Genomic DNA, 57671 nt, shown 5'->3' with positions numbered 1-57671 from the left:
AAAAACTACGATAAAATAAACCTGACTGGGTGAATTAATATGCCTGGACAGGGAGTCGATCCCTTTTTTAATGACAGGAGAAAGGGCTATACTATAACCTGTAATTACAATTAAAACTATTTGCATCGCGAAGGCTAGAAGGTCAAAAAAGCCGTCATACCAGGATATGATAATGTCCAATGCAGTAACTTCTAGCCATAAATAGGCTCCAATACCTGTGATAAGCGTGAGGAGAATAGCAAAGACAAACGCATTTGGCATATATTTCAAATATATGTACGTTAACTTTTCTCCAAGTTTTTCGATCATTTTGAGGTTATAAAATTAAAGTTGGCGGTTTGATCTAACTTTCAATCATCTTTATCTTTTTTACCCCAAATCTCAACTTTCGCTCTTTTGTTCACTACCATGGCCCCTTTGGAATCATATTCCAGTTCCAGTCTTTTTACTTTTTCGTTTTTGTTAGGAACAGCGAAATTTGAGGAAGACATTCCCTTGGTCAGTATCCCAATACCCCTGGCATCATATTCCTTTTTTTCACCATTGTCCATTACTATGGTAACTTTTTTTAATTGCAGGGTGCCCTGAACACATTTTATCTTGATCTTGTCTATATTGCGCTCATTTCCGGTTAATTGTACATTATCTTTTTCGCTTTTAAAAGCCACTAACTTTTCCCCAACCTTCTTCCATGATTCATCCTGGGAATATCCCGACATAGAAATAAAAAAAACGAACAACAGTAAATATCTCATTTTCATATCTTTTTGATTTATTGACTTAACTGTCTTAAATTTAACGATTTAGGTTTTAATTACTTGACTTTTATTTTTTTATAAATGAAAATAGAGGAATAAAAATTCATTTATTATTGAAATAAATACATCGATAGGCCATGTTAGAAAAGTAAAATATAGAAATGTTCTGCAAGAACATGAAGGGAATAAGAAGGGCAGGTTTTATCCAAAAATGGAGAGAGAATGGTTAAAAGTATTTTTTTGGTTAAAATCGTTGATCCAGGTAATCTTTGAGAAAGATCATAATAACTATGGCAATAAAAATTGAAACAGTGAGCATTTTATATTGTCGATATAACTCCTTTTTCGCATTAAGCCTTATTTGGGTTATTACTTTCTTAAGCTGATTTTCATCGATCCTATCAATCCCAATTCCATCATTTCTAATTTTATCCAGATAGATATTTTCCCTTATATCTTCCTTAAACTTTGGTCGATTGGAATACAGCAAAGATTTGTTATGTTCATGAAGGCTTTTTGGCCCCCTTTCAACAGACATATTTTAAAATATTTGAAAATGAAGGAGTTATTCCTTTCTTAAAGATATAAAATTTTATTTCAACTTATTTTTGATATACTGAAACCCCATTTTTGATGGTTTCTAAAACCACGATATCTTTTATTTTATCCTTCTGGACCTTAAGCGGATTATTATCCAGAATGACCAGGTCGGCAAGTTTTCCTACTTCCAAAGTACCTTTTCTATCTTCTTCAAAATGCTGGTATGCACTCCAGGCGGTAATTGCTTTTAATGCTTCATAAGGGGTTAGACGCTCATTTTCCCCAATGATAGTTCCAGATCTGGAAGTACGTTCCACCGCAGTCCATACTACCCGCATTAAATTAGGCAGAGCTACTGGGGCATCAGAATGTACTGTAACCTTCATGCCTTTATCCAGGGCAGTTCTCATTGGGCTTATTTTATTACCAAGTTCATTCCCAATAATTTGCTTGTGCCAGTCACCCCAATAAAAAGTATGAAGCGGGAATAAAGATCCTATTACTCTCATTTCGCTAAAGTCATCAAGCTGGTCATCACGAACGTACTGCCCGTGTATGAGCACAAACCTTCTTTCTTCATTACCATATTCTTTAAGAAGCGGTTTTAACGTTCGAATCATTTGATCCATAGCAGCATCTCCATTAGCATGGGTAAGTGTTTGCCAGTTATTTTCAAGGGCTTTTCTATAGAGAGTGCTTACGTCTTCATCATTTGGAATTGCAGGATATCCTGAATAATCTTTTTCAGCTCCGTCTGGTGGAATTAAATATGGTTCTGTTCTCCAGGCCGTTCTTCCCTGGGGTGAACCATCAAGAGTTAGCTTCATACCCCCGAATCTGAAATGATTATTATAGTCCCTGTCATACCATTTCGTTGTTAGATATTTATCTGTAAATAGATAATCTACATAACTTACAACATCCAGTTTCAGGTTTCCGGCTTCAGCCATCTCTATTAAGTAATCTGCATTCTGCATAGTTCTTCCTTCCTGGGCAGTGGTATATCCATATGAAAGGGCCATTTCCTGGCCTGCCTCAAAAAATTTAAAATTGGCCTCTGGAGATTTTGGAGCTATAGCATCCAGCATAAAGGGGATGGCAGCAAGTTCCTCTAATACCCCGTTAGGCTCATTGGAATCTTTTTCACGCCTTATCAGGCCTCCTTCGGGATTTTCGGTAGCTGCAGTGATGCCTAATTTTTCCAGTCCTTTAGAATTTACAACAGCAAAATGTCCCGAAATATGAGTGATCATAATCGGGTATTCGGTAGTAACTTTATCAAGGTCATGTTTGGTTGGAAAACGCTTTTCTTCTAATACGGAATCGTCGAAGCCGGTACCGAAAATCCAACCGGTCAATTCCCTGTTTTCAGGAGTATCCCATTTTTTTAGAATTTCTATGATCTTCGGGATATTGTCGGCATCGGCATCTGGAGAGGGTAGGAGTATGGCACCAATCGCCTGTGAAGCAAAATTGCTGAAATGTGCATGACCATCGATTAGCCCCGGAAGCAAAGTTTTACCTTTTAGATCGACCTCCAGGAAATCATTACCGGCATTCTCTTTAGCTCCATTTAAATTACCTACATAAGTAATGATTTCACCATTAATGACGAGCGCTTCTGCGTATGAAGGCAGATCACCAGCCATAGTTATAATATCTCCACTATGAAATATTGTGACTCGAGTGTTTGACTCCTGAGCATTGAGTAAGTTCAGAAATGGCAAGCAATAAACTAGAAGAGCTAAAAAGGCTAAGGTAATTTTCATAATCACGGTATTTAAAATGCTTGCTGTGAACTGTAAATCAGCATGTTAAATATAAGAAGCGATTTTTTATTAACCTTAGGATCATTGAAATAACTCTATGGATATTCATTTTAAATTCTTTTTTGAAGTAGTATTTATTGATCTTCAATAAATTACAAATGAAAAATATGTTAAAAGCAATTATTTTGTTTAATTAATTCATTAAAAATATAAACAAAATGTTTATATTTAAAATAAAAAATGGAAACAAATCAAAAAAACTTCAGAGAGAGTTTTGTGCTTGCCGATATGCATAGCGATGGTGTCTATTTTGATCAGACTATTCTTAAAGCTCAAAAGGAAATTGTACAGGATAGTAATGATAGACCTTCAGTTTAACTGCAATCACATATTGTGTTAACTTTTGGGTTATCAAGCAATTAAGAAATCACTTTTTAAAATTGGGAAGTGAAGTACTGAGCTATGGATTATCATACAAAGAAAATTCCATTGTATAGTCAAAATACTCAGGTTGTGATATTCCTTGTGAATATTTAAGATTTTCGGGCTGGTTATATTTTTTAATATAGGCCTGGCTAATTTTGTGGTTGATCGGGTTTTCGGCATCAATTTTTTCACCCTGGACCCTGATTACTTCCTCACCATATTTAATTTCTCCTACACCCGTTCTCTGAAATTCAGTGAACCAGCTTTTTTCACTTTTATTCCAGCTTCTTGCAAAAAGCCTTTTGTCTACCTCTACCATCCAGATCTTTAAAAAGCTATCTCTGGTTATGCCTCCCTTTATTTCGATAAGGGTATGCTTAGCTAAAAATTCATATAATTCTTTAGGGAACATATTTTGGTAATAAAAGTTTGAAATGCTTACCTATTTTGAAAAGAAAGTTGAAAGACTTAAATGCGTTCTTCTTTCTGATTATTATTTTTTAATTATCTATAATCGCGTCTGCTTCGATCTCTATCAACCATTCCGGATTAACGAATCTGCTTACCTGCATAATCGTATCCACCGGTTTGATCTTCCTGAAAAATTCAGATCTAACTTCTATAGCGGCTTTCCAATCATTTATGTCTGTTAGAAGAATTCTTGTTCGCACTACATCATCTAATCCAGATCCCGCTTGTTTCAGAGCTGCCTGTATAATTTCGATACATTTTCTGGTCTGTACTTTTATGTCACCAGCTCCCACGGTTTTTCCGTTTTTATCTACAGGTGCTGTTCCTCCAACTGTGATATAAGGTCCCACTTTTACCGCCCTACTGAACCCGATTATATCTTCTAATGGATTTCCGTTCGAAATTAATACTCTTTTCATAATAATGTATTTAGAGTATTCAAGTTAATACTAAAATTCCGTTCCAGTCCTAATAGATTTAGGCGCTAGATTAATTACAAAATCAAAAAAATATCTTCAAAGTGAAATAAAACTTAATGATCTTATGTCGATTAGGTAGTGATCTTAATATAGCTATTTCAGGTCCCAGGTAACCAGTATATTATCGGTATAAACCACATCACTGGGGGTGAAACCATTAGAAAGATCACTTTTTCCTCTAATTACTATTTCATTCAAACCCTGATCGTTATTGTACAATCTCATTCCGCCGTTAAAGTTATTCCCATAATTAATTTTCACAACCTGTCCCTTCTCTATTTCAGAAGCTTCGCTAATTAATTTAGCTTTATCGAAGGCATCTTTAGTTGCAAGTTTAATTATTTCCTTTTGAACACTTCTTTTTAAGGTATCTGATAGTTTAAAATTGAAATTGAGGTCAACTTGAGATCTACTACCTGAAAATTGTTTCAGGATCCTGGAAATATTATCCTTATCATTTTTAAATTCTAGCTGTATCTGCTGGCTTGCTATGTAGCCACTATCAACATTTTTGTTATCTCTGTATACCGTATTTTTATGAACCTCAAAATTATTTGTTCTAATCGAAGAGCGCTGGAATCCAATTTCAGAAAGTTGATCACTGATCGCTGTGGATTTTTGATTCAGACCATTTATAGATTGACTAAAAAGACTGTCGATATTAGTGATATTGATATTCAGAATTCCGATATCTGGAGTAATAGCAACTTTTGCAAATCCCACCACTTCCAGAGTATTCGAGGTTTTAACATTTTGAGCACTAGTGATAAATGAAATTAAAAAAATAATGATCGCGTATGATTTCTTCATATTCTATATTGATTTAAAAGCACTATTCTATAATATTTTAAGGAATAAAATCCTGGGATTCTCCAGAAGATGAATTTAATTCTTTTCTGGATAGTTGATTAAAATTAATTCAGTTTTAACCTTGATTAAGACAAATGATATCCTCAATATCCTGGATTTCTTCTATTTCACTTTTTGAATAATCAGCCTTCCAGGCTCTCATTACTTTTTGAATGGTATCTCTATCCGTCTTTTCAACAATAGCTATAATTTCTTCCGGAAGCATATTGCTCATTTCACAGTATCCTATTGTAATATAGGTATCTTGCTCAAGATTCGGAATCTTGAGAGTGTCAAGTGGCAATAAAACCTCCTGGTAATTATCATCAAAAGTAATACTGGAAAGGAGAATTAGATTTTTCTCATTTTTTCTGAAATGAGTAATGCGATGAGTTGGTTCCATGCCATTTTTGATATAGGAAGTATCTGTGACCTTTTGATAGTCCTTTAAAATAGCTAATTCCTTGTAGTCTGAAAATGATTGTTCAAAAACATCATTTTCCTTTTCTAATTCTGATCTTTTTGAATTTTGGCAACTTAGAATTAGTAGCAAGATCATTAAAATTAAAGCTTGTGGTCTCATATACCTTATATTAATAACGGTCTGGGTTGTTAAAGATTCAGAAATTATTTTTCAATTTCAGAAAGCTAGAACCTTCTTTCCTGTGAAGTTAACTATTTTCTTTCTAGTTGTTGGAACTAAAAGAATTATCCTGCTTTGCATTTAGAAATTTTCACTATCTCCTTTCCTGAATTCTTTATTTGAGCCGTTTTAATCTTTCTATCTTTATCTTTTTCAAAATAGAAACCATAGCCCTGTATGCGTATCATTAATGCCCACCAAAATAATCTGAAAAATATTGATCTAAGCATCCCTGAAAATCAATTGATCGTAGTGACCGGTTTATCGGGTTCCGGGAAATCATCTCTGGCCATGGATGTGATCGCAAATGAGGGTTATCGTTATTTTTTAGAGAGCCTCCCGGCATATAACCAGCAAAATGCACAGCTTATACCCACGGCTGAGGTAGATGAAATTGAAGCACTCCCGCCAGTGATCAAGGTAGGGCAATCAAAACGCTTTCAGTCTATTAATGCCACTTTCGGCACACTCTCAGAGCTTACAGCTGTATTCAGGATCTTATTTGCTCGATATTCCGCAAAGGAAACCATGAGTAAATCAATCTTTTCCTTTAATCATCCCAAAGGAGCTTGCGAGCGCTGTCATGGAATTGGACATGCAGAATATATCGATATCAATAAATTAGTAGGAGATGAGAGTAAGACACTTAAAGAAGGAGCTATCACCACTACCTTGCCTAACGGTTATATCGTTTATTCTCAGGTAACGGTGGAGGAATTAAATAAGGTATGTAAAGTTCATGGTTTTAATGTGGATGTGCCCTGGAAGGAACTTTCAGAGGAGCAAAAGGATGTCATTCTAAATGGTAGCGACCGCATAAAAGTGTTTTATGGCAAACATACTTTGGAGTCACGGTTAAGATGGGAAGGCTTTAAAGCGAAGCCTCGCGAAGAAGGTTATTATAAAGGGATACTACCGATCATGACCGATATTTTAAAACGGGATCGAAATAAGAACATTCTGAAATTCGTGAGCTCCAGTATTTGTCCCAGTTGTAATGGTGCACGTATAAAAGCTGAACATCTGAAATTTAAATGGAAAGGACTGAACTTCCAGGAATGGATGGATCTTTCGCTAAACGATCTGTATGACAGGCTTAAGAAACAGGAGCTGGTCGAAGGAGAAAATGTGCTGGTTGATAAGATCTGTATTCAATTGATTGATCTTATAAGATTAGGGATGGAAGATTACAAGTTAAGCACTCCCAGCAGTGATATTTCTTCTGGAGATGCCCAACGTATCAAATTGATAGGGCAGGTAAACAGCAATCTGCAAGGCATTCTATATGTGTTTGATGAACCTTCCATAGGCTTAGCTGAAGATTATCAGCGCTATTTAAGGCATATTCTGAATCGGTTGATAAGTCGCGGAAATACGGTAATGGTTGTAGAGCATGATTTAAATTTTATTCGTTCAGCAGACTGGATCGTAGAATTAGGTCCCGAAGCAGGAATACATGGAGGAGAAGTGATCTTTAATGGCCCGATCCAGGAATTTTTGAATGCCGAAAACCTGAACAGTCCCACCTTAAATGAATTACACGATTCAGCCACAACTTCTAAGAATAAACATAAACGAGAATCAGCAGATTCATTTCAGCCGCAATCAGGCGAGTTGTGCGTGGTGAGCAGAAATACTCCTGAAATACAAAATAGGCTATCCGCATATGGTGAAAAAGAGGATCTGAACCTTCTTACAGTTTCCGATCAGCCCATAGGTAAAACTCCCAGAAGTAATCCGGCTACTTATACCGGTTTAGCGGATAAGATCCGTGATCTGTTAGCTAAATCACTGGAAGCTAAAGCCCAGAAATTAGGTAAAGGAGCTTTTTCGTTTAATAATAAGCGGGGAAGATGTGAAACCTGCGAGGGGGCCGGTGTGATCACTTTATCCATGAACGTGATGGGAACTATTAACCAAGTTTGTCCCAGCTGTAACGGGAAGCGTTTTAAGGATGAGGTTCTGGAAGTGCATTGGAACAATAAGAATATTGCAGATATATATAACTTGAGCATAGAGGAGGCTTACGATTTCTTTAGTGATGAAAAGCAGCTCACCAAAATTCTTTCTTTGATGCTGCAACTGGGGCTGGGTTATATCAAACTGGGGCAGCCTTCCAATACTTTATCTGGCGGTGAGGCGCAACGTATCAAGCTTACCAAGCATTTTGCAAAACAATCAAAAAAGACGCTGCTAATACTGGAAGAACCCAGTATTGGTTTGCATCAGCAGAATTTGAGACAGTTGCTTAAAGCCTTGCACCAGCTTAAAGCACAAACCGCGGGAATTATTTGCTTTGAGAATCATCCGCTTTTTCAATCTTCTTGCGACAGGTGGGTGGATAATACCATTAAAGCTGAGCCAATAGATCTCAAAGATCTAACAGAACAGGATATTGATAAAATATCTATTAAAGGTGCCCGAACTCATTATCTTAAGGATCTGGATATTGAATTGCCTAAAAACCAGTTGACTGTTTTTACCGGAATTTCGGGTTCTGGAAAATCTTCTTTGGTGATAGATACCCTGCACGGCTACGGACTGCAGGAAATGACCAAACAGTTTTCATCTTATCAGCAATCCAGGGCAGGAGTGAATTTTCAGTTTGAAGTTGAAAATATTGAAGGGCTAAGTCCAACGATCTGTGTTACCAGAAAGGAAAGGAGTTTTACAGAGCGTTCAGATATTGCCAAACAAACGGGAATAGATAAGATCTTACGCTTTGTCTTTTCCAGAAAAGCGCAATTTGAAGGAAAGGAATTATCTGCTAGCCATTTTTCCAATAATCACGAATTAGGAAAATGTGCCATTTGCGATGGCATAGGTGAGGAATTGCTGCCAGATCTTAATAAAATTGTACTTGATAAGGAAAAGAGTATTGCAGAAGGTCTCTTTGAACATAATAAGGCGCTGGCCTATTATGGGCAAGCAGGGAGCCAGTATATGGCGATCGTAAAAGAACTGGGGGCTACGTATGGATTTGACCTGAAAACGCCTTTTAAGCAGCTGGATGACCAACAAAAAGAGATCCTTTTTCAGGGAGCAGGGGATAAGGTCTGGAAAGCAGATTGGCTATTCAAAACTAAAACCAGGGAAGGTATTCAAGAAGTAAGTATGAAATGGGAAGGGCTTTTTCATTACTTAAAGGAAGAATACTATAAGACTCGTAAAAATAAGCATATCGATAAGCTCAAAGCACTTTTCTCTCCTGCGGAATGCAGTCATTGTGAGGGAAGTGGATTAAAGCCGGAACGATTAGCCTTTAAAATTGGAGGAAACTCCATCCATGAAATAAAGGGCATGGATTTTAAAACTTTGGAAGAATGGCTTTCAAATGTTGATAAGTATGAAGAGATCGATCAAAAACTCATTTGCAAAATTCAGCCTTATTTGATCAATACCATCAAAAGAGCAAAACAATTGCATATTGATCACCTGCAACTCAACAGAAAATCAACCACTCTTTCCGGAGGAGAGAACCAGCGGGTAGCACTGATCAAACAGTTGAACAGTCCGCTGAAGGGTATTACCTATCTTTTAGATGAACCTTCGGCAGGATTATCTAATGACAATATCCCGGACCTGATCAATATTCTGAAAGAACTTATTGAAAAAGGCAATACGGTGCTGGTGATCGAGCATAACAAAGAGATCATTCTTTCGGCTGACCGACTGGTGGAACTCGGACCTCTGGCCGGCAAGCTGGGAGGTTATATTTCTTATGAGGGAAGTCCTCAGGATTTCCTGAAACAACCAGAATGTCATCCATTTCTGAAGGCGCCATCAAAAAAGGTTGAGTTGAAAGCAGGGAAGGATCATATAGCCATTAAGAAATTGTCGAAACACACACTGGTGAAGGATGGGCTGGAAGTACCTGTTGGCGGGATCACAGCCATTAGCGGTAAATCAGGAATCGGGAAAACTACCTTAGTAAAAGAGATCCTGATACCCAGCATTCAAACCGGCAGGCCGGTCAATTGTGAAAGCATAAAATTTCCGGGGAAATATGAAGGAGCCCATTATTTTGAAACCAAAAAACTTCGATCTCACGCGAAAACCTTATTGGTTTCATATCTGGATCTGTTGAAGGATATAAGTAAGATTTTCGCAGCCGAATCAGATCTGAAGGCTCGGGACTTTTCATATAAAACAAAAACCAGTCAGTGTCCCAACTGCAAAGGCAGGGGATTTACTGAAACCAGCCTTGATGTAGCTGCGAATGCGATTGAAAAATGTGAAGTATGTAAGGGACAGCGCTACCAGCCACATATACTGGAGCATACTGTTCAGTCGAAGAACATTGCTGAGGTACTTGCATTGAATATTACAGAATTAAAAGAATGGTTGAATGAGGTAAAGGCACCTGCTTCAATATTCCAGTTCCTTGATCAGTTAAATGAGATCGGTTTGTCACATCTTAGACTGGATCAACCGGTGCAATCACTTTCTTCAGGAGAGAAGCAACGATTATTGTTGTTGAACTGGCTGAATGATCAGGCTAAAGATGAGCTTTATATTTTAGATGAACCAAGTACGGGATTACACTATGCTGATATAGATCTTTTGTATGCGATATTAAAGAAACTCGGTGAACAAAATGATATTTTGATCATTGATCATAATCCATATTTACTGGGGAAAATAGGGATTGGAGCAACTTTAAAGTAAAACTTAACTTTACAAGTTCAGCAGAAGTCAATTAAAATTTTGGGAAGAGTTATTCCAAAAAAGAGTTTTAATCAACCATCCCAATTGCGGTTTGTGGTTCTATAAATTGCTTGTATTGCTCATAGCGAGTAAAGATATCCCGAACATAATTGTAGGGTTCTGATCCTCTTACAAAGCCATGCCTAACTACATCATCCAGATAGTATTTCTTTTGAGCAAGTTTCAATAAATAGGTCTCTACATTATCATCCCAGATATTGGGATCTTTGCCATTCTTTTCTGCCAGGCGCATAGCATCCAATACATGTCCAGGGCCACAGTTGAAAGCAGCTAAGGTGAACTTCACTTTTTGGATAGAATCTTCTACAGCCTCAAATCTATCGCGAATTTTATTCAGGTATTTTACCCCACCGCTAACATTCTGTTCCGGATTATAACTGTTATTCACACCCAGTTCTTTAGCCGTTTCCGGCATTAATTGAATCAGCCCTTTTGCTCCTGCCCAGGATTCTGATTTAGGATCAAACCTTGATTCCTGGTATACCTGTGAACAAAGCAGGCGCCAATCCCATCCTATTTTGGAGGCATTTTCTTTAATAATATCATCATATTTACTAATCCTGTTACCATTTTTACTGTAAAAATCACTTTGGATCCTTCCCCTGTAGGACTTTTTATTTTTGAAATACTTATTGTAGATGACATAATAATCATCCATTTTTTTCTCTTTTGTTATCCATTTATTTATTGCTTTTAACAATTCCGGAGAATTTTGTCTGACAGCCCAGGCTATCCGTTGAGAGAAAGATATGCGCGTGTCAATATCGAGAATAGGATAAAATGTTTTATTGATTGCAGCGATATTATAATCTGCAATTGTTCTTTCAATTTCACCATCCACTACCATTCTGATGATCTCATCGGTAGTAATATTTCCTTCAATGTGTGCAATCGGAATTTCATCGCCTATCTCATCCTGTAAATTTTTTATGCGTTCGGCATAAGAAGAATTTTCCCGGACCCACACGGTATCATTTATTAATTCTAAAGTGTTTGAAATTAACTCTTTATCGATCTTGTATCCGGGCAGGGATCGCCAGTTATCAGGCATACGCTGAACTAAGGTCTGGTGGGTTACATAATGATTCTCTGTAAAACTAACCAGCTTTTTTCTGGGTTCAGTTATAGTCAAACCATAAGCAATCAAATCTGCTTCACCATTATTAAGCATATCAAAGAGGTCATCTATATCATCTGCAACTGTAATCTTAAGTTCAAGTTCTAAATCCTCTGCTAAGCGAGATAATAGCTCATATTCAAAACCCATGGGTATTCCTTTGTATAAAAAATAACTCGTGGAATTGTAAATTGTTATGGCATGTAATACTCCATCTTTTTTGATAGCCTCAAGATCTTTAGAGACTTTATAGGGTGGTTTTTCCTTACCTGAATTATACAATTCGGCATTTTCTTCTGAAATTCCGTTCCCCTGAGAGCAGCTTGATAAAATTATTGAAAGAGCGAAAAAAAATGATTTCAATTTTGAATCCATAGCGGATAATTTACGAATAAACCATTGAGATATAAAAAGAAATGTTAAAAAACAGAATTTATCTTAAAATTTTTACAGAGAAAATGCCGCTAGTATTCTTATATCAGCTGTTGGCCTGAAATTTTGACCCAATTCCATTACTACCTGTTCCTGTTGCTTCCGTCGAGCTTTTTTCATTAGACCTAATCTTCAATTTTAGCTGGAAACAACTGGATATATTTATAGAAGATAGCCTAACCTCCAGAAATGGAATTTTGAGAAAATCTTTAATCTGGTACACAACTTAAACCTATCCATCTGGAATTGCCATTCAAATCTACAATCTTGCAATTGCATTGCATTTTTTTATAGTTACTTTTGTATTATGAAATTTTTGGCAGTCATATTTTCCATTTATTTTCTGGGATTAACCTTAATGCCTTGCGAGGATGAGGTGATTTCTCAGGATGCAAATACTGAATTTCATCAGGTGGAGAGTTCTCATTCGTCACAATCTTCGGTAGATGATTGCAGTCCTTTCTGCCAGTGTCATTGCTGTCATGTTCATATGTTAAGTTTTAACTCTTCAGATCAGGAGCTAATTTCTCTAGAAATTTCCTCGGAAACCCCGGAAATGAACTACCAGCTGGGAGACGATATCCCCGGATCTTTTTTCCAACCACCCAGGGTTTAATTCAGTTTTGGGATACCTACGTCCAAACGACACTAATTGTTTGGGCCAAATTCAATTTTCACTGAATTAAACATATTATTCATGATTAATAAGATCATTGATTTTTCAATCAATAATAAATTTATTATTGGGTTGTTCACTGTAGTACTTATTGGTGCTGGTATCTGGAGTATGACCCAGGTGCCCATCGATGCGCAACCCGATATTACCAATAACCAGGTGCAGGTAATTACCCAGGCGCCAAATCTGGGAACACAGGATATAGAACAATTTGTTACTTACCCAGTGGAAATTGCCATGAGTAATCTACCAGGAGTACAGGAAATACGCTCTGTTTCCCGTTTTGGTCTGTCAGTTGTTACTATAGTTTTTGAGGATGATATGGGAACCTATCTTCCCCGACAACTTGTAGCTGAAAAGCTTGGACAGGTCAAAGAAGAAATTCCTGAGGGATTTGGGAAACCTTCAATGGGCCCTATTTCTACCGGGTTAGGGGAAATATTTCAGTATACACTGGAGGTAGATGAAGCGCATAAGAACGAGTATTCACCAACCGAACTTAGGACTATTCAGGACTGGATCGTCCGTCGCCAGATGGCTATGGTTCCTGGTGTGGTAGAAGTGAATGGCGTGGGCGGAAGGATCAAACAATATGAGGTAGCAGTAGATCCTGATGAACTGCGCGCTATCGGCCTATCCATTTCTGATGTGTTTGAGGCCCTGGAAAATAATAACCAGAATACTGGAGGTGCCTATATTGAAAAAAATCATCAGGCTAATTTTATTCGTGGCGAAGGCCTTGCCAGAAGTATTAAAGATCTTCAGAAGATTGTAATTACTAACTCTAAAGGGATTCCTATTACTATTGGTGACGTCGCCGAAGTTGGAATAGGAAGCGCGGTACGCTATGGAGCACTTACAAGGAATGGAGAGGGCGAAACTGTAGGCGGAATGGTGATGATGCTGAAGGGCGCGAATTCTAATGAGGTCGTAGAAAATGTAAAAGACCGGATAGAGCAAATCCAGAAGTCATTACCGGAAGGAGTAAGTATCAAATCGTTCCTGGATCGCAGTGAGCTAATTGCCAATACAACTTCTACAGTAAAAGGCAATTTGATCGAAGGTGGACTTATCGTGATCTTTGTCCTGGTTCTGCTGCTAGGTAACTGGAGGGGAGGACTCATTGTAGCTTCAACTATTCCCTTATCCTTATTATTCGCATTTATATTGATGAATACGTTCGACGTCTGGGCTAATCTAATGAGCCTCGGCGCTATCGACTTCGGAATTATTGTGGATGGCGCTGTAATAATCGTTGAAAGTACTGTCTTTATTCTTTACCAGAGAATTGGAAAGAATCAGCATGATGTTCAAAAAGAAAAGGATAAGATCGTGGCATCCTCTTCCAAGAAAATGATGAATTCGGCATTTTTTGGTCAGTTGATCATACTTATTGTATTTCTACCAATACTGGCTTTAGAAGGAGTGGAGGGCAAAATGTTCAAACCCATGGCCCTTACTTTTATTTTCGCCATGCTTGGTGCTATGATACTATGCCTGACTTATGTACCGATGATATCTTCGGTTTTTCTAAAACTACCAAAAAAGAAGAAAAACACCTGGGGAGATCGCTTCGTTACCTGGTTGCAGCTTAAGTATGAACCTCTTCTTCAAAACGCATTGAAAAAGAGCAAACTTGTTATTGTTTTTACAGTGGGACTCTTTGCTCTGGCTATATTTCTATTTACCAGAATGGGTGGCGAATTCATTCCGCAGCTGGACGAAGGAGATATTGCGTTTCATGTTATCCTTCAACCAGGTAGTTCCCTTGATGAGGGGATACAGACCTCCACAAGAATAGAAAACATGTTGCTGGAGGAGTATCCTGAAATTGAACAGGTGGTTACCCGTTTTGGTGTGTCTGATGTTCCAACAGATCCCATGCCTATGGACATTGGGGACAGTTTTATCATCTTAAAAGATAAATCTGAATGGACGTCTGCAGAGAGCAAGGAAGAGCTTATTTCAAAAATAAAGCAAAGCCTTAGTGTTATTCCCGGGCTGAGTTATGAATTCACCCAACCGGTAGAAATGCGTTTCAATGAACTATTAACGGGTGTTAGGGAGGATATTGCAGTAAAGATATATGGAGAGGACCTTGATCTCCTTGCGACGAAAGCACAGGAAATTAGTAATCTTATTGGCAATATTGATGGCGTAGCCGATATGAAAGTTGAAGCGACCACGGGATTACCTCAGATCACTGTAGTGTATGACCGGAATAAGATCGCTCAGTATGGCCTCCAGATCGATGATCTGAATTCGCAAATCCAGTCGGCATTTGCAGGAGGAAAAGCGGGAGTTATTTTTGAAGGGGAAAAACGATTCGATCTGGTAGTTCGTCTTCAGCCCGAAAACAGGAGAAACATCGGTAATATCCAGAATTTGTATGTGAATATACCTTCCGGGGAGCAAATCCCGCTAAAGGAAGTTGCAGACATCAGCTATAAATCTGGTCCCATGCAGATAAGCAGGGATAATACTAACCGCAGAACCTATGTGGGAGTGAATATCAGAAATCGAGATGTAAAATCTGTGGTGGAGGATATTCAGAATAAATTAGATGAAGAATTGAGTCTTCCCCCGGGTTATTATATTCGGTATGGTGGAGCTTTTGAAAATTTCGAACGTGCCAGGAAAAAACTGCAAATTGTAGTTCCAATTGCCTTATTCCTGATCTTTATCCTGATCTATTTTGCCTTGAAATCTTTCAAACAAACCACCATGATCTACATGGCTATTCCATTAGCTGCTATTGGTGGGGTCTATTCTTTATGGTTAAGAGGAATGCCCTTTAGCATATCAGCCGGAGTTGGCTTTATCGTGTTGTTCGGTGTAGCGGTATTAAACGGACTTGTTCTTATAAGTGGCTTTAATGAACTGAAGGATGAGGGAGTACTAGATATTTCCGAGCGTATCAAACTTGGAACAAAGCGAAGGATAAGGCCAATTTTATTAACGGCACTAACCGATGTTTTAGGGTTTCTGCCTATGGCAATTTCATCTTCGGCCGGGGCTGAAGTACAAAGGCCTCTAGCGACCGTGGTGATTGGCGGACTAATTACTTCAACTTTCTTAACCTTATTCATCCTGCCTGTTCTTTATCGCTGGATGGAAACTAGAAAAAATTTCAATAAAATGAATCCAAAATTAGCTGGTGTTCTGGCCTTGATCGTAGTCGCAGGGTTTAGCAATAATTTGAGGGCGCAGGAAACAAATGGAATGGCGGAGATTTCCCAGCAAGAAGCAGTTGAAAAAGCGCTGGAAAATTATCCGGTTTTAAAAAATAAGGCCCGTGAGGTAGACAAGGAAAACGCCATGAAGGCTTTGGCATGGGATTTTGGAAAAACCACTGTATTTACTGGCGGGGAAGAAATTGGTGATGCAGGTGGCATATATACTACTGTAGGTTTTCAGCAGCAGGGGATAGACCTTTTTGGAATAGCAAGTAAGAATAGGCTTTATAATGACCGCATAGATATGGCTGAAAGTGACCTTGAATTGTCCAGATTACAGGTTAGCCGTGAGGTGAAGAAAGTGTGGAGTTCGGCTTATTCGGCAAAATTAAAGCTGAAACTTTTTGACAGCCTGGACTCTCTGTATACCCGTTTAGAAAAGGCGGTTGATCTGAGATATGAAACTGAAGCTATTTCCAGACTGGAAATGCTCGCCGCTAAAAACAGGATCAGGGAGATAGAAATTCAGAAAAATCAGGTGGCAAGTGATTATCAAAACTCAATTAGGGAACTAAATTTATGGCTTGGTGAGGAAAATTTTGGTGTTTCAGGAGAACCTATAAGCAATCCTGATCCGGAAACTGAGTTGCTTCCAGAAAAGGTTGGACAACATCCTCTACTTCAGATTTCCGAAGAAAAAGTACAGGTGGCAGATTCCAGGGTAAAGGCTGAAAAAACTGATTTTCTTCCGGCTTTTAATCTTCAGTATGGCTTACAGGAGGTGAACGGAGCCACCGGATTTTACAATTATCAGGTAGGAATTTCAATTCCAGTTTTTTCAGGGAAAGAACATGCCGATGTGAAAACCGCAAAAATTGAAAAGGAAATTGCCGAAGAAAATCTGAGATTCAGAACAACGCAAATTTCTACCCAATATCAATCGGCCCTGGAGAATTTCAAAAAGTGGAGATCTTCCTGGGAATTTTATCGCACCGAGGTGGTTCCGCTACTTGAAGAGCAGCGGCAGGGAACTTTACTGGCATTTAATGAAGGAGCGATAGATTATACTGAAATGATCCAGAATCTGGATAATGCCATCCAATCTGAACTTCGGGCGATCGAAGCTTATAAAAATTACCAGTTCGCTCTGGCCGAAATTGAATTTTATCTTAAAAGAAAATAAAGAAATGAGAATTATAAAGATCATATTAGCAAGTACAGCCATTCTCCTGGCTTCCTGTGGAGAAAACAATAAACAGGTTTCCGAAGAAAAAAATAATACAGCTCAGGCACCTACTGCGAAAGATGTAATGCTCACCCAGCAGCAATTTGAAGCTCTGGATATGAAAATTGATACGCTGACTTCTAAGCTTATGAGCGGATTTGTTGAGGCAAACGGACACCTGGAGGTACCGCCTCAGAGTGAAGCTACGGTAACTCCGGTAATTGGCGGGAATATCAGTTCCATAAAAGTGATCGAGGGTGCTGAAGTTGAACGCGGGAGTGTGCTGGCTTATCTAAGTCATCCCGATATCATCAAAGTTCAGATCGATTATGTAAACACGGCAAACAGACTGAAATTCCTTGAAAAGGATTATGCCAGGCAGAAAAGGCTATATGAAGAGGGCGTAGGTTCTGGCGAAACCTTTCAGAAAGTAGAATATGAACTGGAAGGTGCCAGGGCACATTTAAACGGTATGAAAGCTCAGTTAAGGCAGCTTCATATTAATCCAGAACAGATTAAAAATGGAGATATTCAACAGCAGGTACCTGTTCTAAGCCCAATAAAAGGAGCTGTGCAGGCGGTGAATATAAAAACGGGGCAATTTGTGCAATCCCAAACAAATATGTTTGAAATTATTAATACAGACGATGTGCATGTAGATTTGATGGTTTTTGAGAAAGATGTTCCGAAGGTGAAAAAAGGTCAGAAAGTATTTTTTAGCACCTCTTCGCAGCCGGGAAAAGAGATGGTTGCAGAGATACTTTCTATTAGCAAGAATTTTGAACAGGATCCCAAAGCGCTGCACGTGCATGCTGAAATTGACAACCGGTCTGGCCAATTGGTGCCAGGGATGTATGTAAAAGGTAGAATTGTTATAGAAGATAATAAGACATTATCATTTCCTGAAGGCGCGATCGCTAAGAATGGCGATAGGTTTTATATTTTTTCCGCAGAAAGGGAAGGTGAACAATGGAGTTTTAAACCAGTTGAAATCACCACCGGAGTTACTGAAAATAAATGGACCACTGTGAACTTTATGGAAAAGGTGCCTGAGAATATGAAATATGCTTTTAACAATGCCTATTATCTTATGGCCGAATTGAATAAAGGCGAGGGAGGACATAATCACTAAATACTATTAAATACGAACTAAAATACGTTGATTTTTATAATAGCAACAGGGGCGTAATTATACCGATCCTAAATTCATTTTTATTATAACTTGAAACATCGAAATTTTCTAAAGCATAATCTGAATAATCATAATATCGGCCTATATAGGCAATATAAAAGCGGAAGTCTACTTTGTCGAAAGGGCTATAATATAAGGTTGGGATCCAACCATAACTAGTTCTTAGACGCTCATTCCCGGTTTCGAAATCACCTATAGCACCATTGGTCATTAAGGTGAGTAATCCTTTGAACCTGGGACTAAATCGATATTCTGCCCTTAACCAGTTCTCTATATAGGATGCATTTCCTGCAACATTCCCATCACCGATTATTCCAGTGACTACACCTTTAGTGTCAATTTCTTCATAGCTATACCGAAAATCATACATCAATGTCAAATTGTTATTCTCATACTTGTGTCCTAAAGTAAAGAAAGTGGTTCCCTTGTCTTTCACCTCTATAGAATGACTGGCACTATAGATCGTTTGGAGCTTTCCGTCAAAAAAGCTTCCCCGCCAGTTTCCAACTACCGCTACCGGCCAATCTGGTTCCTCAATTCCTTCTGCCGCCGAGTCTCCGTAAAGGTCATCATAATGTACGGTACGTGAATTTAAAACCTGGAAACCAAATTGATGATCCTCCACCGGGTTATATTTAATACCTGCACCGGTAACATAAGCCAGAGCATTTCCATAAATATCATTATACTCAAGAATTTCCAAAGCACTGAACTCGTATTCATAACCTCCATAATAAGCGAACATTTTTCCTATTACCAGGTCAAGTTTTGGACTTGCTTTATAGTTGATATATGCCAATTCAATATTACTTCCCAGGCGATCCAGGCTTTGCACATCAGCAGTATTATTAAACCTGTTTCTAAAGCGAAAACTTAATCTGTCATTAATTTTTGCTGAAATTCCGAGAGCTGTAAATCCATTTTCAAACTGCAATCCGTTGTAATAATTATCACCACCTCTAAACATGTAAGCCTGAAACTCTGCCCGCATATCAAAAGTGATATCGATATTTTTTAGGAGTTCAATTTTATCAGATGGGATTAGAGCTTTATTCAAACTGTCAGATTCTTGTGAGAAGCCTAATACTGGTAATAAAAGGAGTACACCTATTAAAAATGACCTTTTTAAAGAAGAGTGAAAATTTCCCGATCTATACATTAACGGGGTTGTGGTTTGCAGGGTCATTTATTTATGTGTTTAGGTTCTCAAAAGGAAACTTGTACCACAGTCTCCTTTTGAGAATTTACTAAAAAATTATGGAAAATTGATGAAAGACTAGAAAATTAAGAAGGAGTTTGTTTTATTTTTAATAATGTAGATATGGGAATCTGTTTGATATACTTTTAGAGATCTTATTTAGTATATACCTGTATAACACCATGCCTGGCATTACTTCCATAAAACGCCTGGGCATCTTTCAGTATTTTATATTCCGACACATCCTTCAATTCCAATTCATTTAATTTCCTGAGCGTACCAGGTTTATTATCTATTAAGACAAGTGGCATTTTCGTTGGATCTGAATCTTTATCTATGTTGAGCTCTTCCTTTAATTGCTGGGATAACTGTGCATAGAAATCGGTTTTTTCTCCCTGAGGAAGATGATCTACTTTTATTGAAGTCATTCCTAAAGCATAATTTCCAGGAGAAAGATTTCTTATAATATTTTTTCGCAATTCATCAATTGAATTCTCCTTTCTAATTGCCCGAATGATCTCCATTAATTGATCATTTTTATAAAATGAAATGATGCGATAATTTTCTTTAGAGTTTAATTCGATGGTGATAGGAGAGGCATCAATTACCAAGACATCATTTTTATCTTGCCAGTCCAGGTTATTTTTGATCGATTGGAATTTAGAATCGATATCGCTTACGTTCTCCAGATCTTTTTCTTTGGTAATAACCTCATTATTGGTTTTTGAATAAAAAGTATAAAGTGGATTTTCGTTTAGTAAAATGATCTCATTGTTCTTCCAGATCCTGATTGCCTTTTCTTCACTTTCTCTTAGGTCCTCTAAATCATATTTAACTAGCATTGCATCCAGTTTTTCATAGAACCTTTCTGAAATTTGATTCTCTGGTGGAGCAATATTTTTCTGGCAGTAAGAATTTATAGAGGTTAGAGTTAAAAGTAGCAGGACTAATTTCTTCATAATTTAATTTTCGGGGGGGAATAATAATCTGGGGGTGAAGATAGGAAATTATCGGTTAAGGCTATTAATTACTGGATTTAACTAGCTATTTGGCCTTGGTGGTCCTTGCAGGGAAATAGTTCACCAGAATCTATATAGCGAATTTTTCTAATTATTTATCCTGAATTTCGAATCCCAGAATACTAGGAATAGAATGTCTAAATTATCATAATGTCAGCATTTCTTCTGTCTTTTCCCAAACATAGTATTTACTGTATTCCCCTAAGCAATAATAGTAAGTGCCGTCAGGTTTTATAATGATAAAATATCCATAGGATAGTTCAAATGGGAAGAACAATTCTTTAACAAGGTTTTCATTATCCTTTTGCCAGTTAACCCGGTTGCTGTAAAAGTATTTCAGCTTTTCTTTGTCTACTGGTGAGATCCAGAAATGGGAGACATCCGTTATTTTCTTTAATTTCCTCACATAGTTTCGATCAAAAATGTTCCAGTTGGTTCTTGAATTTTTATTTTGTTCAGCTTCTGAAACTCCAGTGAGGTAATTGATCACTATTACATCATCAGCAGCAATCCCATCGCTTTTTAAAGAATTCAGGTAATCTTTCAGGTTCTGAAATTCAGAATCTTTTAGAAGCCCGTATTTCTCTCTGTAAAATATAACTCCATACCTTGCAGTATCATTTTCCAAATAGAGGGGAAGATAATCTGGATTATTTCTTATTTCGTAAAACTCCTTTCTGCTTATCTCAAATCCTTTTTCATGGTAGAATTTATAGGCTTTATGCTGACCGTAACATTTGAAGGAAAAAACAATTAAAAGGAACCAAAGTAAATTTTTCACGAACTAAACTAATTATTTTGTGAGGGATTATTTAAATGACTATTGAATAGCAAGTCACACAAGATTCTTGTTCAGATGCGGAATATAATAATTTTTTTTAAAGCCTTTGGGCTTTGATACTGGACCTAATTCCTTTTTATCTGAAAAATTAATTGAATAGAATTGGGAAAAATATAGTAAGTTTAAATATCCCCTACGATAATATCAAAATTTTATTATTAATCATAAATAGTATGATATGAGATCGTTATGTTCAAAATTTCTTGTTTTTATTCTGATTACCTTAATCTCATGTAGTAAAAGTGATGACAGCAACCCTGAAGAAAATTTAGCTGTTGAATATGATTATTATATAGTCTGGACCACCAATGATCAGGATTATAGCATAGGAATTGAACTTAACAATCAAGACGAGGGTTATGGCCCTACGATGTGCTTTTGCAGAAGCGGATGCTCGCATAGCCCGGGGCCTGGTTTTATTCCTGCAGATGAATCCATGCCGGCAGCCAGTGTCTATTTCACCAATTTCAATGATGGAAATTGTGCGGGTTATGAGGAGAACGTTCGGTTTAATGATTCATATCAAACAGGTTCTTATAAGCTCACCACAAATGATTACGAAAAGGGAATTTATATAAATATTTCAATGGATTTTACAGATACATCCACCCATTACACTTCTTCGATTGGAGAGCAACCGGCTTCAAGCTACGTAAGGATCACTCAGTCTCAACCAGATAATAAGGAGATCACTTCGGGGTATTTCAATTTTGGACAAGTAGTTACAGGTGAATTCGAGGCTCGTTTATTTAACTGGGATGATCCCTCTAAATTTATCGATGTAAAGAATGGACATTTTAAACTAAGAGTTCAATCGTTTCAAGATGGTAGATTAGACCAATAGTGTTCACTAAAAACAGAAAGAGTATTTCTGTATTGCGCAAAATTATTTACCTAATTTCAATATTCTTACAGCCCCCTGAATCACCAGGATAAAAACTATAGTTCCAATAATCAGGTCTGGTTTGCCTGATTTCAACCAGTTTACAAGTAGTGCGGCTACGATAACTCCTAAATTTATAATTACGTCATTAGAAGTGAAGATCATACTTGCCTTCATGTGGGCTTCTTTTTTGCTCTTGGATTTCTGTAAGAGGTAAAGGCAAATTCCATTTGCAATTAAAGCAAGGATCGAAATGATAATCATGGTGGAGAAATCTGGAAGTTTTTCGTTGCCAAAGAACCTTCTCAGAACTTCTGCAAACCCAATTACGGCGAGAAGGATTTGAAAATATCCGGCTAATTTTGCGATTTTCTTCTTTCTAATTACAGATCCACCTACTGCAAAAAGACTTATCCCATAAACAAATGAATCGGCTAACATATCTAAACTGTCCGCAACCAATCCCATTGATTTTGAAATTAAGCCAGTAGTCATTTCAATGATGAAAAACGCAAAATTTATAACCAGTACAGACCAGAGGAGTTTCTTTTGATTCGAGTTTTCATTAAAATCTGTTTGGTCGGTCTGTTCTGTAATAATCTTTTTACTTCCCAGGTTCAAATTCAGGAGCGATTTCTCTATTTGATCTATTTCTCCAGTGTGAAAAACCGTTAGTTTTCTATTGGGAATATCAAAATCAAGATTCTGGATATTCGAATGGCCATCTAATTTTACCCGTATTAGATTTTCTTCGGAAGGGCAATCCATCTTTGAAATTTCGAAAATTGATTTTTTCATTCCCATTTTTATTTGCCTCATGTTGCAAGATAAATTATGTAATTGAACTAGAGATTTGGTTTATATGTTATGCTTCATCATATTCAATTCCAATTATACCTTTTTAAGTAAAGTTTCATGTAACCTATGTTACAAACGCATAGTAATTGAATAATTATATTTGGCTCCATGAGATTGAAAAGCTTTATTTCATTGATATTAGTGTTCCTGTTTATGGGAAAGCTTTTTATCGTTGATGCAAATGCGGTTGAGGTAATCTTTCAAGGAGATATAAGCTTCGTGAAACCTGATTGCATCAAAAAGCATTCGATCAAAAAATCATCCAGGCCTTTCAATTTTCATGAACATGTAGATTCTGAAGACTCCAGTCTTCAATTAAGCAGTTTTTGCACTACCCAGTTTAAATTCGATGTTCATACCTGGGAACCTTTGTTTTCAGAGGTGTTGAATGTCAGGGAAAAATCTTTCACTTCAAACTTAAGTTATCGTTATCTCGATAGCAAATCCCCTCCTCCAAAGCGAGTGTAATTGAAACCTAGAAAATTTTTGAATCTGTGATTCTTACGGTTCAGATCTAATTATCAATTACAATAACATGCATAATGACGAGAAACGTTGAAGTAAGTCGTCGTTCCATCCAGTTATTGCGAGTCCTGGTAAGCGGAATTTTTCTTGTGGCAGGAGGCAATCATTTGCTCAATACCACCAAAACAGTCCGACGTCTGGAACAGGCCAGTTTTAAAGGTATCGCCTATTTTTTTGGTGATCCGGAATGGCTTGTCATTCTATCTGGAATCGTAATGCTGGCAGCTGGATTTTTATTCTTAATAGGATATAAGACTAGGTGGGCGGCAATCATATTAATACTCATTTTAATACCAATTACACTATCTGTTCAGGTTGGACAGATCAATACACTTGGTCCGCTTTTTAAGAATATAGCGATTCTTGGGGCCCTTTTGTTTTTTCTAATAAATGACACCGATAAACTCTTTAAAATCAAATAAAATGAAATTCATTTTTTATATCAGCATTTTATTAATGCTTACCATCTTCAGTACCACAAAGGTGAACGGACAAACTCACCAAAATCTACCAAATAACTATGTGGTTCTTAATAAAAAGGTCCCTCAATTGAAACCCATTTTGATTACCGCCAAAAAGTTGAAAGAGGAGGACGGAGAAAATTTCGGCAAATTTGAAATAATCTTCTGTGGGAAAGAAATTGCCGATATTACCGATCCTTCAAAAATTGAAAAATTCATTCACGAAGCTGATAGGTTAGGAGTTCAGCTTGTCGCCTGTGGATTCTCTCTTAACAAATTTAAAGTAGATCATACATCTGTTCCTGCAGGCATCAAAATAGTAGAGAACGGAATTCTTTACAATTTTCAATTACAGAAAATGGGCTTTTTAAGTTTAAGCCTTTAGATCTCAATATATACACCTTTAATTTATAATTATAAGATGATGAATAAGAATAAAAAAGATATAAAGCGCGGCTGGATACAGTATGCTGTGTTTGCAATAATTGCTTTGACATTATATGCTACCGGTTTACACACAGAGGTTATAGGGTTTGCCCAAAGAGGACTGCTTATGACCGGTTTGATGAATCCTGATGTAAAGGAGGAAAAGATTATAGCCAGAATAGAAAGTGATGATTCCACATCTTTGGAGACGTTCAGGAAAGACCCAAAAGCTAATTTCAATATGAACCTAAAGAATGAAAAAGGGGAGATCATTTCTCTATCAGAATTAAAAGGGAAGGTTATTTTTTTAAATTTCTGGGCTACCTGGTGTCCTCCTTGTGTTGCAGAAATGCCTTCCATAGACCAGCTCCACGAAAAAATGGGGGGTGAAATTGCTTTCGTCATGTTGTCTATGGACCAGGATTTTAATAAAGCTATTTCATTTAATAAACGAAAGGGTTATGATTTACCAATCTACCAACTGGCAGGACCTTTACCAGATATGTATCGGTCTTCAGCAATTCCTACCACCTTCGTGATAGATGCCGATGGGAACCTGGCCCTAACTCACAAAGGAATGGCCGACTATAATACGGATGAGTTCAAAGACTTCCTGAAAAGCTTGAAATAGATTTGCTAATTCTAAAATAAGCTATGAACAATTTAAAGTTAACAGTGGTTTTTGTAATGCTGGCTATCGGGTTTTCATCATATGGCCAGGTTACAAAAGCTCCTGAATGGAATGCTGAAATTCAAGAAAGATCCTTTAGGCCGGGAGATACTATTACGGTAGAATTTACTTCGGAAATTCCTGAGGAATGGTATATGTATTCAAGTGATTTTGATCCAAACCTGGGCCCTACCGTAACCGAGATAAATTTTAAGAAAGATCCCGGATTTAAGATCTTAGGATCTATAAAACCTATTGGTGCAAAAAGGAAATACGATCAAATTTTTGAGGGCGACTATACCTATTTTACGAATAAAGCAATATTCACGCAGAGGTTATTAGTTTTAGAAGAGAACCCGGTTATAAATGCGGTTGCTTCTTACCAGATCTGTTCAGATATAAACGGACAATGTATCCCATTTACCAGTGAAATCCAGGTGGCTGGAAATAATCAAGGTTTTCAAGAAGAACAAAAAGAGGCAGAAACCCTTAGGATGCAGCCGTTCGAAAATGAGTTTAAATCTCAGAGTAAAAAGCAGAAGGGGTTTTCTTTCCTTTTATCATTTTTTCTTTTGTCATTTGGTGCAGGACTGGCAGCTTTATTAACGCCATGTGTATTTCCCATGATCCCTATGACGGTTTCATATTTCACAAAATCAAACCGCGATCGCAGGAAAGGGATATTTGAAGCTTTGATGTATGGTGTTTCAATAATTTTGATTTACACCCTTATTGGGACCTTATTTTCAGTTTTATTTGGAGCTGCTTTTGCAAATTTTCTAAGTACCCATTGGATCCCGAATTTATTGTTCTTTGCGGTATTTGTCCTATTCGCTTTATCATTCTTTGGAGTCTTTGAGATTCGACTACCAAATCGCTTGATAAATAAGATGGATGAGAAATCGAACAGAGGGGGAGTGTTTGGTATTTTTTTTATGGCCATAACCTTAGTGCTGGTTGGATTTAGCTGTACAGGTCCCATTGTAGGGACAATTCTTTTAGAAGCTGCTGGAGGTGAAATGCTAAAGCCTTTGATTGGAATGCTTGGGTTTTCACTAGCCTTTGCTTTACCATTCACGTTGTTTGCTATCTTTCCAAACTGGTTAAGATCATTACCAAAAAGTGGAGGTTGGCTTAATACTGTCAAGGTTTCTCTTGGGTTTCTTGAACTTGCCCTGGCATTTAAGTTTCTGAGTATTGTAGATCAGGTATATCACTGGGATCTATTAAGCCGGGATCTCTTTCTTATTTTATGGATAGCTATTTTTTCTTTTCTGGGACTTTATCTTTTAGGGAAGATCACTTTTCCGCATGAAGAGAAAAAAAATTCAGTTTCAGTAGGAAGAATCATAGCTGCCTTAATGGTATTTAGTTTCGTAATATATCTCATACCCGGCCTGTTAGGAGCTCCTTTAAAACCACTGGCGGGCTACTTGCCTCCTATGAGTTCTCAGGAATTTAACCTCATGGAGCTATCTGCAAATACTCCAGTTATGAGTAAAAAGGAGGAGCCTGATGAGGAATGTGGAACTCCTAAATATGGCAACTTACTTGAACTGCCTCATGGATTAGATGGTTACTTTGATTATGAACAGGCTTTAAAATGTGCTAAAAAGAAGAATAAGCCACTTTTCATAGATTTTACAGGGCATGGATGCGTGAATTGTCGTGAAATGGAAGCAAGCGTATGGTCAGATCCAAAGGTTTTAAGGAGGTTAAAGGAAGACTACGTTGTAGTAGCACTTTACGTAGATGAAAAGCAAGAACTTCCAGAGAGCATGTGGTATGTGAGCTCAAACGATAATCGCATAAAAAAGACGATTGGATCTCAAAATCTGGATTTTATGATCCAGAAACTGGATGCCAATGCTCAGCCTTATTATACTCTTCTTGATAACCAAGGAGCATTGCTAAATTCCCCAAAGGCCTATGACCTTAATGTGGATAGATTTGTACAATTTCTAGATGAGGGTTTAAAAAGATTTAAGGATCATCAAAAATCAGATTAGAGATAGATTGAGATCAAGATTTATTGATAATGAATGATGTAAAAAATCCTGTGATTTGAACCAATCAAATCACAGGATAAATAAGAGTTCTGGTAGGTTTTTAGTCAATTCTACTTCCATGTATTTTATTTGGTTTTTCTGGAGTTCCATATAGAACCATCGTATTTTCAGGTACCTTTTCAATAGGAATAATATTTTTTCTTGCTCCTGCCTTATAAATAGATACAAAATAGGTCGAATCAATTTTTTCCAGTAACATTCTTTCCCGACCTTTTTCAAGATCTTTAGATCTGTTAGTTCTTCATTAAACTTTACTTTTAACCGATTATTATTATAGTCAAATTTAAATCTGATATTTTCAATTTCACCAGACGAGAGTTCTGTATTTGTTTGTATTAGTCGCACATTTTCTTCATGGAAAACTAAATCTTTTCCATTCCTAATCCCGTTTCTGGTTAACTTTAATCTATTCTGATTTATAAAACTGATTTCCTTAATAGAACTGGAACCAGATAATGTCTTATCGGGATTTATTTTTATTTCCCGGGCACTATATTCCTTATCAAAGTTATAGTAGATATGGGAATCATTCTTAATCTCCATTATCATATTCGTAGGAATAGAATAGGTATTTCCAAGCTTAATCAAAAGCCATTTTCCTTGCAGATTTTGTCCGCTTAAAAAATTAACTGAAATGAGTAAAGTTATTATAGGTGCTATTTTCATAGTAAGGATCATAGCCTGTATTGCAATTGCCATAATGGGTCGTGCAATCCCGAAACTTCGTCAACGTTTTAAGACCTGCTTCGACTTTCAAGTTAATTATCTTCTATCTAACTGTGCCGCCTGTTATAGGTTAAACGTATTGCCCCAAATTTTTTACTTGTTTTCGAAAACCGCAACAGCTCTCACAGGGGTAACCGGTACCTCCACGAATTTTGAGCGGTAATCCTATAAATCGAAATCTACCCCTTCCTATCAAACTATGAAGATTTATCAAATTTTCGTAGTGAGTAAAATTCATCTCTCCACAAATATGATGGACCTCTCTATTTGATATTCCTGAAACTCCGGGAGACATTGTTTCTACTCCAAATCCAGCTATTTTCTTTTCTCCTAACCATCTTGCACACGAAATTGATATTCCAGGTCCATTTCCCCAGTTCTCTGTGTTAAAGTGTTTTCGGTAATGATCTGTATAAAGTAAAACAGTATCACCTTCTTTTATTTCCAAATTGGCTTTTAAGCAAGCAAGTTCTATTTCCTCAGGTTCAATTAATTCTCTTAGGCTTTTATTTGAAAAATCGAGACATACGCCTTCCGTATAGAACATAGAGAGAGGCATTTTTTCGATGGATTTTCCTTTATGCTGGATCTCCATATGGTTAATGGCATCTACATGAGTTCCTGTATGTTCTCCTAATTCTAATTTATGGACTGCAGGCGTTATAGTTGTAGGGTTTTTAATTCTATTCCATTCTTCATGAGAATTATGAATGGTCATTTTAACCTGAGGAAGGTCTTTATAAACTGGCATACCTTCATATATTTCCTGACTTAAATCTATTATTTCATTCATATTCTAATTTTTATGAAAGTTTTGGTCAATGGTCCCGGTTATAGGCAGTAGGCGGAGTATGGATCTGGACTTGTCAGTATTACTACTTTCTTACTTGGTTTCTAAAATTACACTATTCTTCAATACCCGTAATTTGAGATGAATTGCTCTTGGTAAATGATCTCTACCTCAAATAATCGCTTCAGAAACTGTCAGCATAATATCCTGCTTCTCTTTCTAAAAAATTCGCATAATAATCTGAATTATTCATTTCGATCCAATAAACTATATTATTTGGTATATAGCGTAAATCATAATGTATATACTTATTAATCTCACTAAATAGATTGTTTCTTGAATTAATCCTATTCAGTGGTTTATCTAAAAGAACTTCTAACTGAGAGAAATCATTGTATTGATAAAGATGTATTATTTCATGAGATAAAGTGCTAAAACTATCTTTATTAGGTTCGTACATAACTATATTCCCAGGAAAAGCAATTCCTACTGAATTAGTTTCTACAAATCTATCGGTGTCACTCGAAAATATAAATTCACCTGTTTTTAATGTTTTCTCAAATTCAAATTTTGTTTGAGAAGCAATTCCAATTGTATACACCAATGCAACAGGCATAACTTTATATTGAACTTTAAATTTATTCTCTAAATCAAATTCAATTCTACTAAAACCAATATTTATATGCCATTTTTTCCAAAAATCTTTGTTTAAGGCTGCATTTTCTTTAATGGAAACACCACCAGCATTTATCAATTTTGCAGCCCAATATATTTTCCAATCTTCTTGTCTTTGTGCTAGGCGAATTAGTCTTTTACTTTCAAATGTAATATAACCTCCTAAAGCTCCTTGGGAAGATCCCTTAAGTAAAGTTTTTCCAAATCCTTGATCAGGTTCTTTATTAATTATTGCCCCTATAGTTCCAATTACTGCACCGATACTTATGTTATAAAAGAATTCTTTTGAATCTGAAGTTCTATTTGCTTGAGAATAACATTTTTGATTAAATACTAAAATTAAGAGAACTATTAGAGGGTTAAATTTCATTGATAAAATTTCATTTGAAGTTTTTCCAGAAGCTAAGGTTATTTAAAAGTCGAGGAGTAGGGATGTGGACTTGTTGGATTAACCATTTCTTTCTTGATTAATAAAATTACACTTTTTCTACTATACCCTGATTTTGAGATGAATTGCTCTAAGGTACAGTTAATTCAATTTTAAAAATCTTGCAGCATTGTCATAGAAGATACCTTCCCTTTCTTTATCAGTAAGAAAATCCAGACTATTAAGAAAAGTAATTGATTTTTCAATAGCATATGGCCAAACCATTTGGTCTGACCCAAACATCACTCTGTCTAAATAACCTGCGTGTTTTGCGTTCTTCAGAAATTCTGTTACAGTTCGCTGGGTATTTGGCTCAACCCATAGCATAACAGCTATATCAGTGTATAATTGGGGATAATAAGCCATGAGTCGCAAAGTATGTTCGTGCCATTCTTCCCCACCGTTATGCATCAAATAAATTCTTAGTTTTGGGTATTTTACCAAAACATCTTCAATCAAATAGGGGTCACCCAATTTCAACCTTGCTTTAGGAGCCCATGAATATGTTCCACCTGGGTCGCCTCCACCTGTATGAACGGCAACAGGAATATCATACTTTTCACAAATACGTAAATAGGGCTGCCAAATAGAATCGCTAAGTGTTGTACCACTATAATATGGCCCAACTTCTCCAAAGACTTCAATTTTTTTGTCCTTTACCATTTGCTCAAACTTACTACTGTCCAAGCCATAATCATCGGGAGAAAAAATTAAGATTCCCCTTATTACTCGATTAGCGCTATCCTTTGCGGCCCATTCTTCCACACTTTGAGGATTGCCACTTACCATAGCCTTCACAATATTCCATTTTTTAAATGCTGCAAAAGTCTCGGCCCGATGTGCTTCTGCACTTGCAGAGCCTTTTATTCCATAGTAATCGTTTGTTGGTTCACGCTCACCAAAATCATTTTCTGAATAAGAATGAACGTGCATGTCAATAATTTTAGTCTGAGAGAATGCAAGCGACAACTGTAATGAGAAAGCAAGTACGACAAGAATGGTCCTATTCATAATACGCTGTTTTTAATTGTGCCTAACGGTTGCGGTTATTGCAATTTGCAAGAGTAGGGACGCGGACTTGTCTGCTTAACCATTTTCCATCTTAATATCTAAATTTACGCTTTTTCTGCAATACCCGTTATTTGCGATGTATCGTTGTTCTCTGTAGATCTTCAATCACATTCTAAGCTTATTTTTATAAGACCATAATCGGGTGCAGAAATCCATACTGTATCTCCGTCAACTTCTATATCACTAATGTATAAATTAGGAAAATTTTCAATTTCATTGGATAGTACAAACCATTTCTCTCCATTGTAAACAGATAATTCATGTTCTAAATTAAATGTTGGTGCATCCACAGAGGTGGCGACCCAAAGATTCCCATTACAATCAAACTCCATAGCGGTAACTCTGTTTGTTGTTCCGCCTGAGTTTGCGGGATTATGGTCAATGAATTCGTCGTTCATTAAAATTTGTATTCCTCCATGAAGATCTACACCATTCAAATAGACAGCAGCATCAGTACCCGCCCATATATTACCTTCTTCATCATGTTTTATGGTTGTTATCCAATTATAATTTAAATTAGAATTATCTGTATTATAGACCTTTTCCTGCCCATCAGTACTTTTTTTCCAGATTCCACCTACACCATTTGCCATTCCGTGTGCAGTCCAGACTGTTCCATCTTCGGTAATATGAACATCTTTTACAATTCCATTAGGAATATCACTATTGTCAGGAGTATATAGATGCCAATTATTTTCTGTTTGATCAAATTTCATAAGACCGCCCTCCTCAGAATTGCCGTTTGCAAACCATACATTGTTAGCTTTGTCTAGAGCAATACAGAGAGCATGGTCCAGGATCATATCTGAGTTAGTTGAATTATATACAGTTAAATCTTCCTTGTATTTAAATAAACCATTTCCGGTTCCTCCCCAAACAAATCCGTCATTATCTGAATCTATAGCATAGATTATGTCATCAGGTATTGTAGAGTTTTCCGTTGTCAATTGAGTTACATTATCACCTTCAATTTTTATCAACCCATTACCGAAAGTACCTACCCAAAGTACTTTGTCTTCATCAATGTGAAGCCGAAAAGCCTTATCGATATTTACTCCTTCAATTTCTGTAATCAGCTCCCATGAGGTTAGACCTAATGGATGATTTATTTCCGTAGAGTTATCTTCTTTAGAACAACTATTTAATACCAAAAGAGATGATATTAAGAACAGGTATATAAGTTTCAATTTATTCATTTTTTAATTTATATAGAACGGTCTCGATTATCGCAAGTTGGCGGAATAGGTGACGCAGATTTGTTGTAGTGCGTTTTTATATTTCAATTTCTGCCAAAAATATAAGTTCATCAGTTTCTGCATTTTCTGATTCCACGTTTTGGTTATTATAAGTCAGTTGAGTCGGAATAAAATAAGATATTTCACAAGGAAGTTCAGCGAACCTTGCATCAAAGTCCAAAATGATCGAAGCCGAGTTTTCAAAAATATTGTGTATTCAAATTTTGGTTGGTTAGGAATAAACAGAAAAAGAGTATTATCGTACTTTCTAATGTCCGCATCGGGTTCTGCAAACTCATTAGGCGGAATATATCGAAAGCCTGGATTTGAAAAGTCTCCTTCAACAGTTATATTTTCAGGGTCAATTGTTCCATTTTCAATTAAATTATCACCATTTTCATCAACTAATCTAATATACAATTCAAGAATTGCTGGGTCAAAAATTGAGCAGTCAATTCCGTCATCATCATTGTTAGAACAGCTTGAAATTAAAATTCCTATCAGTAAAATAGTAAGTCTTTTTTTCATAGCTTTCCTTTTATAGAAGATTCAATTTTTCCTAAAAGGTTGCTTTAAAATATTGATAAAAATATTAGCAGCATATTTCATTCGTATTCTTCGCGTCTTAGAACTTTCTACGTTATGATTTGTTGGATTAAGTTATTGAACCGAGATTTTTTGTTTAAAATGCACTACAACAGTCGCGGTTATCGCCAGTTGGCGGAGTAGGGGATGAGGTCGCGATGCTTCGGGAGTCGGCTTGGTATTGGTTTGTTGGTCGAGTTAATTGTTTTCGTTCTAACGCTGCCGTCTATTGACGGTTAACTGTTATTGGCTGTAGTATTTTATTCGATGCTAAATTTTTCCTTGCTATTGAAATACCTCAAATTCTTTAGAACTTTCCTTTACAAATTGGCTGAATAACTTGTAATGTTCGTTATCTGGAGCATGAATATGATATGAATATTCAACTCCATTTTTATTTCTCATAGTGACTTCAAATTGAATTGCATCAAGAACAACTCGATTTTTATTCCTTTTAATTTCTGAAAGGATATCTTCTTTTGATTGAATAATTGAATCGCTAATTTTAATAATTGAATCATCTACTGAGTAATTAAAACATTCTTTTGTAAAGATTTTTGAATTATCGTATAAATTCATTAATTCCTTCATATCAGATGCTTTACGATCCTTTTTATTACGCAATTCTTCTATTTTTTCCTTATCAGCTTTACTAAACTTTTCCTTCCCAGTATATTCTGAAAAACAGATTTTAGTATTTTGACTATTTCTATAAATATTAAAAATATATTCAAATTCAGGCATATTTCCACTCACCTTCAATTTTAACTGGTAATCCTTTTGAGCAATACAATTTATGCTTGTCAAGAGGAATATAAGAATAAAGACCTTGTACATATCTACCACTTTATGAATTATTACAGCTAACGGTCCCGATTATCGCCAATTGGTGGATTAGGTGACACGGATTTGTCGGCTTAGGATTAGTTTATTGGTCGAGTTAATTGTTTTCGTTCTAACGCTGCCGTCTATTGGGGATGAACTGTTGTTGGAAATAGTTATGATTTACTAAACTCAATATTACCGCTTTCCAACACTATTTTTGAATTTTGCTTTTTAAAATCTAAGTACCTTATTGTGTCAGAAACAATATGCGGTTGTTCAGGAATTTGAATAATTTCTATTTCTTGACTTTTATTCAATTTCTGAGTAAAAGTAAAAGGTTCGTAAAAAACATTGATAATCTTAATTTTCTCAAACTGATCACTTCTTTCTTTATTTATTATCAAATCTTCATCAGGAGAATAATAATTTTTGTTTTTATAATCTTGTGATGCAAGAAGAACCATTGCTCCATATTGTTTATTTCCAGTTTCATCCTTAATTACAAACCTCAAATTAATAGAATCTTTACTTTTTTCAGGTATATCTACTTTACTAATTTGAGTTTTTGGAATGGTAGGTTCTGAATTGAAAACTAGTTTTATTTTTTTGTTTCCCACTTCATATTTCCCACTTCCTTTTATATAGGTTCCAAGATCACCAACAGTTTCATATTCAAAGGTTTGATTTTCTTTGAAATAATAACAACTTGAATCAAATCCTCCGTTGAAACTGCTACAATAATTTCCAATTATATCCTTTTGGGTATTACATCCATAAATTAGAACCGCTAATATGACGGGAATTATCTTTCTCATAATTATTATTACCAACAGTCTCGGTTATCGCCAAATGGCGGAGTAGGGGACGCGGTTCTGATGCTTCGGGAGTCGGCTTAGTATTGGTTTGTTGGTCAATATAATTATTTTTTTCTAACGTTCCCGTCTATCGACAATGAACGGGTGTTATGTGCTGTGTTTTTCCTGTAATTTATTGAGATGTATTTTCTACAACCGCTTTGCGATATTTCCTTCCCCAGTCGCTCATCGCATCCACGACGTTGCCAAGGCTTTTTCCATAAGGAGTTAGTTCATATTCCACAGCGATAGGCATAGTGTCCAAAACTTTTCGTTCAATGAGATTATTTGCTTCAAGATCTTTGAGTTCTTGAGATAACATTTTTGGTGAGATCCCATCAATATGTCGCACAAGCTCCATAAACCTGAATTTCCCGGTATTATACAATGCGGCAATAATTACAGTTTTCCATTTTCCACTCATCAAATCCTGAGTATCCTTCACTCCCTTTACATACAGCTGGCAGGGTTTTGAGATGTTAGACTTATCATTTTTCATAATAACAAATTTATAAAAACTAATCACTAAAATTAAAGCTAGTTACTAATTGGTAAGTAGTTACCAAAAGGTAAGAGTGGCCAGTTAAGTAACTGTAATATCTAACTTTGCGATAGAATTATAAAATTAAAATGCAATGAAAAAAGTAGTAGTTATTGGTGCCACAGGTTTTGTTGGCAGTCAGCTTATTAACGAATTAGTAAGAAGAAATTTTGAGGTAACTGGCATTTCAAGAAATAAACAACAGTCAGATAGAGATAATCTGTCTTATGCTGGCGTAAATATTAATGAGGTTGAAAATTTGGCAACTGTAATAAAAGGTTCTGATGTAGTTATTAGCGCATTTAGTCCTGCCGCTGATCAGCCAAATTTGATCGAGGATTTCCTAAAAGGGTCGAAGGCCATTCAGCAGGCCGTTAAACAATCTGGAGTTAGAAAATTGATCATTATTGGAGGAGCAGGAAGTTTACTTAATGATGAGGGTAGGCAAATTGTTGACACCTTGCCGCAGGATCTAACATTTATTCCGAAGGCAAAAGCGGCGCGAGATTACTTCGAAATTATCAAAAAAGAAGAAGACCTTGACTAGGTTTATTTTAGTCCGGCACTGGAGATGAATCCGGAAATTTCAACTGGAAGAACCGGGAATTATCGCTTAGGTACTAATCAACCTGTCTTCGACGATGCCGGAAATAATAGAATATCTGTAGAAGATGTGGCCGTGGTGATCGCTGATGAAGTAGAACACCCGAAACATCACCAGCAACAATTTACTGCCGGATATTAAAAATTCAGTAATACTAAATTAAATATGCTATGAAAACTGAAAATTTTAACCTGATATATATTTGGGATGGCTATTGCGGTTGGTGCTTTGGTTTTTCAAAAGAGCTGACTAAGTTTGTTAAAAACCATCCGGAACTGCCAGTTACTGTTTTGCCGGGTGGTTTATTTACGGGGGATAAAACGCTGACTATTTCCCATTATTCTCACATCCTCGGAGCAAATCAGCGTATTACTCAATTAACAGGAGTTGAATTTGGTGAGCCGTACAACAGGCTTTTGGAAGAAGGCAGCTTTGTGTTGAACTCTGAAGATGCAGCAAGAGGTTTTGTGGCGTTAAGGCATTTTACTCCAACTAAACAATATGATATAGCCAATGCGATGATGAAGTTATTTTATCAAGAAGGAAAAAGCTTAAGTAAACCTGAAACATTCGGAGAAATCGCACAAAATTTTGGTCTGGATGCTCAAGATGTCATGGAGTATTATTCTACAGATAAAGCTTTAGAAGTCGCGAAGGAACTATTTAATATAGTTCAGGAAACAGGGATAAATAGCTATCCCACGTTGTTGCTACAAAATGGCAAAGACATGATTAAAATTGATGGTGGTGTTGCAACTTTAGAGAAAATAGAGCATAATCTAGAGCATGCAAAAGGTGCTTTAGCTTCTCAATCCTAAAGACCGGCTAATTTATTTGGCACATGCATTCTATAAAAAATTAGGGATATCTTTTATCCCTATTTTTTGTTCCATTTCAACCTGGACTTATTTGAGTTTCTAAAATTTAGTACAAGAATTTTGCCTTCTAAAAGAATAGATCAATATCTCTCATCAAAGAAATTTAATTAAACAAATAGATCCATATGGTTCGGGATAATCGAAAATTAAAGGTGCTGGTTAGAAATGCAATGAATACAACAATTAGAAAAACGTATAAAGGGGAAAGATCTATCATTACCCAAAATAAGACAAGGCATGCAATCATTTCCGTAACTGCAAGAGCGTAGCTTACAAACATGGCGCCGAAAAAGAAGCCTGTTTCTTTTTCAAATTTTAGATTGCAATTAGGACATCTTTCATTCATTTTTGGTATACGAAAAAGAAAAATATTGCCTTTGCTTTTAAAAATATCCCCCTTTTGACAATTAGGACATTTTCCCTTAAAAATTCCAAGAATCTTGTTCATTTCATTTATGATTTGAACTGCAAAATTAAAACAGGTTAGCATTTAAATACATACAAAATATACCCTCGTTTTTGTACTTTTAGGACATCGCTATGAAAACACCCGTTCTTAATATAGATCAGTTCAAGAACTCTGAACTTACAGATAAAGTCTATGTTAATATATTTTCAGATCACCTGAAAAATAACAAAGGCTTGATTAGTAGACCTCATAGTCATAATTTCTATTTATGTGTATTCTTTACCAAAGGTGCCGGAACTCACGAAATAGATTTTAATAGCTATGAAATAAAGCCTGGCAAAGTATTCTTCTTAAAACCTGGTCAAACGCATTTCTGGAAGTTTGATACATCTCCTGAAGGATATATCTTTTTTCATTCCAAAGAATTTTACGAGATGTATTCTCTTATGCATAGATTAAGTGTTTTTCCATTTTATTATTCTCATCAGAATGTTCCGATTTTGGATATTGGCATAAAGCCTGAAATAGAGTTGGTCTTTCAGCACCTTTATGAAGAATATTCCAGTACTAAACTTCTAAGAGAATTGAAGATTTTGAGCTGCATCAATGATATTTATATCAGTTTAACCAGGCGCTACACCTCAGACATTAATTTTACTAATTATTCAAACTCGGGATATTTTAGAATTCTCGAAAAGTTAGAAAATGCGATCAATTCAGATTTTGAAAAAGAAAAACTGCCGAAGTATTATGCCAGTTTATTGAATATTACTCCTAAGCATTTGAATCGTGTTGTAAAGGAATCACTTGATAAAACCACTTCCGAACTAATTTCTGAAAGGGTTATTCTGGAAGCTAAGAGATTAATTGTGCAATCAAATGATTCCTTATCCGGAATTGCTGAAGATTTGGGATTTTCCGATTATGCTTATTTCTCAAGATATTTTAAATCGAAAACCGGCACATCACCCTTAGAATTTAAAAATATCTATAAAAGATAATTTGAAAATTTCAATTTGGTTAATTGAAGAAGTTTTAAAAAATTGAATACAATAGTTTCAGTCATCGCCAGTTCACGGAATAAAGTACACGGCGTCGTAGGCTTTAGGTAATGTTAGTTAGTTTCTTACTAACGGTGCTGCTTCATAGTGATTAACCATTGTTGTGAGTTGTTATATCACTTTAAAACCACAAAGAAATCTCTAAGGCCAGATAAAATACTCTGAACTGCATATGATGCTAAAATTAGTCCCATTATTTTACTGACTACAGTAATTCCATATTCACCAACCCTTTCTTTCACTTTGTTTGCGACAAGTAATAATAAACATGTAACTGCAATTACAATAAATACTAGAAATGTTGTGATAGCTTGTTGTTGTATTGTGTATAAATTATTATCTGTCATTAAAACAACAGCCATAATCGCCCCTGGGGATGCTATTGATGGAATCGCAACAGGAAAAATGGTTACGTGTTTATAATCCTTAATTAAATGCTTTTCTGATTCTGGTTTGCCATCCCCAAATATCATAGTTAGAGCAAACAAGAATAGGATTACTCCGCCTGATATCTGGAAGGCATCCAAAGAAACCTCCATTCCATCCAAGACTATTTGTCCAACTACGATAAATAATAAAAGGATCAAAAATGCAATTACAGATGCTCTAACTGCTACTCGTTTTCTATAGGTTTTATCTAATTGTTTAGTTGCTTCTAAATATACTGGTACAGAGCCTAATGGATCGATAACAGCAATTAAAAAAAGAATAGTAGTTACAATTTCGTTCATCTATTATTTTTTGAATTACTAAACTTAAAACATTTTAATAATCTAAAAAGTATAGAAGTTGAAATCTTAATAAAAAAATGCACACTACGGTCTCGGTAATCGCCAGTTGGCGGAGTAGGTGATCCGGGTTTGTCGGCTTAGTATTGGTTCGTTGGTTGAGTTATTTATTTTCTTATTAGCGGTGCTGCTTATTAGCAATGAACAGATGTTGATTGCAGTGTTACTGACCTATGAATTAGAACTTGTCCTTAAAATTTTTTCCAGTTTTTTACCTTTTGCCAATTCATCGACCAATTTGTCTAGATATCTGACCTTTTTAGTTAAAGGTGTTTCAATATCTTCAATTCTATATCCGCAAATCATACCCTTAATCAAATGAGCATTTTCATTTAATTTAGCATTGTCAAAGAATTTTTCAAAAGTTACTTTTTTATCGATCTGATCTTGTATCTGCTTTTTATCATATCCTGTTAACCATTCAATTGCAGTAATTAATTCCTTTTCTGTTCTACCTTTTTTCTCAATTTTTGTCACATAGTGTGGATAAACGGATGCAAAAGTCATTTTTGCAATTCTATTATCATGTTCTGGTGTTGTATTCACATTCAATATTTTAAAAACTAATTATTTTCAATTTAATTTTTTCGAACATTGCAACCTAAGATCTCGGCTATCGCCAGTTGGCGCAGAAAGGGACGCGGATTTGTCGGCTTAATTATTTTCTTTTTTGGTTATTAAAATTACACTTTTTCCAAAAATACCTGTAATTCGAGATGAACCGCTGTTGGCAACTGGCTTTTTCCTAAAATGCGATTACGTATGATGTTATCGATTTTATTTTCGCACCTTTTGCTCCTTTAAATTTGTAAAAGTCTGAGAAGGCATATTTTTTTCCGTTTTTCATTTTCATAATTCCGTTTGTTGCTCCTTCTTTTCCGTGCGATAAGATTTGGTCAATTATCAATTCTGTCGCCTTTTCGGATTTCATTATTTCCAACTCCTCTTTAAATTTTTCTTTTCCCTCAATTTTTTTATTCCCAATTATATTCCAAACAATTTCATCTGTCACACTTTCCGTAATAAATTCCACGTTTCCCTTTGCAAAGGCAATATTAAATTCTTTTAGAAACTCCATTTTCGGTGAGTTTCCACAATTAGGACTAGAAATAACTTTTGTCATTTTACAGAATTTTTAATTTCAGCACAATTTTTTTCTTGTTGCTAACGGCGGTCTAGGTTATCGCCAGTTGGCGGAGAAAGGGACACGGATTTGCCGGCTTAGCATTAGTTACTAAAGTTAATTATTTTCTTTCTAACGCTACTGTCTGTTGACGATGAACCGTCTTAAGTTTAATTTCTCTAAATTTTGATGTTATAACCAGAAAGAACAAAAGAGAGGAATAAGATTACATGAACCGTGGGAACTAGAGATTCCGTCAACAATGATAATCCCCTCTCTTTTCTACTTTAATTTCGTTTAGTTCTGTGAGACCTGGATCTCGTTTTAAAGTCGATGAAAACCAAAGTAGCTGTTCTTTCCAATCATTCTTATATGAATAAAATTAAACATTTTTACGGAGTAGACATTAGTAAATCGTTCTTTGATGTAATTGATCAGGATGGAAAGCATGATCAGTTCTCTAATGATGTAAAAGGCTTTAAATGCTTGCTGAAGTTTATTAAGAAAGACAGTTTGGTAGTTATGGAAGCCACTGGTTATTATCATTACAGATTAGCTCAGTATCTGTATGAGAAAGGTATAACGGTGTCGGTTGTGAATCCACTTTCGGTGAAGCGTTTTATTCAGATGAAGCTCTCCAAGGTCAAGACCGATAAAAGTGATGCCAGAGCGATCTGTGAATATGCCCAAGCCAATAAAGTTCCTTTATATACGGCTAGAAATTCTGTTCAGGCAGAATGTTTGCAGCTTCTGAGTCTTCAGGATCTTTACCTAAAACAACGCACTGCTGTGAAGAACAAGATCCATGGAGAGAAAGCCCTGGGAATCCCCTCAAAGACTGTAAGTAGATCGCTTACCCGAATGCTGAAGCAATTAGAGAAGGAATTAACCCAGCTGGAATCAAAGTTGGAATCATTAGTCAGCGAAACTCAAAAGGATCAACTGGAGCAGTTAACCAGCATTCCAGGAATGGGAAAGAAGACGGCGATGCTATTGATTGTAATTACTGATGGATTTAGCAGTTTTGAGAATGCGCGGCAACTTTGTTGTTATAGTGGGCTAACACCAACGATCAGACAATCCGGAACCAGTGTAAGAGGGCGTAGCCGAATCAGCAAAGTAGGGAACCGGAAACTGCGAAACCTGCTATTCCTCTGTAGCTTTACCGCTTGTAAACATAACAAGGCCTGCAGCGAACTTTATGAACGCATTGTGGAACAAGGAAAGAGTAAGAAACTGGCACTGATTGCCGTGTGTAACAAGCTACTAAAACAGGCTTTTGCCATAGCCAAATCAGGAACTTATTACCAGGAAAATTATATGTCGAAATTAGCTTAGAAGTACTTGGATTTTACCTTAGTTCTTTGTTAGCATGCGTTTTTATTTGTTCAAATTCTCGTAGTAAGTTCCGGTTGGATCAAGACCGAAATGTTCGAAAATTTCTTTTTTAGGTTTTTTATTTTTTGGGTTTCTTAAATCAGATTCTATGTTATAGTGATTGGATTCCCAATACGGATCATTAGAGTTTAATCTAATGGAATTTTCAAGTATTTCTTTTGAAATGTTCAGGTCATATCCAATACTCTCCATTCTAAAAGGATAAATATTTAAGAGATTGTTACCTTCTTCCTTATTGCTTTCTGATTTTTCCCTGGTCAGATATTTATTAAATTTTTTAATACTTGTTTCCTTGTAAATCATTCCATATTGAAGATATACTTTGTCAAAATTGTCAAAATGAATACTCTTTGAATAGGAAATGGGAAAATCGTATTCTGATTTTTCTAATTCTTGATTTTCAAGGACTTCAAAATCCCCATAGAAAAGGGAGTTATCCATTATGTATTGAGAAGGAAAAGCTTCTGATTTCTTTATTTTATCAATGTCAACTTCTTTAGTAGAACTAATAGTATGATAAACTTTTATGACTAACGGCTGAGCCATTAAATTCATTATACCATAATTTTTATTTGATTTGAATTTTTGATCTTTTCTTAGTGTTCTTAAATCATAAATCAAACGTCCGAATCCGTAATTTCTTCTGTCAACTTTGAATCTGAAAAAATCTCCATTTTCCAGTTTTACTCGTTTTCTTTTTTTGTTAGAAAAATCTTGAATTTGCTTTAAATCTTCATTCGATGAGTTCGCTATCCATTCTTCCAACCATACTTTTAGATCTTCAATATTTTTAAACTTAATTTCTTCAAAACGGGTTGAGTAAAAAGTGTTTTGAGTTGAGTGGTTTCCAATGGTGATGCCATTTGGATCAAAACTAAAATATACTCCTATTGGTGTTTTTGTTTCTAAAGTTGCTGAAGTTAGTTTTTTAGGTTTTCCTCTATTTGTCTTTGGAAGAAGCAACTTTTTATCATTGGTTTCTTCAAAATATTGAGTTTCTGAATATTTTATGTCAGATGATATGATTTGCTTTCTAATAATATTTTTATCAAAGTACAAGATTGAGTCTGGCCTGTAGCTATCACCTTTTAGGATTACTTTCTCCCAATCTTTTGAGACAAGTTCTAATCCTAAATATTTCCTTTGGTCATTGTTTAATTCAAATTGCATATCACTTTATAAAAATGGATGCTAACGGTTTGCGGTTATCGCAAGTTGCGGGAGTAGGGACGCGGACTTGTCGGCTTAACCATTTTCTCTCCTGGTTTCTAAAATTACATTTTTTCCATTAATACCCGGAATTTGAGATGAACCGCTGTTGTACACCGTTTTTTTGTTATAAATAATCTTCAATTAGTTTAATTTCTTTTACGATTTTATGATTGTCAGGTAAACAATTCAAGAGTTCCGTTGGTCTAGCTAAATGCTCATTTTTGGGTGTCTGTTTATACCATTTAAGTACTTTTTCAAAAAATACAATTCCCGAAGATTCGTTCCCTAATTTGTAAGTACAATAACCAATTTGTTCTAAAAGTTTTACATATCTCCATAACTGAAATTTTTTCAAAGCTTTAGAATCTACTTTTAAATAAACTTCGAGTGCTTTTTCCAACTTTCCAATATCTTGATAAATATGTCCTAAATATAATTGAGCTAAAAAATTGGTTTTATCTTTTTCAATTGATTTAGTAAAATTTTCAATTATTCGATTTGAATATTTTTTCCAATCATTACTTTCATAATCTAGTAAACCTAATATTTGATAATTTTCAGAATTTAGTTCTTCTTTATTATTTAAAAGTTTCTCTCGAATATTTTTTCTTATTTGCTCTTTTTCAAATTCTTCAGAAATAACAAACGAATCATATTCTTCTAAAATTTCATTATCAAATTCGGTTCTCATTCGGAATTTTTTTTATGAAAAATGTGTACAACGGTTCGTGGTTATCGCCAGTTGGCGGAGTGCGGGACGCGGATTTGTCGGCTTAGTATTGGTTTGTTGGTCAAGTTAATTATTTTTTTCCTAACGCTGCCGGCTATTGGCGATGAACCGTTGTTACCTGCTGGCTCTTATCTTTTTAATACTTGCAAAAAGTAATGATTTAATAATCCTTTTCCTTGATATTCTGATTTTATTGATGTTTGAGCTTTTTTGCTAATTTCAACGTACTCTTTATCATTTAAATCACCTGTCTGAGAACCCAGAAATGCCATTTTATAAATTAAATTCTCAGGTTCTGATTTTGTAGCTAATTTTAGCATTTCTATACTCTTCTTTTCTAAATCTTCATATTCTCCAAATTGATATGGAAAAATAGAAATAGTATATCCTGCAATGAAATTGAATTCAGGTAAGTTTGAAAATTTTCTGAGTCCAATATTTAATTGCTTTTCTAACTCTTTATTTAAATCAATTTTTTTAGTGAATTGTTTATTTGAGACTTCTAACATACTCCAGAGAAAGAAATAGTAAAATTTCCACGTTTTAAAATCTTCTGGATTTTCTAAGATCAATTTTTGATAGGCTGTAAAAGCTTCATTGTATTTTTCCTTCGATTCTAATTCAAATATTTTATTTAGCTTTTCTTTCATTACGAATTTTTCTGGAGCTTGCAGGTAACGGTTACGGTTATCGCAAGTTGCGGGAGTAGGGATGCGGACTTGTCGGATTAACTGTTTTCTTTCTTGGTTTCTAAAATTACACTTTTTCGACCTAAACCCGTTATTTGCGATGAACCGATGTTAGGCACCGTTTAATTGTTCTAGTTATTTATAGATTCATCAACCTCTTCTTTCAATTTTTTCTTTTGAGTTCTTTCAATTGTTTTAAAAGTCAGAAACAAAATATCATCTAGAGGTAAAAAATTTGAGTTTGGAGCAGTATACTTTTTGTAAGTATAAGTTTTTTCTCTGAATCGAAATACAGCAATTTCTTTTTTGAAAACTCTTTCTCTTAAAAGTTGAACTTCTAAAGGGACATTATATTTTTCTAGATTTGCGTTAATGTGTATTAGTTCCTCATCAATACTTTCTAATTCTCTCAAAGTTTCTTTTGCTTTCCTTATTAGGTCATCTCTTCTTAGTTCTAAAGCAATTTTTTCGCTATTGTAGCGAATATTCTTCTCTAAGTTTTTGTATTCGTTTTTTAAAATCTCAAGTTGTTCTTCGGTAGATTTAGTTTTATCTAACAAATCTTTTATATCAGCAATTTTGGATAATTCTGACAATTTTTGGTTTACGTTTCTTTTTCTATAAGAGGCAGCATATTGGAAAAGCGAAATTGAAATCGGCATGAATATGGCAGTTCCTAATCCAAATAATAATAAATAAGCATTGTCATTTTTAGCTAAAAAGAAAAACCAAATTGATAATCCGATTAATATTAAACCTATAAGAATCGGAATGAAGACTTGAATAAATTTTTTCATTGTTTTTAAATGGTGCCTAACGTGTTATATCCACAGCAATATACATTTTTATTCGAGTATGTTCCGGGATAAGCGCAGGTTTGGGTCTGCATTAGAACGCTCCATGAGTTCCTTTATGCTTACATCTAACGGACTCTTGATCCGCGAAAGATCCTTCTGCGTCACATGCGTGTATATCATGGTGGTCTCGGGCCTGGAATGCCCCAGTAATTCCTGAATATACCTGAGATCGATCCCGTTTTCCAGCATGTGAGTGGCATAGCTGTGCCTTAAAGTATGCGGTGTAACCCTTTTCTTTATCCTGGCTCTGCGACAGGAATCTTTCAGAAAACTTCGCACCGCAGAAGATGAATATTGCTGGTCATTCTGGCCTTCAGCAAAATACTTTTTCGGCATATAAGTCTGCAGGTAATTATAAAATAAAGGCAGAATAGTTTCTGCTAACATCACATACCTGTCCTTTCTGCCCTTAGCCTGCCTTATAAGAATTTGCCGGCGGTCTACATCTATATCGCGAAGTTGTAAATTCAGCAACTCGCCAATCCTGAGACCAGAAGAATAAATAAGCGCCAGGATACAGCGATGCTTTATATTTCGGGTTGCCCTAAGCAGGTCAAAAACCTCTTCTTTGCTTAGAACACCGGGAAGGAATTTGCTTTTATCAGGCCTTTTTAGATGTGCTGTATCTATGGCTTCTTGCTCTGTAAGTTCAAAATAATGCTTGAGTGCGCTAATACACTGCCTGTGGGTACTTATCGAATAATCTTTTAAAGCGATCTCATTTTCAACAAAACGATCTACATCGGCCAGGGTATAATTCCTTTTGAACCGATGGTATTTAAGGAACTTTTCAGTGAAGTATGTATAGGTTTCAATGGTACTTTCACTATAGCGCTGCCCATACAGATACTTTTTGAAATCCTGAATTTCCGGTCTCTCGGTTTCGACTGTAAAAAGTTTGGTCTCGTCTTCAGGTAACCTTAAAATATCAAGGTTAGAATAATCTACAAAAAAGCCCTGGCCGTTTAAATGTTTAAAAAGCCTATCCAGATTTTGTTTACTCGCCTTAATATAAAATGTTCCAAAGATATTGCTCCAGGATACTCCTTCCAGCTTTTTTAAATGATCTATCATTGCCCGGTCATACCCAAACCCAATTCCTATCTGTGCACTATTCAAATGCACAAAGTCCTCTAAAACTATCTTCTCCATCGGTTTAAAATAAGAATTAAATATAGCTGAAAAACAGACTCCTAGGTCTGGACAAAACGATATATTTAGTTTTATTTAAAATTTTAACTAATTGATTGTCAGTGTTTTTATTGGTCTGATTAAAACTGATGGAATAACCTGGGTTCAAGTGATTATTTAAGATATTCTATATCTATATTCTCGTGTAGTTTATGTAAAACGATCTTTTCAATTTCATTACCGGGATGGTAAATGCTCAGGCTGTAATTAGAATGCAGGTCGGCGGGATCTGCACTGGTTTCAGGAAATGATATATATCCTTTTAAAATACTCCTGCTCTTATTTAATTCCTGAATATCCATATGTTTGGGAGTCAGTTCTACTTTATTTCCCCAGAAAGGTAAAAAGCCATCCAGCTTGAAGGTCGTGATTGTAAAACCCTTTTTTCCGTCAATATGAGGTTCGATTTTGATTGCTCTTTTCTCATTCTTTTCTTCGGAAATATCCTTTTCTTTATAATGCTGCAAATGTTTAGATGACCTGAAATAAACATCTGAAATATCGAAAACAGATAAATTGTTTCCCGGCTCTTCTATTTTGATACCTGCCGTTTCGAACATGGAGAACAGCACCTTTACTTCTTCTTTTCCCAGGTATCCATCTGCATAGGCCATTTCATGTAGCATGATTCCGAGGGAATGTTTTTTAGGTTCGCTGAGACCTTCCAGGATTAAATTTGCCTGGTGCATTTGAAATTTCCTGGCTTCCTCAACAAATTCAGAATCGAACTTGAGTAATTTCATTAACTGGCCCAGGTAGACCATTTCACCTTTTGCAACCTTTTCATCTGCCAGGATTACTTTATCTATCGCCTTCACAATTGCAAGTTTTTCCGCCAGATTGAATTCCATTTTCGAAAGCTTTTAAATTAATGCATGCATCCACGGATATAATATGCCTAATCATAATTTCCGGGTCATAATTTAAATATACTGAAAATCAGTACATTGCCATATTTATGAAGAATTTTATTTTTACCAGGTTTCGATCTGTTAATCCTAATGCATAAAAAAAGATCTGAAGTCAAAAAAGACTCCAGATCTTAAATTCAGTTTATTTAAAATAAGGTTATGCGAGCATTACCGCTTTCACATTAACGAATTCATGTAGACCGAAGGTTCCGTGTTCTCTACCATAACCAGAATCTTTTACTCCTCCAAAAGGCATATTTGGTTTAGCCAGGCCAAAGGAGTTAATAAATACCATTCCGGTATCAAAATGATTTTTCGCCAGTTCCTTAGCTCTTTCTTCATCTTTAGAGAAGATACCTCCACCAAGTCCAAATCTACTGTCATTGGCAATGCGCATGGCATCCTCGTCATCTTTAGCCTTGATCAGAGAAGCTACAGGTCCAAAAAGCTCATCGTCATAAGCCGGCATTCCTGGCTTTAGGTCACCCAGAACTGTGGCTGGATAATAATATCCGTCACCCTCTGGCATCTTACCACCACAAAGGATCTTTGCTCCTTTTTTAACGCTTTCTTCTACCTGTTCATGTAATTCATCCCTAAGATCTTTTCTAGCCATAGGTCCTATATCGCTATCATCTTTCGTAGGATCTCCGGCTTTTATATTAGACATCTGTTTTACAAAAGCATCTTTGAATTTATCGTAAACCTTATCTACCACTACAAATCTTTTTGCAGCTACACAGGTTTCTCCATTGTTATATAATCTTCCTTTAACACAGGTTTCAACCGCCAGTTCTATGTCGGCATCTTCCAGAACCAGGTAGGCGTCATTACTACCCAATTCGAGCACAGTTTTCTTAAGTGCTTCTCCGGCTTTCTTACCAATAATTTTCCCGGCACCTGGGCTACCAGTTAAAGTAACTCCGCGTACAAGGTCATTTTCTATAATTGCATCACTTTGATCGTGAGAAATAAGCAATACCTTAAAAAGGTTTTCGGGTAACCCGGCCTCGAGGTAGATCTTTTCTAGCATTAATGCACTTCCTGTAACATTTTCAGCATGTTTAAGTAACACACCATTTCCAGCCATTAAATTGGCAATAGAATATCTCACTACCTGGTAGCTTGGAAAATTCCACGGCTGAATCCCATAAATTACTCCAAGCGGAGAATAAGTAATAAAGCCTTTTCCTCCTTCGGGTAGTTCTCTTTCCTCATCCTTTAGACTATCCGGGCCGTTCGCTGCGGTGTAATCGCAAATGCCGCTACAAAGTTCCACTTCCTGTTTTCCCTGGTTAACCAGTTTCCCCATTTCCTGGGTCATGAGTTCTGCCAGGTCGTCTTTATATTCATCGAGCTTTTTACCAATATTCTTAATGATCTTTGCTCGTTCTTCAGCCGGTTTGGTTTTCCACTCTAAAAATGCTTTATGGCAATCTTCAATGGCCTTGTTCATTTCCTTGTCGGTCATTTGATCATATTCCTTGATCGCTTTACCGGTAGCAGGATTAATGGTTTTTAGCTTTTTTTCGTCAGACATAATTTTTCTTTTTTTAGCAATAATTTGAATAGGAAAGTTAACCAGAAAAGAAACCTTCTTGTAATAAGGCCTTGTTAAGATAGCTTCAGATTGAAGCCCGTTTCACTAAAGTTTTAATAAAATTTGAAGGATTTTCTCTGGCCGGGAATTTCTTCTGATCCTTTTATCAGGATTTCATTTTCAAATCTGGGCTAAACTGAAGTAAAGATTAAAACACGGTAATGATAGAGATCAATGAATTTTCAGCATTTTTTGAATTTGCGTTTTTGTAAATGCTAGCCATCCAGATAATACTTTGCCTTATATGTTTTTATTGCCTAGATCTTTTGAATGGCAAGCTCAATTTAATGCTGTCTTAAATTTAGCCACGATAGGTCTTAGTTCCTATTAATCTAGTAGATATCCTTATCTATGACCTACCATTCCGCTAGGGTTAATTCTTAATAATTCTTCCTAATTTTACTCTCAAACCTCAATTATATGCGTAAAGAACTGGAAGAAGCTTATGGTTTTCTTTTTGAAAAAGAGCTTCTGGACGAGATAGTAGAGTACGGAACTCTCAAAACTGCAGCTGCAGGAGATAAGATCATCGAAATAGGTGATTACGTTACGGGAATGCCCCTGCTAATAAAAGGCGCCATTAAGATCTTAAGGGAAGATAATGACGGTGATGAACTTTTATTATATTTCCTGGAACGTGGCGATACCTGCGCTATGACCTTAAGTTGCTGCCTGGGACAAACAAAAAGCGAGATTCGTGCTGTGGCCGAAACAGACACCACTTTTATAATGATCCCCATTTCAAAAATGGAGGAGTGGACCGCAAAATATAGATCCTGGCGTAATTTCGTTTTTGAATCCTATCATTCCCGTCTTTCCGAAATGATGGATGCCATCGATGCTATCGCCTTTATGAATATGGATGAACGCCTTATGCGCTATCTGCGTGATAAGGCTAAGATCAACGGCGATGAGGTTATTCATAGTACTCATCAGCAAATAGCTTATGATATGCATACATCCCGGGTGGTTATTTCCAGGTTACTGAAGAAGCTGGAGCTGGATAAAAAGATATCCCTGCAACGAAACCAGATCAAAGTAATAGATCTATAATTCACTCTGTAACTCTTGTTACTGCAAAGGCTGATCTTTGACGGTATTTTTGCACCGAATTAAATATTAGAAATGGAATTATTAGAAATACTGGGATACTTTGGTGCGCTTTTAATAGGAGTGGTATTAGGATTAATAGGGGGCGGAGGTTCAATACTTACTGTGCCTGTACTTGTTTATTTAATGGCAGTGAATCCGGTTACGGCTACCGCTTATTCATTATTTGTGGTAGGTACTTCCTCACTAGTAGGTGCCTTAAGGAATATCCCTAAGAAACTTATAGATTTTAGGACTGCGGTGGTTTTTGCAATCCCTGCATTTATAGCGGTTTATCTCACCAGGAAATTTCTGGTGCCCGCCATACCATCGGAGATTTTCACAGTTTTTGACTTTACGGTAACCAAAAACATTGGTATCATGCTGTTCTTCGCCATCATCATGGTGGTCGCTTCTATATCCATGATCAGGGAAAAGGAGAACGGTAGAAATGTGGAAGTAAAAAAAGTTACTTATAACTATCCACTAATAATTATAGAAGGGATTGTGGTTGGGCTTTTAACCGGGATCGTTGGAGCAGGAGGAGGCTTTTTGATCATACCTGCCCTGGTTCTTCTGGCAAAATTACCCATGAAGAAAGCGGTAGCGACCTCTTTACTTATCATTGCCGTAAAATCGCTAATAGGTTTTATTGGTGATGTAGAGAATATGGAAATTGAATGGACTTTCTTACTGATATTTACAGGACTTTCTATTGCAGGGATCTGGCTTGGCGTGTATTTAAATAAATTTATAGACGGTAAAAAGCTGAAAAAAGGGTTTGGTTGGTTCGTTCTGCTAATGGGTATCTATATAATATGGAGTGAATTATATTAATAATATGTTAAAACAGCGATTATTAGTTAATAATTAAAAGGAATTTTACGAGTTAACTCACTGATTTAATGTATTTTTAAGTTCCGAAATTGAATTTTTTCCAATATTCCCCCCAGTTTTATTTGCCGAATTTTTTCTGCTGACTATCCTTTTGGGTTTTTCAGTAAAATGAACTGATTAAAATGAAATTTATCCGGATGCCTGGACAATGTTTTTCAGGAGTTATGGTTTGGGGGGAAACAAGTGCACGTGTACTCCGCGTTGCAGCCGATAAAAAACCTTCTCCCTGACAGAAGTCTGTATTAATGGATTTCTTTTAGAATGGTTATTCTGTTCAGGATCCGGATATTTATTCTTTAACTAATAAATCCCCCGACATGTAAGTGTCGGGGATTCCTTTTTTATTTCCTGATTGCTGAAAATAAGCTTCTTGTATCTTCTATTTTTCAGCTTTATTTCAGACTTCTTAATTCTAAGCTAAAATTTGAAAGATTGCAACTTTTCCCTAAGGTCAATGCCCTAATTTTGCTTAAATTTATTCGCCGAAAGAATAGAATAATCTCGGGAATTTTCCTGGGCTCATTCTTAAAAAATTCCCTTGATGGAAAATCTCGATTACGCCAGACTTCAAATGGCATTTACCCTCGGCTTTCATATTATTTTTGCATGTATTGGTATGGTGATGCCTTTTTTTATGGTCGTTGCCCATAGAAAGTGGTTGAATACTAAGAAGCCGGTATATCTCAAACTAACCAAAGCCTGGCAAAAAGGAGTGGCTATTTTCTTCGTTACCGGTGCCGTTTCCGGAACCGCGCTTTCCTTTGAACTGGGAATGCTCTGGCCAGAATTTATGAAACACGCTGGTCCTGTGATAGGAATGCCTTTTTCACTTGAAGGAGCCGCCTTTTTTGTTGAGGCTATCGCCCTTGGATTTTATCTCTATGGATGGAATAAACTTCCAGAAACTTTTCACTGGATCACTGGAATAATCGTGGGAATATCTGGAGTAGCCTCAGGTATATTAGTGGTTTCAGCAAATGCTTGGATGAATTCCCCGGCTGGATTCGATGTAGTAAATGGAGAATTCATAAATATAGATCCTGTAGCAGCATTTCTAAACGATGCTTGGTTTACGCAGGCCCTGCATATGACCCTTGCTGCATTTGCCGCCACTGGTTTTGCAGTTGCCGGGATTCATGCTTTCCAGATTCTTAGAAATAATAAACCTGAACTTCACAAAGAGGCCTTTAAGATCGCCATATTTTTTGGAGCAGTAGCCGCTTTGCTTCAACCCTTGAGTGGTGATCTTTCTGCAAAAGATGTAGCAGAAAGGCAGCCGGTAAAACTTGCCGCTATGGAAGCGCATTATGAAACCCAGAAATCTGCTCCCCTTTACATAGGCGGTATTGTAGATGAAGAAAATAAAGAGGTTAATCATAAGATTGAAATTCCCGGTGCCTTGTCTTTCCTTGCTTTTGGAGATTTTGATGCTGAGGTAAAGGGATTAAATGATTTCCCTGAAGATGTCATTCCACCGGTATCGGTAGTGCATTATGCATTTCAAACCATGGTGGGGATTGGATCATTAATGATGATCGCGGCCCTTATTTTCTTTATTAGTCTGAAGAAAAAAAGCTGGCTGCAAAATCGTAAATACTGGTGGCTTTTCGCAGTGCTGAGTCCGCTAGGTTTTGTAGCTGTAGAAGCAGGATGGGTAGTTACCGAGGTTGGAAGACAACCCTGGATCGTTTATAACATCATGAAGACTTCTGAAGCTGTCACTCCAATGCCTGGATTAAAATATAGTTTTTTCCTTTATGTCACCGTTTACATCATTCTCGCAATTACCGTGACCTGGCTAATGAAAAGACAGATCAAAGTTCTTAATAATTCAATAGGATGATCATGCTGTACGTAGTTTTATTCTTTACATTTTTTTCTTTGTTTCTCTATGTGCTCCTTGGAGGTGCCGATTTTGGTGCCGGTATAGTAGAGCTTTTTTCATCCAGAAATGACCGGAAATTAAACCGGGATACCATCTATAAAGTGATGGGACCGGTATGGGAAGCCAATCACATCTGGCTTATAATTCTCATAGTGATCCTCTGGATTGCATTTCCCGTTTACTTCAATATAATCATTATCTATCTTCATATTCCGCTTACCCTGGTCTTACTGGGGATTACCATGCGCGGTGTGGCATTTATTTTCCGACATTATGATGCTATTGTAGGTGAATCCCAGATCTGGTATAACAGGATGTTCAGGATATCAAGCCTCATCACACCTATTTTCCTGGGGATGTCATTCGGAGCTCTAATTAGTGGAGAGATCGTGATCACAGAGGATTATTCAGATGTTGGCTTTGCGGAGATTTTTATGGCTCCATGGCTGAATATCTTTACATTCCTTACCGGATTGTTCTACGCAGCTTTATGTGCTTTTCTGGCTTCAACCTTATTGATAGGAGAAACTACGGGAGATATAAGGAAGATCTACAGCAGGAAATCTGCCTTCTATACGATCATAGTTGTAGTGACCGGTGGGCTTCTTTTGTTCTATGGGTTTATGAATGAAATGGTCTTTGTTCAGGATTTCCTTGCAAATGCCTATTCTCTTAGTGCAGTAAGCCTGTCTGCATTATTATTGATACCGTTATGGAAGGCTATTAAAGAGCAGCATAGTTTGCTTACCAGGTTTTATGCCGGGCTTCAGATCTTACTGGTATTGTTCGCGGCTGTGCACACGCATTTTCCTAATTTGATCATTACCAGCACCGGGGAAGTAAATATGATGGACGAGACGGCGCCAGATTCTGTAATTAAAGTACTCGGAATTTCCCTAATCATTGGAGGTGGAATCATTTTACCGGGATTATTTCATTTAATGAAATCATTCAATATGATCAGGATCCCTTCACAATCACCTAAAGAAGAAAGTGAATAGTGCTAAAAAACCTATAAAACCAGGCGATGGCTTTGCTATAGTAGCTTTTTTAGTTAATTTCAGTTCGAAATCTAATTAAAACAATGACCATATGAAATCTTCAATTTTAAAAGGACTTTTTTTCAGCACCATCCTGCTTTTTATCGCTTGTGGTGAAAGCACAGATGTAGTTGAATCTGGAACTTATCAGGGAACTATTAAAGAGGTAGAAGCCGATAAGACAGAAATTTATGTTTCTACAGACGATAACAAAACGTTGGAACTTTACTTTACAGAAACTACAAGCCTTACCAGAAATGGGAGCGAGGTTGAATTCTCTGAACTTCAGGAAGGCCAGAAAGTAGAAGTAGAGGTTGAAAAGAATGGAAAAAGACTGGATCCACTTTCAGTGAAAATATTGGAATAGTAATGGATCAATTACCAGATTTTTGGCGGACAGAGGTTTTTCATCCTCTGTCCGTTCATTTTCCGATCGTTTTATTATTAATGGCGACCGTTTTTAAAATGATCGGACTTTGGTCTACCAGGATCACCTGGGATCACGGGGGGAGATTTTTATTGGTTCTGGGAGTAATAGGCGTATGGATCTCCATTTACACTGGTAACCTTGCAGATGGTATTGTTTCCCGTCAATTATGTGATCCCACCGTGCTAAAAGAGCATGAGAATTTTGCCTATACTACGGCCTGGATCTTTACCATTGCCCTTATTATAGAACTTTTGAGCAGGTATATAGATTTGATCAAGACAAGGATTGTGGCAGTAATTCTGGTACTCTTAATGCTTGCCGGTTCTGGTACTTTAGCTTATGTAGGTCATTTAGGTGCAGAACTTGTCTATCAGCAGGCGGCAGGAGTTAATGTTCCTTCAGAAGATTGTTCAGAATTTAATTGATTTAGGTTCAACATTAAAGGCTAAAGTGCATTAATAATACTTTCTAAGCATTTGGAAGTAGCCTTTACCAATAAGTTAAACCTTAAATTAGGGATATTAATGCTGAAAAATTCTATTTTTAATTCAAACTAAATAGAATTTTGACAAAATTTAAGGACAACACGGTTCTAATCACCGGTGGAGCCTCCGGAATTGGTTACCTCATGGCACGGACCTCTATCCAAAAAGGGGCTTCAAATATTATAATTTTAGATATTGATGAATCTGCCCTTAAAAAAACCGAGGCAGATCTTAGCTCTTCTTCCTGTAACGTTCTTACCATCAAAACAGATATTACCAGGGAGGATGAAATAAAAGCTGCGCTATCAAAAATAGCATCAGCAGGGTTAACGGTGGATATCCTTATCAATAATGCCGGCGTAGTGACGGGAAAGAATTTCGCAGATCACAGTTTTCAGGATATAGACAGGAACATGGGAGTAAATGCCATTGCGCCTATGAAGCTAACTTTAGCTTTGCTTCCAGAAATGATAAAGAGGAAGAAGGGGCATATCGTGAATATTTCTTCAGCCGCAAGTATGTTATCCAATCCAAAAATGTCGGTTTACTGTGCAAGCAAATGGGCCATGACCGGATGGTCAGATTCTTTGCGTATCGAGATGGAAAAAGGAAATACCGGTATTAAAGTGCTTACCGTTACGCCTTATTATATAGATACTGGCATGTTTAAGGGAGTAAGATCCCCGGTAGTCCCGATCCTGAAACCTGATAAGGTAGCCGGAAAGATCATAAAAGCGATCGAGAAAAATAAAATTATTCTTAGAACCCCCTGGATAATATATACCTTACCGTTGGTAAAAGGACTTTTGCCTAAGCGAATGCTGGATTTGGTAATAGGCAAACTATTTGGAATATATCATAGCATGGATGAATTTAAAGGAAGGAATAATGACTAATACTGAACTAAATCAACTTCTTAAAAGTCAGAAAATGGCCTTTAGGAAAGCTCCACCTTCTTTTGAAACCAGGATGGCGAGCCTTAAAAAACTTTCAGATATCGTTGAGGAGAATAAGGAAAGGCTGATTGAAGCTGTTTATAAAGATTTCGGACTTCGATCAAAGGAAGAAACTCTTTTTCTCGAGATCTTTCCTTTACAGGATGAGATTCGGCACGCAATGAAGAATCTTAGGAGCTGGACCAAAAGAAGATCTGTTCCTGGATCCTGGTTTTTACTTCCCAGCACAGCCTACTTTCAATTTCAACCATTAGGAGCGGTAGGAATTATGGGCGCCTGGAATTACCAGGTTTTGCTCACATTGAGCCCACTGGTTGATGCGATAGCTGCAGGAAATCATGCTATCCTGAAACCTTCAGAAATCTCACCCGCTTCAGCTGAGGTGATAAAGGAGATCATAAATTCCAGTTTTCCGAAAGAATATATCCATTGCGTAACCGGTGATGCTGAATTGGCAAAAGACTTTTCAGCTCAACCATTTGATCATCTCTTCTTTACCGGTTCAACCCGGATAGGGAAATTGATCATGGCTGCCGCAGCTCCCAACTTAACTCCCGTGACTTTGGAACTTGGAGGGAAATCGCCAGCTATCATTCATAGTTCATATTCTATAAAGCTGGCAGCCAGGCGCATCATGGCTGGTAAACTTTTTAATTGTGGTCAAACCTGTGTGGCCCCAGATTATATCATCCTGCCGAAGGAACTGAATTCAGAATTTGAAATCCAGGCAAAAGCAGCGGTCGGTAATTTTTATCCTGATATATCCAGTAATGAACAATACAGCCAGATCATCAATGCACAGCACTTTGATCGACTTAACACTCTTTTAAAGAATGCCGAAGAGCTGGGTGCCAGGATCGTAGAATTATCTTCTGAAAAGTCATCTGAGGATCAACAGTTAATGACGCCTAAACTTGTTCTTAATGTTACCGAAGAAATGCAGATCATGCAGGAAGAGATCTTCGGACCTATTCTGCCGGTGCTGAATATGGATAGTGTGGAAGCAGCAGTATCTTATATTAACGACCATCCCAAACCACTGGCCCTCTATTATTTTGATGATAAGAAGAAAAGGATCAACTGGGTGTTGAAGCATACCATGTCTGGCGGGGTGCTCATTAACGATACGGTTTATCACCTAGCACAGCATAATCTGCCTTTTGGTGGGGTAGGAGCCAGCGGAATGGGCCACTATCACGGTTATGACGGCTTTAAAACCTTCTCTAAAAAACGCGCGGTGATGCATCAGAAACGATTTGCCGCTTCAGACTTTCTTCACCCACCATTTACAGACGCAAAAAAGAAACTCATTAAATTCATGGGAAGGATAACTAAAGTGTGATCCCCGGTATTAAATTAATTAAGCTAAATTTTCTATTATCTAAGTGAATAAAAATAAGAGTATGTCGCGTAATGAAAAGTTCATCGATGGTTTTAAACATGTAGCATACGTGGGGAAAAATTATACCATTGAAGAGATGAAACAGAGGTCTTTAGAATACTATGACCATATGGATAGCCGCAGATCTGTTAGACATTTTTCAGATAAGGAGATACCTGTAGAGGTTATTGAAAATATCATAAAAACTGCAGGAACCGCTCCGTCTGGAGCGCATAAGCAACCCTGGAAATTCTGTGCTGTTTCAGATCCTGAATTGAAATCTAGGATCAGAGAAGCTGCAGAAAAGGAGGAAATGGAAAATTATAATACTCGCATGAGTGAACGCTGGTTAAAAGACCTGGCTCCTTTAGGTACTGATACTAATAAAGAGTTTCTGGAGATCGCGCCCTGGCTTATAGTGGTTTTTAAGCAAGCTTACGAGATCGATGAATCTGGAGAAAAGCAGAATAATTATTATGTGCATGAATCTGTAGGGATTGCTTGCGGAATGCTAATTTCAGCAATTCATCACGCGGGATTGGTAACTCTTACACATACCCCAAGCCCTATGAACTTTTTAGCAGACTTATTAAAAAGGCCAAAGAATGAACGGGCCTTTCTGCTTTTACCAATTGGGTATGCTGCAGATGATTCATTCGTTCCCGATATTCAAAGAAAATCTTTAGGAGAAATTTGCGAATTCTATAAAAAATAACGCCGGCCCTGTAGGGAAGACCGGCGTTAAAATCATCATGAAAAACTTTGTTCTAGGGCAAAAAGATCTAAACCTTTTTTAATGGGGCGCAAGATATAATTTTAAATAAAAATTGTTTGTAACATTTGTTACACAGGGAGTTATAAAATAATAAATGTCGAAATTAATAATTAAGAGAGATT

General features: G+C 36.5%; 59 protein-coding genes (2 of these 59 cut by a window edge). 26 read left to right on the top strand and 33 right to left on the bottom strand.

Annotated features, from left to right (window positions below; genetic code table 11):
• The 4 genes from G3I01_RS16110 to G3I01_RS16095 all read right to left on the bottom strand — a co-directional run.
• Positions 1-309 carry the 5' end (the start) of a TIGR00366 family protein gene (locus tag G3I01_RS16110; RefSeq protein WP_219549576.1) on the bottom strand. It extends 1089 nt beyond the left edge of the window, so the window shows 309 of its 1398 coding nt (coding positions 1-309); it begins with the start codon at positions 307-309; the stop codon falls past the left edge of the window.
• Between the two features lie 41 nt (positions 310-350).
• Positions 351-755, bottom strand: coding sequence for a hypothetical protein (locus tag G3I01_RS16105; RefSeq protein ID WP_219549574.1), 405 nt, complete (start codon positions 753-755; stop codon positions 351-353).
• Positions 756-1002: 247 nt separating this feature from the next.
• Positions 1003-1296 carry a hypothetical protein gene (locus G3I01_RS16100; protein ID WP_219549572.1) on the bottom strand — a complete coding sequence of 98 codons (294 nt, stop codon included), beginning with the start codon at positions 1294-1296 and terminating at the stop codon, positions 1003-1005.
• A gap of 64 nt (positions 1297-1360) precedes the next feature.
• A complete protein-coding gene (locus tag G3I01_RS16095) occupies positions 1361-3067 on the bottom strand; it encodes an amidohydrolase (protein WP_219549570.1) in 1707 nt (568 codons plus the stop codon).
• A 240-nt stretch (positions 3068-3307) separates the two neighbouring features.
• Between G3I01_RS16095 and G3I01_RS16090 the strand changes: the two genes are divergently transcribed.
• Entirely contained in the window at positions 3308-3445 is a 138-nt protein-coding gene (locus G3I01_RS16090) for a hypothetical protein (protein ID WP_219549568.1), read from the top strand.
• 82 nt (positions 3446-3527) lie between these two features.
• Here the strand turns inward: G3I01_RS16090 and G3I01_RS16085 are convergent, their stop codons facing one another.
• The 4 genes from G3I01_RS16085 to G3I01_RS16070 form a co-directional block, all read right to left on the bottom strand.
• The gene (locus G3I01_RS16085) at positions 3528-3905 is read right to left on the bottom strand and encodes a DUF2255 family protein (protein ID WP_219549566.1); all 378 of its coding nucleotides are present in this window, start codon (positions 3903-3905) and stop codon (positions 3528-3530) included.
• 88 nt (positions 3906-3993) lie between these two features.
• Positions 3994-4383: a RidA family protein gene (locus G3I01_RS16080; RefSeq protein ID WP_219549564.1), complete on the bottom strand. Its 390-nt coding sequence runs from the start codon at positions 4381-4383 to the stop codon at positions 3994-3996.
• Positions 4384-4536: 153 nt separating this feature from the next.
• Complete coding sequence (locus tag G3I01_RS16075; RefSeq protein WP_219549562.1) at positions 4537-5253, bottom strand: SIMPL domain-containing protein; 717 nt, start codon at positions 5251-5253, stop codon at positions 4537-4539.
• A gap of 115 nt (positions 5254-5368) precedes the next feature.
• Entirely contained in the window at positions 5369-5875 is a 507-nt protein-coding gene (locus G3I01_RS16070) for a hypothetical protein (protein WP_219549560.1), read from the bottom strand.
• A gap of 237 nt (positions 5876-6112) precedes the next feature.
• On the opposite strand from G3I01_RS16070, the gene G3I01_RS16065 reads away from it, so the two are divergent.
• Positions 6113-10603: an ATP-binding cassette domain-containing protein gene (locus tag G3I01_RS16065; protein ID WP_219549558.1), complete on the top strand. Its 4491-nt coding sequence runs from the start codon at positions 6113-6115 to the stop codon at positions 10601-10603.
• 67 nt (positions 10604-10670) lie between these two features.
• Here G3I01_RS16065 and G3I01_RS16060 read toward each other — a convergent pair whose 3' ends face one another.
• A complete protein-coding gene (locus G3I01_RS16060; protein WP_219549556.1) occupies positions 10671-12155 on the bottom strand; it encodes a transporter substrate-binding domain-containing protein in 1485 nt (494 codons plus the stop codon).
• Positions 12156-12519: 364 nt separating this feature from the next.
• On the opposite strand from G3I01_RS16060, the gene G3I01_RS16055 reads away from it, so the two are divergent.
• From G3I01_RS16055 to G3I01_RS16045, 3 genes are all read left to right on the top strand, one after another.
• A complete protein-coding gene (locus G3I01_RS16055; RefSeq protein ID WP_219549554.1) occupies positions 12520-12828 on the top strand; it encodes a DUF6660 family protein in 309 nt (102 codons plus the stop codon).
• 81 nt (positions 12829-12909) lie between these two features.
• Positions 12910-17247, top strand: a complete 4338-nt coding sequence (locus G3I01_RS16050; RefSeq protein WP_219549552.1) for a CusA/CzcA family heavy metal efflux RND transporter — start codon at positions 12910-12912, stop codon at positions 17245-17247.
• Positions 17248-17251: 4 nt separating this feature from the next.
• Positions 17252-18421, top strand: coding sequence for an efflux RND transporter periplasmic adaptor subunit (locus G3I01_RS16045; protein ID WP_219549550.1), 1170 nt, complete (start codon positions 17252-17254; stop codon positions 18419-18421).
• 34 nt (positions 18422-18455) lie between these two features.
• Here G3I01_RS16045 and G3I01_RS16040 read toward each other — a convergent pair whose 3' ends face one another.
• From G3I01_RS16040 to G3I01_RS16030, 3 genes are all read right to left on the bottom strand, one after another.
• Positions 18456-19538 carry an OprO/OprP family phosphate-selective porin gene (locus G3I01_RS16040; RefSeq protein ID WP_257710657.1) on the bottom strand — a complete coding sequence of 361 codons (1083 nt, stop codon included), beginning with the start codon at positions 19536-19538 and terminating at the stop codon, positions 18456-18458.
• Between the two features lie 296 nt (positions 19539-19834).
• Positions 19835-20638: a hypothetical protein gene (locus G3I01_RS16035; RefSeq protein ID WP_219549548.1), complete on the bottom strand. Its 804-nt coding sequence runs from the start codon at positions 20636-20638 to the stop codon at positions 19835-19837.
• Between the two features lie 205 nt (positions 20639-20843).
• Positions 20844-21479, bottom strand: a complete 636-nt coding sequence (locus G3I01_RS16030; protein ID WP_219549546.1) for a hypothetical protein — start codon at positions 21477-21479, stop codon at positions 20844-20846.
• Positions 21480-21717: 238 nt separating this feature from the next.
• On the opposite strand from G3I01_RS16030, the gene G3I01_RS16025 reads away from it, so the two are divergent.
• Positions 21718-22383: a hypothetical protein gene (locus tag G3I01_RS16025; protein ID WP_219549544.1), complete on the top strand. Its 666-nt coding sequence runs from the start codon at positions 21718-21720 to the stop codon at positions 22381-22383.
• A 42-nt stretch (positions 22384-22425) separates the two neighbouring features.
• Here G3I01_RS16025 and G3I01_RS16020 read toward each other — a convergent pair whose 3' ends face one another.
• Positions 22426-23220: a cation transporter gene (locus G3I01_RS16020; protein ID WP_219549542.1), complete on the bottom strand. Its 795-nt coding sequence runs from the start codon at positions 23218-23220 to the stop codon at positions 22426-22428.
• 168 nt (positions 23221-23388) lie between these two features.
• On the opposite strand from G3I01_RS16020, the gene G3I01_RS16015 reads away from it, so the two are divergent.
• The 5 genes from G3I01_RS16015 to G3I01_RS15995 all read left to right on the top strand — a co-directional run bounded on the left by G3I01_RS16015 (position 23389) and on the right by G3I01_RS15995 (position 27371).
• Positions 23389-23748, top strand: coding sequence for a hypothetical protein (locus tag G3I01_RS16015; RefSeq protein WP_219549540.1), 360 nt, complete (start codon positions 23389-23391; stop codon positions 23746-23748).
• Positions 23749-23822: 74 nt separating this feature from the next.
• On the top strand, positions 23823-24227 hold the full coding sequence (locus G3I01_RS16010) for a DoxX family membrane protein (RefSeq protein ID WP_219549537.1): 405 nt from the start codon (positions 23823-23825) through the stop codon (positions 24225-24227).
• 1 nt (position 24228) lies between these two features.
• A complete protein-coding gene (locus G3I01_RS16005; RefSeq protein ID WP_219549535.1) occupies positions 24229-24651 on the top strand; it encodes a sulfur reduction protein DsrE in 423 nt (140 codons plus the stop codon).
• Positions 24652-24687: 36 nt separating this feature from the next.
• Positions 24688-25323: a TlpA disulfide reductase family protein gene (locus tag G3I01_RS16000; RefSeq protein WP_347708995.1), complete on the top strand. Its 636-nt coding sequence runs from the start codon at positions 24688-24690 to the stop codon at positions 25321-25323.
• A 23-nt stretch (positions 25324-25346) separates the two neighbouring features.
• Entirely contained in the window at positions 25347-27371 is a 2025-nt protein-coding gene (locus G3I01_RS15995; RefSeq protein ID WP_219549533.1) for a thioredoxin family protein, read from the top strand.
• Positions 27372-27440: 69 nt separating this feature from the next.
• Here the strand turns inward: G3I01_RS15995 and G3I01_RS15990 are convergent, their stop codons facing one another.
• The 9 genes from G3I01_RS15990 to G3I01_RS15950 all read right to left on the bottom strand — a co-directional run bounded on the left by G3I01_RS15990 (position 27441) and on the right by G3I01_RS15950 (position 35118).
• Positions 27441-28130 (bottom strand): hypothetical protein, encoded by a 690-nt coding sequence (locus G3I01_RS15990; protein ID WP_219549531.1) that lies wholly within the window; start codon positions 28128-28130, stop codon positions 27441-27443.
• 97 nt (positions 28131-28227) lie between these two features.
• The gene (locus G3I01_RS15985) at positions 28228-28950 is read right to left on the bottom strand and encodes a cyclase family protein (RefSeq protein ID WP_257710656.1); all 723 of its coding nucleotides are present in this window, start codon (positions 28948-28950) and stop codon (positions 28228-28230) included.
• 181 nt (positions 28951-29131) lie between these two features.
• On the bottom strand, positions 29132-29992 hold the full coding sequence (locus G3I01_RS15980) for a hypothetical protein (RefSeq protein WP_219549529.1): 861 nt from the start codon (positions 29990-29992) through the stop codon (positions 29132-29134).
• A 159-nt stretch (positions 29993-30151) separates the two neighbouring features.
• Positions 30152-30982 (bottom strand): amidohydrolase family protein, encoded by an 831-nt coding sequence (locus G3I01_RS15975; protein ID WP_219549527.1) that lies wholly within the window; start codon positions 30980-30982, stop codon positions 30152-30154.
• A gap of 239 nt (positions 30983-31221) precedes the next feature.
• A complete protein-coding gene (locus G3I01_RS15970) occupies positions 31222-32316 on the bottom strand; it encodes a two-component regulator propeller domain-containing protein (RefSeq protein ID WP_219549525.1) in 1095 nt (364 codons plus the stop codon).
• Positions 32317-32469: 153 nt separating this feature from the next.
• Positions 32470-32883, bottom strand: coding sequence for a hypothetical protein (locus G3I01_RS15965; protein WP_219549523.1), 414 nt, complete (start codon positions 32881-32883; stop codon positions 32470-32472).
• Positions 32884-33225: 342 nt separating this feature from the next.
• Positions 33226-33696, bottom strand: coding sequence for a hypothetical protein (locus G3I01_RS15960; RefSeq protein WP_219549521.1), 471 nt, complete (start codon positions 33694-33696; stop codon positions 33226-33228).
• 242 nt (positions 33697-33938) lie between these two features.
• Complete coding sequence (locus G3I01_RS15955) at positions 33939-34580, bottom strand: hypothetical protein (protein ID WP_219549519.1); 642 nt, start codon at positions 34578-34580, stop codon at positions 33939-33941.
• A 172-nt stretch (positions 34581-34752) separates the two neighbouring features.
• Entirely contained in the window at positions 34753-35118 is a 366-nt protein-coding gene (locus tag G3I01_RS15950; protein WP_219549517.1) for a helix-turn-helix domain-containing protein, read from the bottom strand.
• A gap of 136 nt (positions 35119-35254) precedes the next feature.
• On the opposite strand from G3I01_RS15950, the gene G3I01_RS15945 reads away from it, so the two are divergent.
• From G3I01_RS15945 to G3I01_RS15940, 3 genes are read left to right on the top strand one after another with little or no spacing between them, the layout of a single operon-like run.
• Complete coding sequence (locus G3I01_RS15945; RefSeq protein WP_257710653.1) at positions 35255-35707, top strand: NAD(P)H-binding protein; 453 nt, start codon at positions 35255-35257, stop codon at positions 35705-35707.
• Positions 35708-35731: 24 nt separating this feature from the next.
• Positions 35732-35905 carry a hypothetical protein gene (locus G3I01_RS17180; RefSeq protein ID WP_257710652.1) on the top strand — a complete coding sequence of 58 codons (174 nt, stop codon included), beginning with the start codon at positions 35732-35734 and terminating at the stop codon, positions 35903-35905.
• A 29-nt stretch (positions 35906-35934) separates the two neighbouring features.
• A complete protein-coding gene (locus tag G3I01_RS15940; protein ID WP_219549515.1) occupies positions 35935-36582 on the top strand; it encodes a DsbA family protein in 648 nt (215 codons plus the stop codon).
• 163 nt (positions 36583-36745) lie between these two features.
• On the opposite strand, the gene G3I01_RS15935 is transcribed toward G3I01_RS15940, so the two are convergent.
• Positions 36746-36988 (bottom strand): DUF983 domain-containing protein, encoded by a 243-nt coding sequence (locus G3I01_RS15935; RefSeq protein WP_257710651.1) that lies wholly within the window; start codon positions 36986-36988, stop codon positions 36746-36748.
• Between the two features lie 194 nt (positions 36989-37182).
• Between G3I01_RS15935 and G3I01_RS15930 the strand changes: the two genes are divergently transcribed.
• Positions 37183-38052 (top strand): helix-turn-helix domain-containing protein, encoded by an 870-nt coding sequence (locus tag G3I01_RS15930; RefSeq protein WP_219549511.1) that lies wholly within the window; start codon positions 37183-37185, stop codon positions 38050-38052.
• A gap of 176 nt (positions 38053-38228) precedes the next feature.
• Here G3I01_RS15930 and G3I01_RS15925 read toward each other — a convergent pair whose 3' ends face one another.
• The 3 genes from G3I01_RS15925 to G3I01_RS15915 form a co-directional block, all read right to left on the bottom strand.
• A complete protein-coding gene (locus tag G3I01_RS15925; protein WP_219549509.1) occupies positions 38229-38843 on the bottom strand; it encodes a MarC family protein in 615 nt (204 codons plus the stop codon).
• Positions 38844-39071: 228 nt separating this feature from the next.
• Positions 39072-39446 carry a DUF2200 domain-containing protein gene (locus tag G3I01_RS15920; RefSeq protein ID WP_219549507.1) on the bottom strand — a complete coding sequence of 125 codons (375 nt, stop codon included), beginning with the start codon at positions 39444-39446 and terminating at the stop codon, positions 39072-39074.
• Between the two features lie 199 nt (positions 39447-39645).
• Positions 39646-40023 carry a nuclear transport factor 2 family protein gene (locus G3I01_RS15915; RefSeq protein WP_219549505.1) on the bottom strand — a complete coding sequence of 126 codons (378 nt, stop codon included), beginning with the start codon at positions 40021-40023 and terminating at the stop codon, positions 39646-39648.
• Positions 40024-40395: 372 nt separating this feature from the next.
• Here G3I01_RS15915 and G3I01_RS15910 point away from each other — a divergent pair, with 372 nt between their 5' ends.
• Positions 40396-41361 (top strand): IS110 family transposase, encoded by a 966-nt coding sequence (locus G3I01_RS15910; protein WP_219549503.1) that lies wholly within the window; start codon positions 40396-40398, stop codon positions 41359-41361.
• A gap of 42 nt (positions 41362-41403) precedes the next feature.
• Here the strand turns inward: G3I01_RS15910 and G3I01_RS15905 are convergent, their stop codons facing one another.
• The 7 genes from G3I01_RS15905 to G3I01_RS15875 form a co-directional block, all read right to left on the bottom strand.
• A complete protein-coding gene (locus tag G3I01_RS15905; RefSeq protein ID WP_219549500.1) occupies positions 41404-42591 on the bottom strand; it encodes an immunity 26/phosphotriesterase HocA family protein in 1188 nt (395 codons plus the stop codon).
• Between the two features lie 166 nt (positions 42592-42757).
• Entirely contained in the window at positions 42758-43324 is a 567-nt protein-coding gene (locus G3I01_RS15900) for a tetratricopeptide repeat protein (RefSeq protein WP_219549498.1), read from the bottom strand.
• 167 nt (positions 43325-43491) lie between these two features.
• On the bottom strand, positions 43492-44013 hold the full coding sequence (locus G3I01_RS15895; RefSeq protein WP_219549496.1) for a hypothetical protein: 522 nt from the start codon (positions 44011-44013) through the stop codon (positions 43492-43494).
• A 170-nt stretch (positions 44014-44183) separates the two neighbouring features.
• Positions 44184-44849, bottom strand: a complete 666-nt coding sequence (locus G3I01_RS15890) for a hypothetical protein (RefSeq protein WP_219549494.1) — start codon at positions 44847-44849, stop codon at positions 44184-44186.
• 48 nt (positions 44850-44897) lie between these two features.
• The gene (gene xerA / locus G3I01_RS15885) at positions 44898-46061 is read right to left on the bottom strand and encodes a site-specific tyrosine recombinase/integron integrase (protein ID WP_219549492.1); all 1164 of its coding nucleotides are present in this window, start codon (positions 46059-46061) and stop codon (positions 44898-44900) included.
• A gap of 152 nt (positions 46062-46213) precedes the next feature.
• A complete protein-coding gene (locus G3I01_RS15880; protein ID WP_219549490.1) occupies positions 46214-46951 on the bottom strand; it encodes a hypothetical protein in 738 nt (245 codons plus the stop codon).
• A 217-nt stretch (positions 46952-47168) separates the two neighbouring features.
• Positions 47169-48551, bottom strand: coding sequence for an NAD-dependent succinate-semialdehyde dehydrogenase (locus G3I01_RS15875; protein WP_219549488.1), 1383 nt, complete (start codon positions 48549-48551; stop codon positions 47169-47171).
• Positions 48552-49031: 480 nt separating this feature from the next.
• Here G3I01_RS15875 and G3I01_RS15870 point away from each other — a divergent pair, with 480 nt between their 5' ends.
• From G3I01_RS15870 to G3I01_RS15825, 10 genes are all read left to right on the top strand, one after another.
• A complete protein-coding gene (locus G3I01_RS15870) occupies positions 49032-49664 on the top strand; it encodes a Crp/Fnr family transcriptional regulator (RefSeq protein WP_219549486.1) in 633 nt (210 codons plus the stop codon).
• A 72-nt stretch (positions 49665-49736) separates the two neighbouring features.
• The gene (locus tag G3I01_RS15865) at positions 49737-50537 is read left to right on the top strand and encodes a sulfite exporter TauE/SafE family protein (protein ID WP_219549484.1); all 801 of its coding nucleotides are present in this window, start codon (positions 49737-49739) and stop codon (positions 50535-50537) included.
• A gap of 601 nt (positions 50538-51138) precedes the next feature.
• On the top strand, positions 51139-52440 hold the full coding sequence (locus tag G3I01_RS15860; RefSeq protein ID WP_219549482.1) for a cytochrome ubiquinol oxidase subunit I: 1302 nt from the start codon (positions 51139-51141) through the stop codon (positions 52438-52440).
• A gap of 2 nt (positions 52441-52442) precedes the next feature.
• Positions 52443-53483 (top strand): cytochrome d ubiquinol oxidase subunit II, encoded by a 1041-nt coding sequence (locus G3I01_RS15855; RefSeq protein WP_219549480.1) that lies wholly within the window; start codon positions 52443-52445, stop codon positions 53481-53483.
• 91 nt (positions 53484-53574) lie between these two features.
• A complete protein-coding gene (locus G3I01_RS15850) occupies positions 53575-53889 on the top strand; it encodes a hypothetical protein (protein WP_219549478.1) in 315 nt (104 codons plus the stop codon).
• 2 nt (positions 53890-53891) lie between these two features.
• Entirely contained in the window at positions 53892-54377 is a 486-nt protein-coding gene (locus G3I01_RS15845; RefSeq protein ID WP_219549476.1) for a DUF2231 domain-containing protein, read from the top strand.
• 140 nt (positions 54378-54517) lie between these two features.
• Positions 54518-55333 (top strand): SDR family oxidoreductase, encoded by an 816-nt coding sequence (locus G3I01_RS15840; protein WP_219549474.1) that lies wholly within the window; start codon positions 54518-54520, stop codon positions 55331-55333.
• Positions 55334-55367: 34 nt separating this feature from the next.
• The gene (locus tag G3I01_RS15835; RefSeq protein WP_219549472.1) at positions 55368-56735 is read left to right on the top strand and encodes a coniferyl aldehyde dehydrogenase; all 1368 of its coding nucleotides are present in this window, start codon (positions 55368-55370) and stop codon (positions 56733-56735) included.
• A gap of 61 nt (positions 56736-56796) precedes the next feature.
• A complete protein-coding gene (locus G3I01_RS15830) occupies positions 56797-57489 on the top strand; it encodes a nitroreductase family protein (protein WP_219549470.1) in 693 nt (230 codons plus the stop codon).
• A gap of 154 nt (positions 57490-57643) precedes the next feature.
• Positions 57644-57671, top strand: partial view of a hypothetical protein gene (locus G3I01_RS15825; protein WP_219549468.1) — the 5' end (the start) only. The gene runs 383 nt beyond the window's last position; 28 of the gene's 411 nt are visible here — the first part of the coding sequence; its start codon is at positions 57644-57646; its stop codon lies beyond the right edge, outside the window.

The sequence above is a fragment of the Gramella sp. MT6 genome, assembly GCF_019357415.1.
Lineage (GTDB): Bacteria > Bacteroidota > Bacteroidia > Flavobacteriales > Flavobacteriaceae > Christiangramia.
Note: the sequence above shows the minus strand (reverse complement) of the source record. Positions and strands in the feature narration are given on the sequence as shown.

Bases quoted from the DNA above. Each gene is read 5' to 3' on its own strand.
- G3I01_RS16105 (WP_219549574.1), bottom strand. From the start codon at position 755: ATGAGATATTTACTGTTGTTCGTTTTTTTTATTTCTATGTCGGGATAT.
- G3I01_RS16100 (WP_219549572.1), bottom strand. From the start codon at position 1,296: ATGTCTGTTGAAAGGGGGCCAAAAAGCCTTCATGAACATAACAAATCT.
- G3I01_RS16095 (WP_219549570.1), bottom strand. From the start codon at position 3,067: ATGAAAATTACCTTAGCCTTTTTAGCTCTTCTAGTTTATTGCTTGCCA.
- G3I01_RS16090 (WP_219549568.1), top strand. From the start codon at position 3,308: ATGGAAACAAATCAAAAAAACTTCAGAGAGAGTTTTGTGCTTGCCGAT.
- G3I01_RS16085 (WP_219549566.1), bottom strand. From the start codon at position 3,905: ATGTTCCCTAAAGAATTATATGAATTTTTAGCTAAGCATACCCTTATC.
- G3I01_RS16080 (WP_219549564.1), bottom strand. From the start codon at position 4,383: ATGAAAAGAGTATTAATTTCGAACGGAAATCCATTAGAAGATATAATC.
- G3I01_RS16075 (WP_219549562.1), bottom strand. From the start codon at position 5,253: ATGAAGAAATCATACGCGATCATTATTTTTTTAATTTCATTTATCACT.
- G3I01_RS16070 (WP_219549560.1), bottom strand. From the start codon at position 5,875: ATGAGACCACAAGCTTTAATTTTAATGATCTTGCTACTAATTCTAAGT.
- G3I01_RS16065 (WP_219549558.1), top strand. From the start codon at position 6,113: ATGCGTATCATTAATGCCCACCAAAATAATCTGAAAAATATTGATCTA.
- G3I01_RS16060 (WP_219549556.1), bottom strand. From the start codon at position 12,155: ATGGATTCAAAATTGAAATCATTTTTTTTCGCTCTTTCAATAATTTTA.
- G3I01_RS16055 (WP_219549554.1), top strand. From the start codon at position 12,520: ATGAAATTTTTGGCAGTCATATTTTCCATTTATTTTCTGGGATTAACC.
- G3I01_RS16050 (WP_219549552.1), top strand. From the start codon at position 12,910: ATGATTAATAAGATCATTGATTTTTCAATCAATAATAAATTTATTATT.
- G3I01_RS16045 (WP_219549550.1), top strand. From the start codon at position 17,252: ATGAGAATTATAAAGATCATATTAGCAAGTACAGCCATTCTCCTGGCT.
- G3I01_RS16035 (WP_219549548.1), bottom strand. From the start codon at position 20,638: ATGAAGAAATTAGTCCTGCTACTTTTAACTCTAACCTCTATAAATTCT.
- G3I01_RS16025 (WP_219549544.1), top strand. From the start codon at position 21,718: ATGAGATCGTTATGTTCAAAATTTCTTGTTTTTATTCTGATTACCTTA.
- G3I01_RS16020 (WP_219549542.1), bottom strand. From the start codon at position 23,220: ATGAAAAAATCAATTTTCGAAATTTCAAAGATGGATTGCCCTTCCGAA.
- G3I01_RS16015 (WP_219549540.1), top strand. From the start codon at position 23,389: ATGAGATTGAAAAGCTTTATTTCATTGATATTAGTGTTCCTGTTTATG.
- G3I01_RS16010 (WP_219549537.1), top strand. From the start codon at position 23,823: ATGACGAGAAACGTTGAAGTAAGTCGTCGTTCCATCCAGTTATTGCGA.
- G3I01_RS16005 (WP_219549535.1), top strand. From the start codon at position 24,229: ATGAAATTCATTTTTTATATCAGCATTTTATTAATGCTTACCATCTTC.
- G3I01_RS16000 (WP_347708995.1), top strand. From the start codon at position 24,688: ATGATGAATAAGAATAAAAAAGATATAAAGCGCGGCTGGATACAGTAT.
- G3I01_RS15995 (WP_219549533.1), top strand. From the start codon at position 25,347: ATGAACAATTTAAAGTTAACAGTGGTTTTTGTAATGCTGGCTATCGGG.
- G3I01_RS15990 (WP_219549531.1), bottom strand. From the start codon at position 28,130: ATGGCAATTGCAATACAGGCTATGATCCTTACTATGAAAATAGCACCT.
- G3I01_RS15985 (WP_257710656.1), bottom strand. From the start codon at position 28,950: ATGAATGAAATAATAGATTTAAGTCAGGAAATATATGAAGGTATGCCA.
- G3I01_RS15980 (WP_219549529.1), bottom strand. From the start codon at position 29,992: ATGAAATTTAACCCTCTAATAGTTCTCTTAATTTTAGTATTTAATCAA.
- G3I01_RS15975 (WP_219549527.1), bottom strand. From the start codon at position 30,982: ATGCACGTTCATTCTTATTCAGAAAATGATTTTGGTGAGCGTGAACCA.
- G3I01_RS15970 (WP_219549525.1), bottom strand. From the start codon at position 32,316: ATGAATAAATTGAAACTTATATACCTGTTCTTAATATCATCTCTTTTG.
- G3I01_RS15965 (WP_219549523.1), bottom strand. From the start codon at position 32,883: ATGAAAAAAAGACTTACTATTTTACTGATAGGAATTTTAATTTCAAGC.
- G3I01_RS15955 (WP_219549519.1), bottom strand. From the start codon at position 34,580: ATGAGAAAGATAATTCCCGTCATATTAGCGGTTCTAATTTATGGATGT.
- G3I01_RS15950 (WP_219549517.1), bottom strand. From the start codon at position 35,118: ATGAAAAATGATAAGTCTAACATCTCAAAACCCTGCCAGCTGTATGTA.
- G3I01_RS15945 (WP_257710653.1), top strand. From the start codon at position 35,255: ATGAAAAAAGTAGTAGTTATTGGTGCCACAGGTTTTGTTGGCAGTCAG.
- G3I01_RS17180 (WP_257710652.1), top strand. From the start codon at position 35,732: ATGAATCCGGAAATTTCAACTGGAAGAACCGGGAATTATCGCTTAGGT.
- G3I01_RS15940 (WP_219549515.1), top strand. From the start codon at position 35,935: ATGAAAACTGAAAATTTTAACCTGATATATATTTGGGATGGCTATTGC.
- G3I01_RS15935 (WP_257710651.1), bottom strand. From the start codon at position 36,988: ATGAATGAAAGATGTCCTAATTGCAATCTAAAATTTGAAAAAGAAACA.
- G3I01_RS15930 (WP_219549511.1), top strand. From the start codon at position 37,183: ATGAAAACACCCGTTCTTAATATAGATCAGTTCAAGAACTCTGAACTT.
- G3I01_RS15925 (WP_219549509.1), bottom strand. From the start codon at position 38,843: ATGAACGAAATTGTAACTACTATTCTTTTTTTAATTGCTGTTATCGAT.
- G3I01_RS15915 (WP_219549505.1), bottom strand. From the start codon at position 40,023: ATGACAAAAGTTATTTCTAGTCCTAATTGTGGAAACTCACCGAAAATG.
- G3I01_RS15910 (WP_219549503.1), top strand. From the start codon at position 40,396: ATGAATAAAATTAAACATTTTTACGGAGTAGACATTAGTAAATCGTTC.
- G3I01_RS15905 (WP_219549500.1), bottom strand. From the start codon at position 42,591: ATGCAATTTGAATTAAACAATGACCAAAGGAAATATTTAGGATTAGAA.
- G3I01_RS15900 (WP_219549498.1), bottom strand. From the start codon at position 43,324: ATGAGAACCGAATTTGATAATGAAATTTTAGAAGAATATGATTCGTTT.
- G3I01_RS15895 (WP_219549496.1), bottom strand. From the start codon at position 44,013: ATGAAAGAAAAGCTAAATAAAATATTTGAATTAGAATCGAAGGAAAAA.
- G3I01_RS15890 (WP_219549494.1), bottom strand. From the start codon at position 44,849: ATGAAAAAATTTATTCAAGTCTTCATTCCGATTCTTATAGGTTTAATA.
- xerA (WP_219549492.1), bottom strand. From the start codon at position 46,061: ATGGAGAAGATAGTTTTAGAGGACTTTGTGCATTTGAATAGTGCACAG.
- G3I01_RS15880 (WP_219549490.1), bottom strand. From the start codon at position 46,951: ATGGAATTCAATCTGGCGGAAAAACTTGCAATTGTGAAGGCGATAGAT.
- G3I01_RS15875 (WP_219549488.1), bottom strand. From the start codon at position 48,551: ATGTCTGACGAAAAAAAGCTAAAAACCATTAATCCTGCTACCGGTAAA.
- G3I01_RS15870 (WP_219549486.1), top strand. From the start codon at position 49,032: ATGCGTAAAGAACTGGAAGAAGCTTATGGTTTTCTTTTTGAAAAAGAG.
- G3I01_RS15865 (WP_219549484.1), top strand. From the start codon at position 49,737: ATGGAATTATTAGAAATACTGGGATACTTTGGTGCGCTTTTAATAGGA.
- G3I01_RS15860 (WP_219549482.1), top strand. From the start codon at position 51,139: ATGGAAAATCTCGATTACGCCAGACTTCAAATGGCATTTACCCTCGGC.
- G3I01_RS15855 (WP_219549480.1), top strand. From the start codon at position 52,443: ATGCTGTACGTAGTTTTATTCTTTACATTTTTTTCTTTGTTTCTCTAT.
- G3I01_RS15850 (WP_219549478.1), top strand. From the start codon at position 53,575: ATGAAATCTTCAATTTTAAAAGGACTTTTTTTCAGCACCATCCTGCTT.
- G3I01_RS15845 (WP_219549476.1), top strand. From the start codon at position 53,892: ATGGATCAATTACCAGATTTTTGGCGGACAGAGGTTTTTCATCCTCTG.
- G3I01_RS15835 (WP_219549472.1), top strand. From the start codon at position 55,368: ATGGCCTTTAGGAAAGCTCCACCTTCTTTTGAAACCAGGATGGCGAGC.
- G3I01_RS15830 (WP_219549470.1), top strand. From the start codon at position 56,797: ATGTCGCGTAATGAAAAGTTCATCGATGGTTTTAAACATGTAGCATAC.